Below are 56454 nucleotides of genomic sequence, written 5' to 3' on the forward strand. Positions count from 1 at the left end.
CTTGAAGGTATGTAGAAATACATACAACAAGCGCATGGCTATTCATTCACACGATAAGTGATGGACCGAATAACCGTACGGTAGAATTTGCACAGCAAATTCATGTTTGGTGGCGATAGCGGAGGGGTTCCACACGTACCCATCCCGAACACGACCGTTAAGCCCTCCAGCGCCGATGGTACTTGGACCGCAGGGTCCTGGGAGAGTAGGACGTCGCCAAGCATAAGTAAAAAGGATGATAATCTCACTGAGATTATCATCCTTTTTTTATGTGTTTTTGGATGACCGCCTGTTTCTAAGGTTGACAGAGAGAATGGGGTTTGCCACACTCTAAGTGTGTAATCTTTTTATGGATGTCCAAGTATACAAGCGAGGTGACGAAGTTATGGAGATCAGACAATTACAACGTAAGGAATTTGAAGCGGCTATTGAATTATCTCAATATGCTTTTCAGTTTACAATGTCCCTGGAGGATCTGGAGAAAGCCAGGAAGAAGTTCAAACCAGAACAAACATGGGGAATATTCGACGGACATGACTTGAATGCTAAACTGACTTTGTTACCGCTACAGGTATACATAAACGGTCAGGTTTTTGATATGGGAGGCATTGCTGGTGTGGCAACATGGCCAGAAAAGCGTCGCGGTGGCATGGTATCACGCTTGTTGACGCATGCGCTTGAGGAGATGAAGTCTGCGGGACAAAGCCTTTCTTTTCTGCATCCATTCTCCTTTGCCTTCTATCGTAAATTTGGATGGGAAACGTATATTGAATACAAAAAGTACGTCATTCCCATTGAAAAATTCCCCGCAAAACTTAAAACAGAGGATACAGTCAAACGCGATGTCAAAAATATTTTAGAACTGGACCAAGTGTATCAAGCGTATGCATCTCGTTATAATGGCACGCTGGTACGAGATAAGGAATGGTGGCAAGAGCGGATTTTAAATGAGAACTATCGAACTGTGGTATATTACTCAGAAACAGGAGATCCTCAGGGATATGCACTATACAAAATTGAAGATAAACAGTTGAATTGTGATGAGTTGGTATATGAAAATGAGACGGCTCGTCGGGCTTTATGGACTTATTTTGCAAATCATGACTCAATGATAACCCAAGGCAAATTTATTTACGTTCCAGCAGATGACAATTTACCATTTTTACTCGATGATCCACGAATTCAACAGGAAACTGTGCCTTATTTTATGGGTCGTATTGTGGATGCAGCTGCTTTTATAGAAAGGTACCCTTTTGAACAGATTGGAGAGGAAACAAGTTTAACCTTAAATCTGACTGATCGGTATGCTCCATGGAATGATGGATTATGGAGATTAACGATTACGACGAAAGGGCAAGGGCATCTGGAGAGAGTGAATAAAAGCATTTCATCTGAAAACGCCATAGTAGCTGACTTGAAACTTGGGATTCAGTCACTGACGACTCTGATGCTTGGCTACCAGCAGGCTGATGATCTGTATAAATGGAGGCGTATTGAAGGTAGCAGTGAGTCTGTGTCTGCCCTTAAACGTGTAATACCGGTAAAACAAACGTTCTTATTGGATTTTTTCTGATAAAGGCCCATTTAGTTGTTCTTAGGCTCCATCTTTCAGGGAACATAACCTGTGTGGTTATCATAATTTTCAAAACTCTTTCTGTAATGGGAAGAGTTTTTTTATGGTATTGTATAAAACATAATTAGATTGCGAAAAATGGTATTGACCCCTTGGCAAAAATGAATAATGTGCTATAATATGAATATAGTCAAAGAAAGTCAAAGTCAATCAAAACCGTGTAATGCTGTAGAAGTATTATGCTGATGGATTGGCCGTATAAAGTATTGTGATAGCAAAGAAGTAAATGAGGCTCGAAATGATTTGCGTATAGTTAGGAGCTGACTCTTATGAACATAAGAGAAGTGTATGATTAATCGCAAATAAAGGCCACACTAGAGACAAAACGGTACAGTTCCAATGGATGTAGAACAGGCAATAGCCTATATACAGCTTAGATTCGTGACTTTACCGTTTGGTTAAGTTCAATATACGGCGGACTCTGTGGAGCGTGAAATGTATTTGAATACTTGCGTTTCCGTTAGTGGAGGATGATGAAATGCGCAATGTTTCCGATATTATTGAACAATATTTGAAGAGTATATTGCTGGAAAGTCCCCAAGGTTTAGTGGAGATTCAGCGCAATGATCTGGCTGACCGCTTTTCCTGCGTGCCGTCGCAAATTAATTATGTAATTAGCACCCGGTTTACGCTGGAAAAAGGCTATGTGGTGGAAAGTAAACGCGGTGGCGGTGGCTACATTCGTATTCAGCGAATTCAGCTGCCTGCACAGCATGCCATCCATACACATCTTCATCAGAGCATCGGGGAGGAAATAAGCCAATCGGCAGCAGAAGGACTGATTTATCAGTTAGAGGAAGCCCATTTTTTAAGCAAAAGGGAAGCTAACCTAATGAAGGCTGCTTTATCAAGGGATACATTATTACTGAAGCTTCCCTATCGTGATCAACTGCGAGCAAGATTGCTTAAGGCTATGCTGATTTCGTTGCTGGCGACCAAATAGTGTGTGAATAGAGACTAACGTTTGGATGTAGGGGTTGGTATAAATCCTGACATTGAAGGAGGTGCTTTTATGCTGTGCCAAGAATGTAATATGCGGCCGGCAACTTTGCATTTCACCAAAATTGTGAATGGCGAAAAGACAGAGTTTCATATTTGTGAGACGTGTGCCAAGGAAAAAGGGGAGATGATCCCTGGAACACCTAACGGCTTTTCGATTCATAGCTTGTTGTCGGGGATGCTGGATTTTGACTCCAGCACAAAGAGCCAATCTCCAGGTCACGGTAGTCCGCAGAACCTGCAATGCAAGGACTGTGGTATGACCTATGCACAGTTTAGTAAGCTGGGACGTTTCGGATGCCCGTCGTGCTACCAATATTTTGATAGTCGTTTGGACCCTCTGTTCAAGCGTGTGCATGGCAGTACGAATCATGTTGGTAAAGTTCCGGTTCGCACTGGAGGCCGACTGAAGGTTAAACGGCAAATTGACGATTTGAAAAAAGAGATGCAACAGCATATTGTACAGGAAGAATTCGAATCAGCAGCTGAGCTTAGGGATCAAATCAGAAAGCTTGAAAAAGAAATGACTGAAGAGTAAAGTTTGTGAAGAGTAGGAGGGATGCGTAATGCCCAATATTCGGTTTACGGAGAAGCCGCTAAGTGACTGGATGCGTGGTGATGCTGCGGATTCGGAGATTGTCATTAGCAGCCGGGTGAGAATTGCGCGTAACTTGCAGCATCTGCCTTTTCCCATGCTTGCTACCAATCAGCAGTCGGAAGAAGTACTTCAACGCTTGACGGATATCCTTCAGTATGATGATTTAGGCGGTTTTGGTACTTTTCATACGTTGAAAATATCCGAGTTGGATGAGATCGACAAGCAGGTGCTGGTTGAGAAGCATTTGATTAGTCCTAATTTGGCGAACGAATCTCGTAACGGTGCTGTTTTAATTAGCGATGATGAATCGGTTAGTGTTATGATAAACGAAGAGGATCATCTGCGTATCCAGTGCTTATATCCGGGATGTCAGGTTAGGGAAGCTTGGGAACGCGCTATGATTATTGATGATGCATTTGAAGCGCATGTAGATTATGCATTTGATGATCGGAGAGGTTTTCTGACCAGTTGTCCGACGAATGTCGGCACAGGTATGAGAGCTTCGGTGATGATGCATTTGCCCGCATTAGTCATGACTCATCAAATCAATCGTATATTGTCTGCTGTTTCACAGGTAGGCCTTACAGTTCGCGGCATTTATGGTGAAGGCAGCGAAGCGGTCGGAAATTTGTTTCAGGTATCTAATCAGATTACACTGGGACAAACCGAAGCGGAAATTATTGAGAATCTTCATGGCGTGGTGCTACAAATTATTGAGCACGAGCGTTCTGCCAGAGAACGGCTGATGAATGAATCTATGCTGCGAATTACAGATCGGGTGATGCGTTCATTCGGTATTTTGTCATATGCAGCGGTGTTGGATTCCAAGGAGGCTGCACAGCGTCTGTCGGATGTACGTCTCGGCGTAGATTTAGGAATTTTGGAGCGTCCTTCCACCGCAGCGATGAATGAGCTGAATGTGATGACACAACCCGGATTCCTGCAAAAAAGCTTTGGAGATAAAATGAATACCGGTGAGCGCGATATGTACCGGGCGAAGCTGATCCGGCAAAAATTAGGCACAACCCTTTAATATATAGAATGATCTGAAATACACACTGTGGAGGTGCAGGATATATGATGTTTGGAAGATTTACGGAACGTGCACAGAAAGTGCTTGCTTTGGCTCAGGAAGAAGCTGTTCGATTGGGACACAACAACATTGGCACAGAACACATTTTGCTAGGCCTCATTCGTGAAGGTGAAGGAATAGCAGCAAAAGCCTTAATCGGTTTAGGGCTGGGACTGGAAAAAATCCAGGATGAAGTGGAAACGCTGATTGGACGCGGTCAAGAGCAACCGACGAACATTGCCTATACTCCACGCGCCAAAAAAGTCATTGAACTGTCTATGGATGAAGCCCGCAAACTGGGCCATACCTATGTAGGTACAGAACATATTTTGCTCGGTCTTATTCGTGAAGGCGAAGGCGTAGCAGCACGCGTACTGAACAACCTGGGCATCAGTCTGAACAAAGCGCGTCAGCAAGTGCTTCAATTACTCGGCAGCAGCGAGGCTGTTTCCAGCCATCACGGTGCTCCAGCTAATGTCAGCACGCCAACTCTGGACAGTCTGGCACGCGATCTGACGGCATCTGCGAAGGAAAACAACCTGGACCCTGTTATTGGGCGTAGCAAGGAAATTGAACGCGTAATTCAGGTGCTCAGCCGCCGTACAAAGAACAATCCAGTTCTGATTGGTGAACCTGGGGTAGGTAAAACAGCGATTGCCGAAGGATTGGCCCAAAAAATCATAGCGAATGAGATTCCCGAAACGTTGCGTGACAAGCGCGTAATGACACTGGATATGGGTTCTGTGGTAGCAGGCACCAAGTATCGGGGTGAATTCGAGGATCGTTTGAAAAAAATTATGGACGAGATTCGTCAAGCGGGTAATATCGTGTTGTTCATTGATGAGTTGCATACGCTGATTGGTGCTGGTGGAGCGGAAGGCGCAATTGATGCGTCCAACATCCTGAAACCTGCTCTGGCACGTGGCGAGCTGCAATGCATCGGTGCGACCACGCTGGATGAATACCGCAAATATATTGAGAAAGATGCTGCTTTGGAGCGTCGTTTTCAACCCATTACAGTGGATCAACCTTCTCCAGAAGAGGCGATTCAAATTCTGTATGGTCTGCGTGACCGTTACGAAGCGCATCACCGTGTAAAGATCACAGATGAGGCTATTGAAGCGGCCGTAAAATTGTCAGATCGTTATATCACCGACCGCTTCCTGCCAGATAAGGCTATTGACCTTATTGATGAAGCGGGCTCCAAAGTAAGGCTGAATTCTTACACTGTACCGCCAAACCTGAAACAGCTGGAAAACCGTCTGGAGGATATTCGTAAAGAAAAGGATTCAGCGGTACAAAGTCAGGAGTTTGAAAAAGCGGCAGCGTTGCGTGATACAGAGCAAAAAATCCGTGAAGAGTTAGACGTGACGAAAAACCAATGGAAAGAACAACAGGGTCGTACAGATTCCGAAGTTACCCCAGAGGATATCGCTCAAGTCGTTGCAATCTGGACAGGTGTTCCAGTCAGCAAGCTGAAAGAGGAAGAAACACACCGCTTGTTGAATATGGAAGAGTTACTGCATGAGCGGGTAATTGGACAGGATGAGGCAGTTAAGGCAGTAAGCCGGGCGATTCGCCGGGCACGTGCCGGATTGAAAGATCCGAAACGTCCAATCGGTTCCTTTATTTTCCTCGGCCCAACTGGGGTGGGTAAAACAGAGTTGGCACGCGCCTTGGCTGAATCCATGTTTGGAGATGAAAATGCGGTTATCCGTATTGATATGTCTGAATATATGGAGAAACACTCCACATCCCGTCTGGTAGGAGCGCCTCCAGGGTACGTTGGATATGAAGAAGGCGGTCAACTGACCGAGAAGGTACGTCGTAAGCCTTACTCTGTTGTCTTGCTGGATGAAATTGAAAAAGCACACCCAGAAGTATTCAATATTCTTCTGCAAGTACTGGAAGATGGCCGTCTGACAGATTCCAAAGGTCGTGTCGTTGATTTCCGTAATACACTCATCATCCTAACATCAAATGTTGGTGCACAGGCGATTAAACGTAACTCCACGCTTGGCTTTACAGCTGTAGTGGACGCTGGAGCGGATTACGATAATATGAAGGGCAAAGTGATGGATGAGCTGAAGAAAAGCTTCCGTCCTGAGTTCTTGAACCGGATTGATGAAATTATCGTTTTCCATTCTCTCGAAGAAAAACATATTGCCGAAATTGTATCACTCATGTCTGAGGAGCTGCGTAAGCGCCTGAATGAGTATGAGGTGGACTTCGAGTTGACAGACAACGCTAAAAAATTCCTTGCCAAGGAAGGCTTTGATCCAGCGTATGGTGCGCGTCCATTGCGTCGTGCAATCCAGAAGCATATTGAAGATCGCCTGTCCGAGGAACTGTTGACTGGCAACATCACTAAAGGTGACTCTCTCTTCATTGATGAGGAGAACGGTGCATTGACTGTAACGAAAAAGGATAATGTATCTGCCAAGTCCTAAAGCAGTTTACTAAATAAATAGTAGAAAAGGGTGTCTCGCAGGCTGGAAAGCTATTGCGAAGACACCCTTTTTGTGTATAAAACACGGTGAAATGGTTGGGTAAATGCTTTGGGAAAGTTTGTGATATTGCTTTACGTCCGCCAAGCTTCAATGGTAAACTTTTATTGTTACAGCTCTTTCTGGGCTGTATGAACATAAATTTGACATCATCGTCGTCAATAAGGAGCCAGGGAACAAAGTATGGCTAAAGTGAAAACTAAATTTTCCTGTACGGAATGTGGTTATGAATCGCCCAAATGGTACGGAAAATGTCCTGGATGCCAGGCATGGAATTCCATGGTCGAAGAAACGGAAAGCGTTGTAAAAACTCAAGGAATGGGGTCTTCCCTTCTTACTCATAGCACAAAAGACAAGCCACTGCCTATTATAGAGGTGGAGAGTGGCAAAGAAACACGAATTTTGACGGGAATTGGCGAATTGAATCGAGTACTCGGTGGAGGTGTGGTACCGGGTTCACTCGTTTTGGTGGGCGGTGATCCGGGAATCGGTAAATCTACGCTTATGCTGCAAACATCTAATGAGCTGGCTTTAACTGGTTTAAAGGTGCTGTACGTGTCTGGTGAGGAATCTGTCCGTCAAACGAAACTACGTGCAGATCGGCTCGGTGCCTTGTCCCCCAGCCTATACGTATTATGTGAGACGAATTTGGAGACGATTGAAGAAGCGGTGGACAGCTTGAAGCCGGAGTTTTTGGTCATCGACTCGATACAGACTGTATATTTGCCTGAGGTGACGAGTGCACCAGGTAGTGTGGCTCAAGTGCGGGAGTGTACTTCACGCTTTATGCGAATTGCCAAGGGGCTAGGTATTGCTACGGTATTGGTGGGACATGTGACCAAGGAAGGGGCCATTGCAGGTCCACGTTTGTTGGAACATATGGTCGATTGTGTGCTTTATTTTGAAGGAGAGCGTCATCATACGTATCGGCTTTTGCGTGCAGTTAAAAATCGTTTCGGTTCTACGAATGAAATTGGTATTTTTGAAATGGCTGAAAGCGGTTTGCGTGAGGTGTCGAATCCTTCTGAACTATTCCTGTCTGAACGACCACTGGGGGTGGCGGGTTCTACTGTTGTAGCCAGTATGGAGGGAACCCGACCTGTATTGGTTGAACTGCAAGCATTGATTGCAGCTACGCATTTCCCATCTCCGCGCCGAATGGGCACAGGAGTCGACCATCATCGAATGGGATTAATCATAGCCGTGCTAGAAAAGCGGATGGGCATGTTTTTGCAAAACCAGGACGCTTATCTCAACGTAGCCGGAGGCGTGAAGCTGGATGAACCGGCGGTGGATTTGGCTATAGCTGTGAGCATTGCTTCCAGCTTCAGGGATGCTCCTACAAAGCCGTACGATGTGATTTTTGGCGAGGTGGGACTGACAGGTGAAGTGCGCGCGGTATCCCGAGCAGAACAGCGAGTACGAGAAGCGGAGAAACTAGGTTTCAAACGGGTGATCATGCCGGAGAAAAGCTTGAAGGGCTGGACACATCCGAAAGGGATACAAATTATAGGAGTAGGAACGGTGGCAGATGCACTGGCAGCCGCATTAGATTAGGGGGCATTGAGAATGAAAGAAGCGAGCCAACTGGATAAAATGAACGATTTGCTGCGGCTTGTGGCACCGGGAACTCCCTTTCGCGACGGGTTGGAAAACGTTTTGCGTGCCAAAACGGGTGCTCTTCTGGTCGTTGGCTATAGCCCAGAAGTTATGGAAGTCGTGGATGGCGGTTTCTCCATCAATTGTGATTTTTCGCCGAACTATTTGTATGAGTTGGCTAAAATGGACGGCGCAATCATATTGAGCGAGGATTTAAAAAGAATTTTATATGCCAATACGCAACTGATTCCGGACTCCTCTATTTCTTCAATTGAAACAGGAATTCGGCACCGGACAGCAGAACGAGTTGCAAAGCAGACTGGCAAATTAGTTGTGTCTATTTCCCAGCGGCGTAATATTATTACCTTGTATCAGGGGACATTACGGTATGCGCTCAAGGAAATCGGGGTTATTTTAACGAAAGCCAATCAGGCTATTCAGACGTTAGAAAAATATAGATCCGTGTTGGGGCAAGCCTCTACCAATTTGACAGCATCTGAATTTGAAGAGCTGGTTACCATGCCGGAGGTCGTTAATGTCATCCAGCGGATCGAAATGGTGCTGCGCATCAAAATGGAAATCAAACGATTTATTAACGAGCTCGGAAATGAGGGCCGTCTGATTAGTATGCAGATGGAAGAGCTCGTCAGCAACATTGAGGAAGAAGCTTGGTTGCTGTATAAGGATTATGCCAAAGACGATAGCGACGAGAAGATTCGTGAAATTATATTGGGACTCAAACGTTCTACGGACGACGAATTGTTGGATGTGAATCATATTGTACGTTTACTAGGCTACCCTTCTTCAGCTGCGACATCAGAGGAGTATATTGCTGCACGTGGCTATCGGGTACTGAACAAGATACCGCGTTTGCCGAATGTGATTATTCATAATCTGGTGGAACGGTTTGGACGTTTTCCACATGTCATCACAGCAACGATAGAAGAACTGGATGAAGTGGATGGTATTGGAGAGGTTCGTGCGCGTACGATTAAAGAAGGTCTTAAACGTTTGCAGGAACAAGTTTTCATTGACAGGCAAATGTAAATGTAATACAGTGAAAGGATTATAATGGAACAATTCATACATTGAGGTGAAGAGATGATTACCAAATCAATTCCGAACATGTGTACCTTAGGTAACTTGTTTCTCGGAATGATCGCCATTTTATTGGCTGTAGACGGAAAATACAGTCTTGCCGCTATTATGGTTATTGTCGCCATGTTGTTGGACGGACTGGATGGAAGAATGGCCCGGGTCCTGAATGCCCAAAGCGAATTCGGTAAAGAACTGGACTCCTTATCAGATATGATATCTTTTGGTGTTGCTCCCGCAGTTATTATGTACATGGTTGCTTTTCATGATGCGAATTCGGCTCTCGCTTGGACGGTTACTGCCATTTTCCCGATGTGCGGAGCGTTGCGTTTGGCTCGATTTAACGTACGTCCTGGTGTACCAGGTTATTTTACGGGTTTGCCAATTCCGGCAGCAGGTGGCGTATTAGCCACTTTGTCCTTATTTCATAACGATATTTCATTGTTATACATGTCGATTGCCATGTTGCTGGTTTCTTATTTGATGGTCAGCTCCATGAGATATCCGAATTTTAAAAAGGTCGGCCTCCCGAAAAAAGCGATCTGGGTTGCTCCATGGGTCGTAATTGCAGCGGTGGTGTTGGCTGTTAAATTCCCTGACCAGTTGTCGAAGCTGATTTTTGTACCGCTGGTGCTGTATGCATTGTATGGTATGAAGCTGAACATTCGTAAGCTGTCACGCAGACGTGGACGTGATCGGGAGCGTTCCAGTCAGGAAGAACAGGACGATCAATATCGTCATTCACAGCGCTAGTATCAAGTAAGAACAAGAGTAAGCATTTATTTCCTTGGATCATTTCAGGGAGATAAATGCTTTTTTTATGCATAAAAAGTGAAAACACAGGGTTAGTTATGTGGGAAATGGATCATACTGGTAAGAGAAATGCTATGTATCCAATAAGTAGCAGACTATATGAAAAGAAAATAAAGGAGGTATAGAGACTCAATGTGGAGAAAGGCTATTTTAACTTTTACAGGATTGTGCGGAGCATGGTTTGGCTATACGTTATGCCAGCGGGTAGGAGGTATTGTATCGTGGATGCCACAATGGTTGAGTGATGGGTCTTTACCGGGAATGATTGTTTGGATGATGGCGGGAGCAGTGCTATTTATGGTTGGGTGTTCATTCGCAGGGGCATCCGTGGCAAGTCGATTGCAGCAGGGCATTGAAGGCTTGGTACGAATTCCGATGAACGAGATGATGGCAGGTGTGATTGGTTTAGCGGTGGGATTGACGCTTTCCTTAGCAGTTTATCCGCTTTTTTCATGGTTGGGGGCCCCGGGTCAACTTATCCAGACCGCTGTCACCGTGATATGCGGATATGTAGGATTGATGGTTGGACTAGAAAAGCGGGACGAGCTGTCATCCTTTTGGAGTTCTGGTTTTTTTGGTCGGGGAACGGGTGTAGAAGAACGCAAGCTGGAGGAGCATAAAATATTGGACACCAGCGTCATTATAGATGGACGTATTGCGGATATTTGCAAGACAGGTTTTATTGAAGGAACGATTGTAATTCCTGAGTTTGTGCTGGAGGAGCTTCAGCATATTGCAGATTCATCAGATTTGCTTAAGCGTAATCGTGGACGGCGGGGTTTGGATATTTTGAATAAAATCCAAAAAGAACTGGATGTGAATGTGCTCATTTACGAAGGTGATTTTGAGGAGATTTCAGAGGTCGACAGTAAGCTGGTCAAGCTGGCAAAGGTGTTACAGGGTAAAGTTGTAACTAATGATTTTAACCTGAATAAAGTATGCGAGCTTCAAGGTGTATCAGTGCTGAATATTAACGATTTGGCGAATGCAGTGAAGCCTGTTGTACTGCCCGGTGAGGAAATTATGGTGCAGATTATTAAAGACGGCAAGGAGCATGGGCAGGGTGTAGCCTATCTGGATGATGGCACGATGATTGTTGTAGAAGGCGGACGTGACTATATTGGCTCTCTGATGGAGGTGCTGGTCACGAGTGTACTTCAGACCTCAGCCGGCCGTATGATCTTTGCCAAACCGAAATTATTGGAAAAAGCTCAATAAACGCGGTATGATGAAGTAGATGTGTTATCATACGGATCGTCCAAGTGCGATCAGGGCAGGAGTTATTTGAATGAACAATCGGGTAGGAGTTGTCATTGTGGCAGCAGGGCGCGGCTCCCGTATGGGGACGCAGGAGAGCAAGCAATTTCTGCTTTTGCGGGACAAGCCCATCTTCATACATACACTTGAAATATTCGCAGCTATGCCCGAAGTGGATGAAATGGTGATGGTGACTGGGACAGGAGATGTGGAACGCTGCCGAGATTGGATTCATCAATACAAAATCGGTAAAAATGTACGGGTGGTGGCTGGTGGCAGTGAACGCCAGCATTCGGTTTATCGCGGTCTGCGCCACTTACAAGCGGATTGGGTGATGGTGCATGATGGTGTGCGTCCACTCATTCAGCCTGAGCTTGTACGTTCATGCCTTGAGGCAGCCCAGCGTACTGGTGCTTCTGTAGCGGCAGTACCTGTAAAGGATACAGTCAAGCAAGTGAACGGGGATGGTATCATTACAGCAACGCCGGATCGCCGAAGTCTGTGGAGTATTCAAACGCCACAGACTTTTCGTCTTTCCGATCTGCTGCGAGCCTATGAGGAAGCGGAGCAGTCGGGATTCTTGGGAACAGATGATTCTATGCTGATAGAGCGGCTAGGAATTCCGGTTACTGTCGTTCAAGGCAGCTACAAGAACATCAAAATTACTACGCCTGAGGATTTGGATATGGCGGCGTTATGGGTAAAAACAGAGGGAGAGGATATCAAGTGATCAGAGTGGGACAAGGATTTGACGTCCACCAGCTGGTGGAAGGAAGGCCATGCATCATCGGAGGCGTGAACATTCCGTATGAAAAAGGTTTGTTGGGCCATTCCGATGCAGACGTGCTATTGCATGCCATTAGCGATGCCATCTTGGGCGCGCTTGGCTTGGGAGACATCGGGAAGCATTTTCCGGATAACGACCCAGAATTTAAGGATGCCGACAGTCTTAAGCTACTGGAGCATGTGTGGGGGCTAGCTAAAGAGCGAGGATATCGCTTGGGGAATATTGATTCTACGATTATCGCACAAAAGCCCAAAATGGCATCGTATATTTCGCAGATGAATGAAGTCATCGCTCGGGCGCTGGAAGCAGAGGAGCTATCCCAGGTGAACGTCAAGGCGACCACGACAGAGCAACTCGGGTTTCCCGGACGGGGTGAAGGAATCGCGGCTCAATCGGTTGTCTGTCTTATCAAGTAAATGCTATCATCTTGAGTAATTCAATTTGGAGGAGATTATATGAGCACGGAAGTTCGTGTACGTTATGCACCAAGCCCGACAGGGCATCTGCACATTGGAAATGCCAGAACGGCATTATTTAATTATTTGTTTGCCCGCAATCAAGGTGGGAAATTTATTATTCGTATCGAAGACACAGATGTGAAGCGCAATATTGAGGGCGGAGAAGAAAGCCAACTTAAATATTTGAAATGGTTGGGTATGGACTGGGATGAGAGCGTAGACGTGGGAGGCGAGTTTGGACCTTATCGTCAGACGGAACGCTTGGACATATATAAAACGTACTGGCAGGATTTGCTGGATCGTGGTTTGGCTTACCGTTGTTACTGCACTGAAGAAGAGCTGGAGCGCGAGCGTGAAGAGCAGACGGCACGTGGGGAGACACCACGCTATTCTGGGAAACATCGTGATCTAACAGAAGAACAGTGCCAGGCATTTGAAGCAGAGGGCCGTGTACCAAGTATTCGTTTTCGCGTACCGGAAGATCGTGAATATACGTTTGACGATATCGTAAAAGGTCAAATTACATTCAATTCCAAGGAAAGCGGCGATTTTGTTATCGTCAAAAAGGATGGTATTCCGACATATAACTTCGCTGTAGCGGTTGACGATTATTTGATGAAAATATCGCATGTACTACGGGGCGAAGACCATGTTTCCAATACACCGCGGCAGTTGATGATCTTTGAAGCTCTCGGCTGGGAGCCGCCACGCTTCGGTCATATGACACTGATTGTAGGCGAGGATCACAAAAAGCTCAGTAAGCGTAACGAATCCATTATTCAGTTCATGGAGCAGTATGACAAGTTGGGCTATCTGCCAGAAGCTATATTCAACTTCATTGCACTGCTGGGCTGGTCCCCGGAAGGCGAAGAAGAGATCTATGATCGGGAACAACTGATTTCGATATTCGATCCTAATCGTTTGTCCAAAAGTCCAGCTGTGTTTGATACAAATAAGCTTGCTTACCTGAACAATCACTATATTAAAAAGGCTGATTCTGAGCGAATTGCCAGCATGGCGATTCCACATCTCCAGGCAGCGGGGCTGTTGCCGACTGAACTGTCTGCGGAACAACTGGATTGGGCTAAGGCCCTTGTTCGCTTATACCAGGAACAGATGACTTCTGCATCCGATATTGTAGCGTTGTCTGAGTTGTTTTTCCGTTCACATCTGGAACTGGATGCTGAAGCAGCAGCTGTATTGGCCGAAGACCAGGTTCCTGAGGTACTTAGAGCTTTTGCAGGTAAAGTTGAAACGAGCGAGGAATTTACAGCTCCACAAATGGCTAAGCTGATCAAGGAAGTTCAAAAGGAAACTGGTTTTAAGGGAAAACAACTATTCATGCCGATTCGTGTGGCACTTACAGGCCAAACGCATGGACGGGATTTGAATGAAACCATCTTTTTGCTCGGACGTGACAAGGTACTGGATCGTCTCAAGGCACAAATTAAAGGCTGATATTTCTTGTCAATTTGTTGTCTTTTCGCTATAATGACTCCATTGATACGGATTGATATTTACGTGTAAAGGCTGCGAACAGGAGAAGTACACTGCATATGGGCATCTGCCAGAGAGGACGGTCGAGGGGTAACCCCAGGCTGAGAGCCGTCCAGATGACCTGCGGAGGAAATGCGCCTGGGAGCCGTGCGCCCGAACTCTCATTAGCGTCAAATGCTGATGTGAATAGGGCGTGCCGAGTCGTTCCCGTTACAGGACGCCAAAGACGGACTGTCTGCTTTTTCTGCAGCAGATATGTTCGAAGCAGAGTGGGACCACGTTCATGCGTCTCTGCAGCTTAGGCTGCGGAGGCGCTCTTTCTTTTTTTATCAGACTTAGACTCGTTATAGATTGAAAAATGTCGAAGAGTGCTGGTGGATGCGAAAATTGGCGGAACGTGAAGTGTTGTGATGATGCGGCAAGGATATGAAGGGAATAGGAGGGCGACATGTTCAGACATTTCAAATCCGACATTCAGACTGTTTTGGATAATGATCCGGCCGCCCGGAGTAAGCTGGAGGTCATTTTTACGTATTCCGGCGTTCATGCCCTTTGGGCACACCGAATCGCACATTGGTTTTATTTGCGAAACTGGTGTACTCTAGCCCGTGTTATATCCCAGGTATCAAGGTTTATGACAGGCATTGAAATTCATCCTGGCGCTCGTATCGGAGATCGGCTGTTCATTGACCATGGCATGGGAGTTGTCATCGGGGAAACCTGTGAGATTGGCGACGATGTCGTATTGTACCAGGGGGTCACACTCGGCGGGACTGGGAAAGAGAAAGGGAAGCGCCATCCGACCATTGGGAATAATGTTGTTATCGGCTCCGGTGCAAAGATATTGGGCTCTTTCACGATTGGGGCACAATCCAACATTGGCTCCAACTCGGTTGTGCTCAAAGAAGTTCCACCAAATAGTACGGTGGTGGGCATCCCGGGGCGAGTTGTCAGACAGGATGGTAGGCGTCCAGACCGACTTAGTCACCAATTGCCTGATCCGGTTGTGGATTCTATGCGAGAACTTCAACGGGAAATAGAACGTTTGCGTGCAGAAATGTCTGATTTGAAGGATGGGGCAACCGCGCAGAAACATCAGGTGACCCAAGAGAATAAATTAGAAAAATGATTTTCATGAGGGAGGAACATAACAATGCCGCTTCAAATTTATAATACAATGACGAGGAGTCGGGAGCCTTTTGTGCCACTGGAGCCTGGAAAGGTTAAAATGTATGTATGCGGACCTACCGTGTATGATTACATTCATATTGGCAATGCACGACCTGTAATTGTATTTGACGTGGTGCGCAGCTACCTGGAGTACTTGGGCTATGATGTAAACTATGTGGTGAATTTTACGGATGTCGATGATAAATTAATCCGCAAAGCTCGGGAACTTGATATGGATGTTTCGGCAGTTGCTGAGAAATTTATTGCTGCCTACCATGAGGATCTGGCAGGATTGAATGTTCCTGCTGCCAGTATGAACCCTCGTGTAACAGAGAGCATGGACCTGATTATTGATTTTATTAAGGAATTGGTAGACAAAGGCTATGCCTATGAAAATGATGGCGATGTGTTCTATCGGACCAAAAAGTTCAAAGATTATGGACAACTGTCAGGTCAAAATCTGGAAGAGCTTCAGTTCGGAATTCGCATCAATGTGGATGAACGCAAGGAAAATGCCGAGGACTTTGTACTCTGGAAGGCAGCGAAGCCGGGCGAAATTCATTGGTCGAGCCCTTGGGGAGATGGACGACCAGGCTGGCATATCGAATGCTCTGCTATGGCTCGCCATTATTTGGGGGATACACTGGATATTCATGGGGGTGGACAGGATCTGCAATTTCCGCATCATGAATGTGAATGCGCACAATCCGAAGTGATTACGGGTAAGCCTTTATCTCGCTACTGGATGCATAACGGCTATATTCGCATAGATAATGAAAAAATGTCGAAATCACTCGGTAATGGTATTTTGGTTAAAGATTTGCGCGCTCATCACAAGCCGGAGGCTTTACGTTATTTTATGTTGTCAACACATTACCGGAATCCGTTGAACTATAACCAAGAGACTATGAGTCAGGCGGAGAACAGTGTCGAGCGGATCGCCAATGCAGTTGCCAATGTGAAGCATCGTTTAGCTAAGGCGCTGGAAGGTAATGGGGGACTATCGACGGAACTGCAAACGAAGCTCAACGGAATTTTGCAGCAGTTTGGCGAAAAAATGAATGATGATTTCAATACACCTGATGCGATTACTGCTGTATTTGATTGGGTTAGCGAAGCAAACCATTTGTTGCAGCGTGATGTCGTACATCAGGCGGAACTACAAGCTGTATTGCATACCTTTCATTCGATGAATAGCGTACTTCGTATTTATTCGGAACCGAGTGAAGAGTTGCTGGATGACGAAATTGAGGATTTAATTGCAGAACGTGTCGAAGCTCGTAAGACCAAAAACTGGGGTAGAGCTGACGAAATTCGCGATCTGTTGGCTGCAAAAGGCATTGTGCTTGAAGATACGGCGCAGGGTATGCGGTGGCGGCGAAAATGAGTGATAAGCCACTGAACTCAGGAGCATCGGAAGGTACGGGGAACTGGTTCCCGTACCCTGCATCCAAGCCAGCCCGTTTGATGCCCCCCATTGCACTAGCTTACATTGGTGATGCAGTGTACGAGGTAGCTGTCCGGCAATATTTGTTGGCTCAGCCTAACCTGCGTCCAAATCATCTGCATCGGCGAGCCACAGGGCTAGTCTCCGCCAAGGCGCAGAGTCGTATGTTGGGGCTATTGGAAAAGGTACTGACGGAAGAAGAACGCGATATTGTCCGACAAGGAAGAAATGCTAAATCAGGAAGTTTGCCCAAAAATGCTGATGTGCTTGAGTATCGGCATGCCACTGCACTGGAAGGGTTGATTGGATCTCTTTATTGTGATGGACATTTGGACAGATTAAGAGAGTTGATTACGTTCGGAATTGCACAAATGGAAAATACAGAAAAATCATAAATGGGAACGGACTGGATGGAACAAGCATCGTCCGTTTCCCGGGAGGAAGCTAGAGATGGAAGAAGAATGGATTGCCGGTAAGCATTCGGTAACGGAGGCATTGCGTTCAGGCAGAACGATAAATAAAATATGGATTGCGGATAATGCACAAAAACATTTGACGCTGCCGATTACAGCTGAGGCGAAAAAAGCAGGAATCATTGTCTTGCAGGTGGACAAGCGTAAGCTGGATCAAATGGTTCCGGGCATTCAGCATCAGGGAGTGGTCGCGCAAGCTGCGCCTTTTGCCTATGTTGAAGTGGAAGAATTGCTCGCCACTGCTCGTGATAAGGGAGAAGAGCCGTTTTTAATTTTGCTGGATGAGATTGAAGACCCTCATAATTTGGGCTCCATCCTTCGTACAGCGGACTGTACTGGAGCGCATGGTGTTATTGTGCCGAAAAGGCGTTCTGCAGCTGTAACTGTAACGGTGTCCAAAACATCGGCAGGTGCTGTGGAGTACGTCCCGGTGGCGCGTGTAAACAATTTGGGACAAACCATTGACCGTCTTAAAGAAGAGGGTGTATGGGTAGTTGGTACGGATGTTACAGCGAAAGACCCTGTCTTTGGGAATGGAGTATTCACGGGACCGGTAGCCATTGTCATTGGTAACGAAAATAAAGGGATGGGCCGTTTGATCCGTGAGAAATGCGATGTACTCGTCAAGCTGCCAATGGCGGGGCAAATTAATTCTCTTAATGCTTCTGTAGCTGCAGGTGTTGTCATGTACGAAGTATTGCGCGGACGACAGGCACGGGGCTAACGATATGGCTGACATGCGGGATGTTCTGCTTGTGGACGGTTACAACATGATTGGAGCCTGGCCCGAACTTTCCGCACTGGTACAATCTGGTATGCAGGAAGCGAGGGACAGACTTCTTGAACGGCTGGCGGATCATCAGGCGTATTCCGGCAGAAGAGTCATCGTCGTATTTGATGCTTACAGGGTGCCAGGATTAGGTAAAACTTTTGCCCAGAGCAAAGTCCAGATTTATTTTACCAGAGAAAAAGAAACTGCTGATGAGTGCATCGAGCGATTGGTTCGGGAGCTGAGCAGTAAAAGAAGAAGTATTTACGTAGCCACAAGCGATCAGGTAGAACAACATGTCGCATTTGGACAAGGTGCACTCAGGGTGTCGGCGCGGGAATTACTGATCGAGATTGAGGAATCCGAAAGGGAAGTGCAGAAGCGAATTCAGCAGGATAGTGCCAAATTGTCCCGTAACTCGCTAGATGCCAAACTGAGTCCGGAGCTTCGAAAGTTGTTTGAACGATGGAGAAGAGAATAAACCAATAATTGGACCCTCCTCCATTTTGAAACCATTGACAATTTTGTTAGCGCTCTTCTTTTTTAGGTTGTTGTGGTTGACGGTATCAGGTTACATCGCGTATACTTGTCGTATATTTGAGAGAGTAACGGGTACCTTGCGTTGCAGCCGGAGGGATTGTTAGTGAGTGTGGACCTCAAGGATATCATGTTGTCAAAGTTTGATTACAAAAATGATGAAGACATTGTCGGAGCAGTCCATGAAGGTGATGGGGAAGCGCTGGAGTTTCTGATTAACAAATACCGGAACTTTGTGCGGGCCAAGGCCAGATCCTACTTCCTGATTGGTGCTGATCGCGAGGATATTATTCAGGAGGGCATGATTGGTCTCTACAAATCCATTCGTGATTTTAAGGGAGACAAGCTTGCTTCGTTCAAGGCTTTCGCCGAGTTGTGCATTACACGACAGATTATTACGGCAATTAAGACGGCTACACGACAAAAGCACATTCCTCTGAACTCTTACGTGTCTCTGGACAAGCCCATCTATGATGAAGAGTCAGACCGGACGTTGCTCGATGTGATTTGCGGAACGCAAGTAAGTGACCCTGAAGAGCTGATAATCAATCAGGAAGAGTTTGTGGGCCTTGAGGACAAGATGTCCGAGATTCTGAGCGAGCTGGAACGCAAGGTACTTATGTTGTATCTAGACGGACGTTCGTATCAGGAAATTGCAGAGGATCTTGACCGCCATGTGAAATCCATTGATAACGCGCTGCAACGGGTCAAGCGTAAACTTGAAAAGTATCTGGAAGTAAGAGATAGTTGAAAGTAGAGGCTGACAGGGAAAAGGCTCGAGTCCGAGTCTTTTTTTATTCGTTATAGGTAGGTTATGCAGGTTTATAAGTGTTACAAATGATTTATACTAAAAAAGATGAATAATAGATATCGCCTTGATTTTTGAAGCAGCTTTTCAGAGAACGGTTTTAAAGGATGCACAGATGTTAAAATGCACCACAGCCGGGACTGCGAATTGTATGCAAACATTCGTTGACATGGAAAACCCCGTGTGATAAAGTGTTTTAGGTAGGCCTAAATTCGCGGTTTTTTTTAGGATCAATTATGAGACTTCCGGTGTTGGATGTCTTCGGGAGGTGCACATCATGCGGGTAATTATTACTTTGGCTTGTACAACATGCAAACAAAGAAATTACACAACGACGAAAAACAAGCGTAATCACCCCGACCGCATGGAGATGAAGAAATTCTGTAAGTCCTGTAACGAACAGACTTCTCATCGGGAAACCAGATAGTTTTTGGAGGTGTAGTCGGCGTGAAACGCAGTTTCAAGTCTCTGTTTTCCTTTTTCTCTGAAAGCTGGGCTGAACTCAAGAAAGTTCGCTGGCCCAATCGTAAAGAACTGACCAACTATACGCTGATTGTCATAGGGACAATTGCGTTCGTCACGATTTATTTTTGGGTTCTCGATATCGGCATTTCCGCTGTGATCGAAGCGATTATCTAGGAAGGGTTCCAGGTGGCTTGATATGGAAAAAAGATGGTACGTCGTTCATACCTATTCAGGGTATGAGAACAAAGTCAAAGCCAATTTGGAAAAACGCGTTGAGTCCATGGGCATGGAAGACAAGATATTCCGTGTTCTTGTTCCTATGGAAGAAGAACTGGTAACCAAGGACGGTAAGAAAAAAACCGTTATGCGTAAAGTCTACCCTGGTTATGTCTTAGTCGAAATGGTCCAAACCGACGACTCTTGGTATGTTGTACGCAATACACCAGGTGTTACGGGATTTGTAGGGTCGACAGGCTCGGGTTCCAAACCGACGCCATTGCTTCCAGAAGAAGTTGAACAGATTCTGAAGCATATGGGCATGGTAGAGCCGAAACCGAAGATTGAATTCGATGTTAAGGAATCCGTGCGAATTAAAGTTGGTCCTTTTGCGAATTTTGTGGGCTCCGTGGAAGAAATTTTGGTTGAGAAGAGCAAGCTTAAGGTTCACGTCAACATGTTTGGACGGGAAACCCCGCTTGAGTTGGATTATACTCAAGTGGAGAAAATATAGATTTTTCTTACAGGTTTCTTGTGGGAGGATCGATAGGTCCGTCTACCACTATTGAGTCAAGGAGGTGTCATCCATGGCAAAAAAGGTAATTAAAATGGTAAAACTGCAGATTCCTGCAGGGAAAGCTAATCCAGCGCCTCCAGTAGGTCCAGCTTTGGGTCAAGCAGGTGTCAACATCATGGCATTCTGTAAAGAGTTCAATGCTCGTACTGCTGATCAAGCAGGCCTGATTATTCCGGTTGAAATTTCGGTATTTGAGGATCGTTCTTTTACGTTCATCACCAAAACTCCACCGGCTGCTGTTCTGTTGAAAGTTGCTGCTAAAATCGAAAAAGGTTCCGGTGAACCGAATAAAACGAAAGTTGCAACTGTAAATCGCGATGCTGTTCGTCAAATTGCAGAGCAAAAAATGCCTGACCTTAACGCAGCTTCCGTAGAATCGGCAATGCGTATGGTTGAAGGTACTGCTCGCAGCATGGGTATCACCATCGTAGATTAATTTTATTAATCTACGTGTGCCGGCAGTTTGACTGTCCGGCAAGTGTGGGAGGAATATCCGCTAATACCACATAAGGAGGAAAACATTATGGCTAAACATGGTAAGAAGTACCTGGAAGCTGCTAAGCTGATTGACAGCGAAGCAACTTACGAGCCTTTAGAAGCCGTTGAACTGGTGAAAAAGGCTGCGACTGCTAAATTCGACGAAACCGTTGAAGCAGCAGTTCGTCTGGGCGTAGATTCCCGTAAACAAGACCAGGCTGTTCGTGGTGTTGTTGTCCTGCCGCATGGTACGGGTAAAACACAACGCGTTCTGGTATTTGCAAAAGGTGACAAAGTGAAAGAAGCGGAAGCGGCTGGCGCTGATTTTGTTGGCGATCAAGATATGATCAACAAAATCCAACAAGGCTGGTTCGAATTCGACGTCTGCGTTGCGACACCTGATATGATGAGTGAGGTTGGTAAACTGGGTCGTTTGCTCGGTGGTAAAGGTTTGATGCCTAACCCTAAAGCAGGCACAGTTACTTTCGACGTTGCCAAGGCTGTTCAAGAAATTAAAGCCGGTAAAATCGAATACCGTCTCGACAAAGCCGGTCAAATTCATGCGCCAATCGGCAAAGCTTCCTTCAGTGCTGAACAGCTGAACGAGAACCTTAAAGCCTTGGTTGAAGCCTTGAACCGTGCGAAGCCAGCGGCTGCTAAAGGTGTATACCTGAAAAACATCGCTATTTCTTCGACTATGGGACCAAGTGCACGTGTGAACGCATCTGTTTACAGATAATATTTTGATTGACATGTTCAATTAAATTTGTTATTCTATAAAAGTTGTGAGTCCTTGTGACTGACCATTAAAGTTGAATATGCTTACCGTAGACAGTAGGTGCCTTTGGGCTTAATTTCCTACCGAGGTGTTATGATAGAACGTTTCATGTGACGGGCTTGTCCCGTCCATGTAGATTTATCAAGCCTTCGTACTCTACGGAGGCTTTTTTCATGCTTATGAAAGCAAGCTTTGTAAGATCACCAGATCGGGTGCTTCGAACAAAGCGGATAAATTGATCAGGAGGTGTACAGTTTGGCAAATGCAAAGGTGATTCAAGCAAAACAAGAAGCTGTTGAAGTTGTAGCTGCAAAATTGCGCGAGAGCGTAACGACTGTGGTTGCAGACTATCGCGGTCTGAATGTTGCCCAAGTAACTGAGCTGCGTAAGCAGCTTCGCGAAGCCGGAATCGAATTTCAAGTGCTGAAAAACACACTGCTCCGCCGTGCAACTGCGGCAGCAGAATTGACTGAACTGGACGCAGTATTGACAGGTCCTACTGCAATCGCGTTCGGCAAAGATGATGCAGTGTCTGCAGCTAAAATCTTGAACGATTTCGCTAAGAAGAACAATGCACTGGAACTGAAAGGTGCAGTTGTAGAAGGTCGCGTTATCGGTGTTGAGGAAATCAAAGCACTGGCAGAACTGCCATCCCGCGAAGGTCTCCTTTCCATGCTCCTCAGCGTGCTTCAAGCTCCTGTGCGCAACTTCGCGCTTGCAGTTAAAGCTGTTGCAGAAAAAGAAGAGCAAAGCGCATAAGTTAGGGATTAAACCTGCTGTATAGCAGTTGAGAACAAAAAAATAAGAATTTAAATGGAGGTTCAACCATGAGTAAAGAGCAAATCTTGGAAGCAATTAAAGGTATGTCCGTATTGGAACTGAACGATCTCGTGAAAGCAATCGAAGAAGAATTCGGCGTAACTGCAGCAGCTCCAGTAGCTGTAGCAGGTGGCGCAGCAGGTGGCGCAGCAGAAGCTGAGCAATCCGAGTTCGACGTAATCTTGACAAGCGCTGGCGCTTCCAAAATCAACGTTATCAAAGCAGTTCGCGAAATTACAGGTCTTGGCCTGAAAGAAGCAAAAGAACTGGTTGACAACGCACCAAAACCACTGAAAGAAAAAATCGCTAAAGAAGAAGCTGAATCCATTAAAGCAAAATTGGAAGAAGCAGGCGCTTCTGTAGAAGTAAAATAATTGACTGCTTTCTAGCAGACAATGGACTAAAACAAACCCCTTGAGGTGATCTTCAAGGGGTTTGTTGCTGTAAAACGGTAGTACCAGCATGTCTGAAAGGTTATTGTAAAGGCTATGATGGTAGTACAACCGAAAGAGGTGGGCATGAATGGCTGATCATTATTACTCCAAGCGGCCAGAGACGGCGCATGAACGACGGAGCCTGGAAACAGTGCTGCGGGGGCGGTCATACCGTTTTGCCAGCGATTCAGGCGTTTTTTCGAAGCAGGGAATTGATTACGGGAGTCGTGTGCTGATTGAAGCGATGCAGCTTCCTGCACAAGCCTCGGTATTGGATGTAGGATGCGGTTACGGCCCGATTGGTCTGGCGGCAGCCGCGCTTGTCCCAGAGGGACACGTCACAATGGTTGATATTAATGAGCGAGCCGTTCAACTTGCGATAGAGAATGCGGAACGTAATGGGGTTAAGAATGTCACCATTAAGCAAAGCGATTTGTTTGCGGAAGTGAAGGATGAACGTTTTGACGTGATCTTGACGAATCCTCCTATACGTGCAGGAAAAGAAACAGTGCATACCATTTTTGAGCTTGCTTATGAGCATTTAAACGAAGGTGGAGCTTTGTGGGTAGTCATTCAGAAAAAGCAGGGGGCCCCTTCGGCGAGTGCTAAGATAGAGAGCCTTTTCGGTCATGTAGAGGAAGTTACAAAGGATAAAGGTTATCGAATTTTGAAGGCTGAAAAAAGTTTTTAAGAAAATGCAATAGGACCATTGACTTGAATCCTGGTCTGTGATATTATTATAAAATGTCAGTATTAGGATGCCCTCCATGGCTTTAGTTTGTTGAAATGTCAATAGATTTATGCGTAGTAGGTATAGTATTTCTCTCTATTACGTATAATACAACCATTTTGGGCAAATCTACAAGTGATGAAGATCTTCCGGTAAGAGGATTCTGCAGATACGGTGCTCTTTTTTCGAATGCATTCGAGTAAGGGCTTTTCTGTATTTGTAAGATTGAATCTTCTGTATGTGTCTTATTATAAGGTCACAAACAGAGGTTCGCAATGTATTTTTAAAGTGAGTAGACATGAGGGGTGAGTTTAAGTTGGCAGGACATCTTGTTCAATATGGTCGACGCACTCGGCGCAGTTATGCACGTATTAATGAGGTACTCGAGGTTCCGAACCTGATTGAGATCCAACAAAAATCCTATGATTGGTTTTTGGAGGAAGGATTAAGGGAAATGTTTCGGGATATTTCTCCAATTCAGGATTTCACTGGAAATCTGATTCTGGAGTTTATCGACTATTCTCTCGGAGAACCCAAATATACCGTTGACGACGCAAAGGAACGCGACGTTACGTATGCAGCACCGCTTCGGGTAAAAGTCCGGCTTATTAATAAAGAAACCGGGGAAGTGAAAGAGCAGGAAGTATTCATGGGAGACTTCCCGCTGATGACTGAAACGGGTACGTTTATTATTAACGGTGCGGAACGGGTTATTGTCAGCCAGTTGGTTCGCTCTCCCAGCGTCTATTTCAGCACAAAAGTCGACAAGAATGCGAAAACAACATACACCGCAACGGTAATTCCTAACCGGGGGGCTTGGCTCGAGCTGGAGATGGATGCGAAGGATATTATCTATGTCCGGATTGACCGTACCCGTAAAATTCCGGTTACGGTGTTGCTGCGTGCGCTGGGCTTTGGCACTGATGCTGAGATTCTGGATTTGCTCGGCAATGACGAATATATCCGCAACACACTTGATAAAGACAACACGGATTCCACCGAGAAAGCGCTGATTGAAATTTATGAGCGTCTTCGTCCGGGTGAGCCGCCTACACTGGATAACGCAAAGAGCTTGCTAGTTGCGCGCTTCTTTGATCCTAAACGTTATGATCTGGCCAACGTAGGCCGTTACAAAATCAATAAAAAGCTTCACATCAAAAACCGTTTGTTCAATCAACGACTTGCTGAGACTTTGATTGATACAACAACTGGTGAAATCATCGCTGAAGCCGGACAAATGGTGGATCGCCGCCTGTTGGACGAGATTTTGGCCCAACTGGAGGAATCAGTAGGACATCGTACGTATCATGTTGCGAGTGGTGTGCTAGAAAGCAATGATATTCCACTTCAAACGATCGATGTATTCTCACCAATTGAGGATGGTAAAGTAGTAAAACTGATTGCTAACGGAAATATTGATAAATCGGTTAAGAATATTACGCCTGCCGATATTATTTCCTCCATCAGTTATTTTATTAACTTGCTTCACGGAATCGGAAGTACGGACGATATTGACCATTTGGGTAACCGTCGTTTGCGTTCTGTAGGTGAGTTGCTCCAAAACCAGTTCCGTATCGGTTTGTCCCGTATGGAACGCGTGGTGCGTGAAAGAATGTCGATTCAGGATGCTAATGTAATTACGCCACAAGCGCTGATTAACATACGTCCAGTAATTGCTTCGATTAAAGAGTTCTTTGGTAGCTCGCAGCTGTCTCAGTTTATGGATCAGACGAACCCGCTTGCTGAATTAACGCACAAACGTCGTCTGTCCGCACTCGGACCCGGCGGTTTGACGCGCGAACGCGCGGGCATGGAAGTGCGTGACGTCCATCCGAGTCACTACGGCCGCATGTGTCCTATCGAGACACCAGAGGGACCAAACATTGGTTTGATCAACTCTTTGTCCACTTTTGCACGCATTAACGAGTACGGATTTATCGAAGCTCCTTATCGTTGGGTAGATCCAAAAACCGGAAAAGTTACAGACCAGATTGATTACCTGACTGCTGATGAAGAAGATAACTACATCGTAGCTCAGGCGAATGCGGAATTGACGGAGGAAAACACCTTTAAGGATGAGGTTGTCATTGTCCGTTATAACAAACAGTCTGATAACATTATTCCGATGGCTAGTAGCCGTGTCGATTACATGGACGTATCGCCTAAACAGGTCGTATCAGTTGCGACTGCACTGATTCCGTTTCTGGAGAATGATGACTCTAACCGCGCATTGATGGGTTCCAACATGCAGCGTCAGGCTGTCCCACTTCTGATTCCGAAGTCTCCGTTGGTCGGAACAGGAATGGAGCACAAGTCTGCAAAAGATTCCGGTGTTTGCGTTGTATCCAAATACAACGGAGTTATCGAACGTTCTTCGGCTAACGAAATTTGGTTGCGTCGTATCGAAACTGTAGATGGCGCTGAAGTGAAAGGCGACATTGTTAAGTATAAATTACACAAATTTATGCGATCTAACCAAGGAACTTGCATCAACCAACGTCCGATTGTGAACAGAGGAGATATTGTCAAAGTTGGCGATATTCTTGCGGATGGTCCATCTACAGAGATGGGTGAGTTGGCGTTGGGACGTAACGTTGTCGTTGCCTTCATGACTTGGGAAGGTTACAACTACGAGGATGCGATCCTGCTGAGTGAGAAACTGGTTAAGGAAGATGTATACACCTCGATCCATATTGAGGAATACGAATCCGAGGCTCGTGACACGAAGCTTGGACCTGAAGAAATCACTCGCGACATTCCAAATGTCGGTGAAGAAGCGCTTCGCAACTTGGATGAGCGTGGAATCATTCGTATTGGTGCCGAAATTGGCGCAGGTGACATTCTCGTTGGTAAAGTAACACCTAAAGGTGTGACTGAATTGACAGCTGAAGAACGTCTCTTACACGCAATCTTTGGCGAGAAGGCACGCGAGGTTCGCGATACTTCTTTGAGAGTTCCTCACGGAACAGACGGGATTGTTGTAGATGTAAAGGTATTTACACGTGAAAATGGCGATGAACTGCCACCAGGTGTAAATCAGTTGGTTCGTGTATATATTGCTCAAAAACGTAAAATTTCCGAAGGCGATAAAATGGCTGGACGTCACGGTAACAAGGGTGTCGTTGCTCGTATTTTGCCTGAAGAAGATATGCCGTTCCTGCCGGATGGCACACCAGTACAGGTCGTTCTGAACCCGCTGGGCGTACCTTCACGGATGAACATCGGACAGGTGCTTGAAGTCCATCTGGGTATGGCTGCAATGCGTCTTGGTATTCATGTGGCAACTCCAGTATTCGATGGTGCCAAGGAATATGACGTATTCGATACAATGGAAGAGGCAGGCATGCAGCGTAATGGTAAGACTGTGTTGTATGACGGACGTACGGGTGATCGTTTTGAGCGTGAAGTTACTGTAGGTGTCATGCACATGATCAAACTGGCGCACATGGTCGATGATAAAATCCATGCTCGTTCTACAGGTCCTTACTCTCTCGTTACGCAACAACCATTGGGTGGTAAAGCTCAATTCGGTGGACAGCGCTTCGGGGAGATGGAAGTATGGGCATTGGAAGCCTATGGCGCGGCGTACACGCTTCAGGAAATTTTGACTGTGAAATCCGATGATGTGGTTGGACGTGTTAAAACTTACGAATCCATTGTCAAAGGTGAAAATGTACCTGAACCCGGTGTTCCAGAATCATTTAAGGTCTTGATCAAAGAGCTGCAAAGCTTGGGTATGGACGTGAAGATTCTGTCTGAAGACGAACAAGAGATCGAAATGAGAGAGCTTGATGATGAGGATGATACAACCGGCGATAAGCTGAGTTTGAATCTGGAAGGCTCTGAGGTTGGCGTAGAGTAGTTTGACTGCTGACTGACTCATATCAGCTTTGTTATATACCTTGATCCATTCTAGGATGGATCAGGTTTCTTGATACCGCCCGGTACTGCTGGGCGGTATCAAACCTAAAAACTCAGGATTTGGTTAAGGAGGGTTGCTCCTTGTTGGACGTTAACAATTTCGAATATATGAAAATCGGGCTTGCTTCCCCCGAAAAGATTCGTTCTTGGTCCCGCGGAGAAGTCAAAAAACCGGAGACGATTAACTATCGTACGCTTAAACCGGAAAAAGAAGGACTATTTTGCGAGAAAATTTTCGGACCTACGAAAGACTGGGAATGTCATTGCGGTAAGTACAAACGTGTACGCTATAAAGGTGTTGTCTGTGACCGTTGTGGAGTAGAAGTTACTCGCGCTAAGGTTCGCCGTGAGCGTATGGGCCATATTGAGTTGGCTGCTCCTGTATCGCACATTTGGTACTTTAAAGGCATTCCAAGTCGTATGGGTCTTGCTCTTGATATGTCTCCAAGATCTCTGGAAGAGATCATTTACTTCGCATCTTATGTAGTAACCGATCCAGGAGATACGCCATTGGAGAAAAAGCAACTCCTGTCCGAGAAAGAATACCGTAGCTACCGTGAGAAATACGGCTATGGCTTCCAGGCAGGTATGGGTGCTGAAGCGGTTAAAAAGCTTCTTCAAGATTTGGATATAGACAAAGAGTTGGAATTCTTGAAAGAAGAGCTACGTACAGCTCAAGGACAACGTCGTAACCGTGCAATCAAACGCCTTGAAGTTATTGAGGCATTCCGTAACTCCGGCAACCAACCGGATTGGATGATCATGGACGTACTTCCTGTTATTCCTCCTGAGCTTCGTCCAATGGTACAGTTGGATGGTGGTCGTTTCGCTACCTCTGACCTTAACGACTTGTATCGTCGTGTTATTAACCGTAATAACCGTCTGAAACGTCTGTTAGACCTAGGTGCGCCAGATATTATCGTACAAAATGAAAAACGGATGTTGCAGGAAGCTGTTGACGCCTTGATTGATAATGGTCGTCGTGGTCGTCCTGTTACAGGCCCAGGTAATCGTCCTTTAAAATCCCTCAGCCACATGCTGAAAGGTAAACAAGGACGTTTCCGTCAGAACTTGCTCGGAAAACGTGTTGACTACTCTGGTCGTTCCGTTATCGTTGTAGGTCCGTACTTGAAAATGTATCAATGCGGTTTGCCAAAAGAAATGGCACTGGAACTGTTCAAACCTTTTGTTATGAAAGAACTGGTGAACAAAGGTTTGGCGCACAATATCAAGAGCGCGAAACGTAAAGTAGAGCGTGTAAGTGCAGAAGTATGGGATGTGCTGGAAGAAGTAATCAAGGAGCATCCAGTTCTTCTGAACCGTGCCCCTACGCTGCATAGACTCGGTATCCAGGCGTTTGAACCGATTTTGGTTGAAGGTCGTGCGATTCGTCTGCATCCGCTCGTATGTACTGCATATAATGCCGACTTTGACGGTGACCAAATGGCTGTTCACGTTCCGTTGTCTGCGGAAGCTCAAGCTGAAGCTCGTTTGCTTATGCTAGCATCCGGCAACATTCTGAATCCAAAAGACGGCAAGCCAGTTGTTACACCTTCCCAGGATATGGTTCTTGGTTCTTTCTATCTGACTATGGATAACAAAGAAGAAGAAGGAAGCAATATGATCCTTCGCAACATGAATGAAGCTATATCGGCCTACCAACGCGGTACAGCTGGTCTTCATGCTCGTGTAGCTATTCCGGTTAAAGCTTTAAATAAAACGAGCTTTACGGAAAAACAACAGGAAGCGATGTTGATCACAACGGTTGGTAAAATTATCTTTAATGAAATTTTCCCTGCAAGCTTCCCGTACATCAATGATGCTACCCGTGCGAACCTGCTTTATGGTACTGCGGAGGAGTTCTTTGTTTACGAGAAGGGTGTAAATCTTACAGAAGCTATTCAAAACGCTCCGCAAGCTAACGGGGTAGGCAAGGATTACCTTGGTAATATCATTGCCCGTTGTTTTGAGACTTACCATACAACAGAAACAGCTGTAATTCTGGATAAAATTAAGCAGCTTGGCTTTACGTATTCCACTCGTGCAGGGGTAACTGTTGCTGTATCGGACGTAATCGTGCCAGTGGAAAAACAAGAGATTCTTAAGGGCTCCGAAGATAAAGCGCAAGTTGTGACGAATCAGTACCGTCGTGGTCTGATTACGAACGAAGAACGCTATGACCGGATTATCGACATTTGGTCTAAAGCGAAAGATGATATTACCGAAGTATTGATGAAGTCCATGGATCGCTATAACTCCATCATGATGATGGTGGACTCCAAAGCGCGGGGTAACAAATCACAGATTACTCAGCTCGGCGGTATGCGTGGTCTGATGGCCAATCCATCCGGACGTATTATCGAACTCCCAATCAAATCAAATTTCCGTGAAGGTCTGACAGTACTCGAGTACTTCATCTCCACTCACGGAGCGCGTAAAGGTTTGGCGGATACAGCCCTTCGTACGGCTGACTCCGGTTATCTGACTCGTCGTCTCGTAGATGTGGCACAGGATGTTATCGTGCGTGAAGAAGACTGCGGAACGGATAAAGGCTTCACAGTAAGCCGTATCCAGGACGGTAAAGAAGTAATTGAGGATCTCTATGACCGTCTGGAAGGTCGCTATTGCTTTGAAACGGTACGTCATCCTGAGACTGGTGAGATTTTGGCTAGACGTAACGAACTGATTGACTCCGACAAAGCTGAAGCGATTGTTAAAGCTGGTGTTCACAAAGTTCAAATACGTTCTGTATTAAGTTGCCGTGCTAAACATGGCGTCTGCAAGAAATGTTACGGTCGCAATCTGGCTACTGGTAAACACGTTGAGATTGGTGAAGCAGTTGGTATCATCGCTGCACAATCCATCGGTGAGCCAGGAACACAGCTTACTATGCGTACGTTCCACACAGGCGGCGTAGCGGGCGATGATATTACACAAGGTTTGCCTCGTATCCAGGAGCTTTTTGAAGCACGTAATCCTAAAGGTCAGGCAACTATTAGTGAAATTGACGGTACAGTTAAAGAAGTTCGTGAAGGTAAAGACCGCCGTGAGATCGACATTCAGGGTGAAGCCGAAACGAAAACATACTCAGTAACGTATGGTTCCCGCTTGCGCGTAAGCGAAGGTATGACTGTTGAAGCTGGGGACGAACTGACGGATGGTTCGATTGATCCTAAAGAAATGCTGCGTATTAAAGGTATTCGCGGGGTACAGAACTATATCCTTCAGGAAGTTCAACGCGTATACCGGAACCAGGGCGTAGAAATCAACGACAAGCACGTAGAAGTTATGATTCGTCAAATGTTGCGTAAAATCCGTATCATTGATGCGGGTGACACGATCTTACTTCCAGGCTCCTTTGTTGATGTCCATGAGTATGAAAATGCAAACAAGATAGCGATTCTCAGCGGCCAAGAACCAGCGGTAGCCAAGCCGGTATTGCTCGGTATTACCAAGGCATCTCTGGAAACTGACTCCTTCTTGTCAGCAGCATCCTTCCAGGAAACTACTCGTGTCCTGACTGATGCAGCTATTAAAGGCAAGGTCGATCAGTTGCTTGGACTGAAAGAGAACGTAATTATTGGTAAATTGATTCCTGCGGGAACAGGTATGAACCGTTACCGTAGCGTGAAATTTGCCCAACCGGAAGAGGGCCAGTCTCCATCTGAGGAGCTCGAACCAATTTCGGCCGAGTAATATAAAAATAGTATGATTGCCGGAACACCGTAAGCATAAGCTTTGCATAAAAGCTACAGCAGATGGTGCTCCGGTGCTTTTTTCAAAAATGAATCGTGCTATTCTGTTTAAATGAATTATAGTTTATAATTGTCTTGACATTACTTATAGTCAATGCTAATATAGCAAAGGTGCGTGAGCAGCCTATATGCTATTGGGTCTTTTCGGAGGAATGAGATATGTCTAAAGAACAGGGACTGCAAGATGCTCATGTCAAAATCGGTACCAAACAAACCATTCGTATGGTAGAATTGGGCTTTGCCTCAGAAGTATATGTGGCAGAAGACGCAGATCAGCGTCTCACTTCCAACATCATTGCTTTGTGCAACAAGCAAGGAGTCAAAGTGACTCTCGTAGACACAATGAAAAATCTCGGAGCTGCATGTGGGATTGAAGTGGGAGCCGCAATGGCTGCTATCGTAAAACAATAGGGTAAGGAACGTTTTTGTCTAAGGAATTGTTATTCTTGGCGGCAAAGACTTTTCATTTGTTCTTTTATGAACCGCCTGGGTCTGTGGGCTTAGATAAGGTTTGTAAAGTAACAGCAAAAATTGAGGAAGGGGGTGGCAACCAACATGCCAACTATTAACCAACTGGTTCGTAAAGGACGTCAAGCCAAAATCGAGAAATCGAAATCACCGGCTTTGCAAAAAGGTTTTAATGCCTTGAAACGTGAAGCTACCGACATCAGTGCCCCGCAAAAACGCGGAGTGTGCACTCGTGTAGGTACTATGACTCCGAAAAAACCAAACTCCGCACTTCGTAAATATGCTCGTGTTCGCTTGACGAACCGTGTAGAGGTGACTGCTTACATTCCGGGTATTGGACATAACCTTCAAGAACACAGCGTAGTGCTGATTCGCGGCGGTCGTGTAAAAGACCTTCCGGGTGTGCGTTACCATATCGTTCGCGGTGCTTTGGATACTGCAGGCGTAAACAACCGCATGCAAGCTCGTTCCAAATACGGCGCAAAACGCCCTAAAGCTAAAAAATCCTAATGAATATAAACCGCGTATGTCGGTTTAACATGTAAGAAAGGGGGATATCCATGCCACGCAAAGGTCCAGTTACCAAAAGAGACGTGTTGCCAGATCCGGTATACAACAGCAAGTTGGTTACCCGCTTGATCAACCGCATCATGCTCGACGGAAAACGAGGCGTTGCTCAAAGCATTCTGTACAATGCGTTCAAGCTTATCCAAGAACGTACGGGGAATGACCCGATGGAAGTTTTTGAAGCAGCTATCAAGAATATCATGCCAGTCCTGGAAGTTAAAGCACGCCGTGTCGGCGGTGCTAACTACCAAGTACCAATCGAGGTAAAACCAGAAAGACGTACGTCCCTGGGATTACGTTGGCTCGTAAACTACTCCCGCAACCGCGGTGAGAAAACCATGGAAGAACGTTTGGCGGCTGAAATTATCGATGCTTCCAACAACACAGGCGCTTCCGTGAAAAAACGTGAAGACACGCACAAAATGGCTGAAGCGAACAAAGCGTTTGCTCACTATCGTTGGTAGGATTCAGCTCAAAAAAATAACTTCAATTTTGAAGGGAGACCCATTTCATGGCAAGAGAGTTCTCCTTGAAAAATACACGTAATATCGGGATCATGGCTCATATTGACGCGGGTAAAACCACAACAACAGAGCGGATCTTGTTCTACACAGGCCGTACGCACAAAATCGGTGAAGTTCACGAAGGCGCTGCGACAATGGACTGGATGGAACAAGAACAAGAGCGCGGAATCACGATTACTTCCGCTGCGACGACCGCTGCCTGGAAAGGTCACCGCGTCAATATCATCGACACCCCGGGGCACGTTGACTTCACTGTTGAAGTTGAACGTTCCCTTCGTGTATTGGACGGAGCAGTTGGTGTTTTCAGTGCGAAAGAAGGCGTTGAGCCTCAGTCTGAAACCGTATGGAGACAGGCTGATCGCTACGGCGTTCCACGGATCGCATATGTAAACAAAATGGATATCATTGGTGCCGACTTCCTGAATGTTGTCTCTGACATGCGTGATCGCCTTCAAGCGAACGCAGTTGCGATTCAATTGCCAATCGGCGCAGAAAATGATTTTACTGGTATTATCGATATCGTTGAACAAAAAGCTCATATGTACAAAGATGATCTTGGTCAAGATATCGAAGAAGTAGAAGTTCCTGCGGAATTCAAAGATCAAGTTGAAGAACTTCGTAATGAATTGATCGAGAAGGTTGCTGAACTGGACGAAGAATTGACAATGAAATACCTGGAAGGCGAAGAAATTTCGGTTGCCGAAATTAAAGCCGCTCTCCGTAAAGGTGTTGTAGAAGTTAAAATCTTCCCAGTTATCTGTGGATCTTCTTACCGCAATAAAGGTGTTCAGCTGATGTTGGATGCTGTTCTCGACTATTTGCCGGCTCCTATTGATGTGCCAAGTATTCAAGGGCATTTGGAAGACGGTACGGAAGTTGAACGTCACTCTTCCGATGAAGAGCCATTCTCCGCATTGGCATTCAAAATCATGACGGATCCTTACGTTGGTAAGTTGACATTCTTCCGCGTATACTCCGGTGTTCTTCAATCCGGTTCTTACGTATTGAATGCAACAAAAGGTAAACGCGAACGTATCGGACGTATTCTTCAAATGCATGCGAACAGTCGTCAAGAAATCACTGTAGTTTACTCTGGTGATATTGCGGCTGCCGTAGGTTTGAAAGATACAGGTACAGGTGATACACTGTGTGATGAGAAGAGTCCTGTTATTCTCGAGTCCATGAACTTCCCTGATCCGGTTATCGAAATCGCGGTTGAGCCTAAAACCAAAGCTGACCAAGATAAAATGTCTGTAGCTCTCGGTAAGTTGACTGAAGAGGATCCAACTCTTCGTGCTCATACTAACGAAGAAACAGGTCAAACCATCTTGGCGGGTATGGGTGAGCTTCACTTGGACATCATCATTGACCGTATGCGTCGTGAGTTCAAGGTAGAAACAAACGTGGGTAAACCACAGGTTGCTTACCGTGAAACGTTCCGTGCTCCAGCACGTGTCGAAGGTAAATTCGTTCGTCAGTCCGGTGGTCGTGGTCAATATGGTCACGTATGGGTTGAGTTCGAACCGCTCGAGCCAGGTACTGGTAGTCAATTCGAAAGTAAGGTAGTCGGCGGCTCTGTTCCTAGAGAGTACATCGCTCCTGCTCTTGCTGGTATTGAGGAACAAATGAAAAACGGCGTTATCGCAGGCTTCCCGCTTGTGGACGTTAAAGCTACAATCGTGGACGGATCATACCATGATGTCGATTCCAATGAAATGGCATTTAAAATTGCCGGATCAATGGCGCTGAAAGCAGCGAAAGACAAATGTAAACCAGTATTGCTCGAGCCGATTATGAAAGTTGAAGTAACGGTTCCTGAGGAATATATGGGTGACGTAATGGGTATGTTGAACTCCCGTCGTGGTCGGATTGAAGGTATGGATTCCCGCAGTGGAGCTCAAATCATTCGTGCGAAGGTGCCTTTGTCCGAAATGTTCGGATACTCGACTACACTTCGCTCCGGTACACAAGGACGCGGCGTGTTCTCCATGGAACTCTCTCATTATGAAGAAGTACCGAAGAGCATTGCTGAAGAGATCGTTGCCAAAACCAAAGGCGGCGAGTAATACAATGTATCAGCTGACCGGTATGCTTAAGGTTTTACCAAAAAGGCATCCGGCAGCCTAAAATAAAACAAGTTATTGAGGAGGAATTGTTCAAATGGCAAAGGCTAAGTTTGAACGTAACAAACCGCACGTTAATATCGGTACTATTGGTCACGTCGATCATGGTAAAACTACTTTGACTGCTGCAATCACAACTGTATTGTCCAAAACTTACGGTGGTGCTGCTGTAGCATTCGATCAAATCGATAAAGCTCCAGAAGAGCGCGAACGCGGTATCACAATCTCCACTGCACACGTGGAATATGAAACACCTAACCGTCACTATGCACACGTTGACTGCCCAGGTCACGCCGACTATGTTAAAAACATGATCACTGGCGCTGCACAAATGGACGGAGCGATCCTGGTTGTATCCGCAGCTGACGGCCCAATGCCGCAAACTCGCGAGCACATCCTGTTGTCCCGCCAAGTTGGTGTTCCTTACATCGTTGTATTCCTGAACAAATGCGACATGGTTGAAGACGAAGAGTTGCTGGAATTGGTTGAAATGGAAGTTCGCGACTTGCTGAGCGAGTATGACTTCCCAGGCGACGACACTCCAATCACTCGCGGTTCCGCTCGTGAAGCACTGCAAAACCCAGATGGCGACTGGGCTAAGAAAATCGTTGAAATGTTCGAAACAATCGACACTTACATCCCAACTCCAGAACGCGACACTGACAAGCCTTTCCTTATGCCTGTCGAGGACGTATTCTCCATCACTGGTCGTGGTACAGTTGCTACAGGCCGTGTAGAGCGTGGCACAGTTAAAGTGGGCGACGAAATCGAAATCATCGGTATTCAAGAAGAATCCCGTAAATCCGTAGTAACAGGCGTAGAAATGTTCCGTAAATTGCTTGATTCCGCTCAAGCTGGTGACAACATCGGCGCACTGCTTCGCGGTGTAGATCGTGCACAAATCGAGCGTGGCCAAGTATTGGCTAAACCAGGTTCTGTTAACCCACATACAGAATTTTCTGCTCAAATCTACGTTTTGACTAAAGAAGAAGGCGGACGTCACAAACCTTTCTTCACTGGTTACCGTCCACAGTTCTACTTCCGTACAACTGACGTAACTGGTATCATTACTTTGCCAGAAGGTTCCGAAATGGTAATGCCTGGTGATAACATCACAGTTACTGTTCAACTGATCAACCCGATCGCTATCGAAGAAGGAACTAAGTTCTCTATTCGTGAAGGTGGCCGTACAGTTGGCGCTGGTGCTGTAGCAACAATCTCCAAATAAGAAGGCTTTAGCCTTTAAATAGAGTAACAGTGTACTGGAACGAGTAACGTTGTATTGGAACGAAGCTAAACGAGCCCCTGCCCTGGTGCGGGGGCTTTTCTCTTGGAAAAAATCGCGAGCTGCGAGCACAATTGTATCTTTTGAAAATATGATGCATTGTTTTTTCGTTTTTGCTTGCAATAGGCAGAACTATTCGATATAATAACTAATGTTGTTTGTGACTGTGCGATGATGTGAGAGGTTACTGACACACCCGGCCCCTTTGCCATGGGAGGGCTGTCGGAAAATTTTCACGGAGTATGTCCGATACCAAATTGGGCGATAGAAGGAGGGACTAAAATGGCAAAGCAAAAAATTCGTATTCGTTTGAAAGCTTACGATCATAGAATTCTTGATCAATCCGCTGAGAAAATTGTTGAAACAGCTAAACGTTCGGGCGCAGGTGTATCCGGGCCAATTCCGCTGCCAACTGAAAAACAAATCATTACTATTCTCCGTGCGGTACACAAGTACAAGGATTCCCGGGAGCAGTTCGAAATGCGCACACACAAGCGTTTGATCGACATTGTTAACCCGACTCCACAAACTGTGGATGCCTTGATGCGCTTGGACCTGCCGTCCGGTGTAGATATCGAAATTAAATTGTAATATGTAATTAGGAAAAGAAATGAGGTGTCAACATGAAAGGTATCTTAGGAAAAAAACTCGGAATGACTCAAGTGTTTACCCCTGAAGGTAACGTACTTGCTGTTACGGTTATCGAAGCAGGTCCTTGTGTTGTTCTGCAAAAAAAAGATCTGGAAAACGATGGATACGAAGCTATTCAACTCGGTTTCTCTGATAAGAAAGAAAAAAGATCCAACAAACCTGAAGCAGGACATGCGAAAAAAGCAAATACTGCACCTAAGCGCTACGTTCGTGAACTTCGTGGCATCGACCTTGCTGCGTACGAGGTTGGCCAAGAACTGAAGGCTGATGTCTTCACAGAAGGCGAGTTCGTTGACGTAACAGGTATTTCTAAAGGTAAAGGTTTTGCCGGCGTTATCAAACGTTGGGGACAAAGCCGCGGACCAATGGCACACGGCTCGCGTTACCACAGAGGTCCAGGTTCTATGGGTTCCATTCAAGCTAACCGCGTTCCTAAAGGTAAACATCTTCCAGGACACATGGGGCATGAAACGGTAACGATCCAACGTCTTGAAGTTGTTAAGATCGATACAGAACGTAATGTATTGCTCGTGAAAGGTTCCATTCCAGGGCCTAAAAATAGCTTCGTTAAAGTATTAGAAACGGTGAAAAAATAAACAACTGAAGAAAGGAGGAACACGAAATGCCAAAAGTAGCACTATTTAATATTAGCGGCAGCCAAGTTGGTGAAATTGAATTGAACGACGCAGTGTTCGGTATCGAGCCGAATAAGCACGTTCTTCATGACGCTGTTGTTATGCAATTGGCTTCCCTGCGTCAAGGTACTCACAAAGTAAAAGGACGTTCTGAAGTACGTGGTGGCGGACGTAAACCTTGGAAACAAAAAGGTACTGGCCGCGCTCGTCAAGGTTCGATCCGTGCACCGCAATGGGTTGGTGGCGGTACTGTATTCGGTCCGACTCCACGCAGCTATGCTTACAAATTGCCTAAAAAAGTTCGTCGTCTGGCGATCAAATCGGCGTTGTCATCCAAAGTGATTGAGAATGAAATTATCGTATTGGACGCTCTTACACTGAACGGACCTAAAACGAAAGAATTCGCAGCCATTTTGAATAACCTTAAAGCTGATCGTAAAGCATTGATCGTAGCTCCTAGCTATGATGATAATGTAGCACTGTCCGCTCGTAATATTCCTGGTGTGAAGTTTGTAGCCGCAGACGGCATTAATGTTCTTGATGTGCTCGGACACGACAAACTGATCATTACGAAGGAAGCAGTTCAGAAGGTAGAGGAGGTGCTCGCGTAATGAAGGATCCTCGTGATATTATCAAACGTCCGGTTATCACCGAACGTACGGCTGGTATGATGAATGACTTGAAATACGTTTTCGAGGTTGACATTCGTTCTAACAAAGTCGAAGTTAAAAAAGCAATTGAAGCCATTTTTAACGTGAAAGTAAGTAGCGTAAATACGCTTCGTGTTCCTGCAAAACCAAAACGCTACGGACGTCATTCCGGCTATACGAGCGAGTGGAAGAAAGCGTTCGTAACGCTGAGCAAAGACAGTAAGCCGCTTGAGTTTTTTGAAACGGTATAATTGAAACTGTAAAGTAAGGAGGGAAACTCAGTGCCAATTAAAAAGTATAAACCAACGTCCCCGGCCAGACGTGCTATGTCTGTATCTACTTTCGAGGAGATTACAACTAATCAGCCCGAGAAATCGTTGCTGGCACCTCTGAGCAAGCAAGCTGGGCGCAATAACCAAGGTAAAATTACAGTTCGTCATCAAGGCGGCGGACACAAACGTAAATACCGTATTATTGACTTCAAACGTAACAAAGATGGAATACCGGGCCGCGTTGCTACGATCGAATATGATCCAAACCGTACGTCCAACATCGCACTTATCCACTATGTGGATGGTGAAAAACGTTACATCATCGCTCCTAAAGGTCTGAAAGTAGGAGACGAAGTGGTATCCGGTGCAGGTTCCGATATCAAAATCGGTAACTCCTTGCCATTGGAAAACATTCCAGTAGGTACGGTTATCCACAACATCGAATTGAAACCGGGTAAAGGTGGCCAACTCGTTCGCGCCGCTGGTACGGAAGCCCAACTTCTTGGTAAAGAAGAAAAGTATGTTACAATTCGTTTGACTTCTGGTGAAGTTCGCCGCATTCTGAAAGTTTGCCGCGCTACAATCGGTTCTGTAGGTAACGAAGACCATGAACTGGTGAAAATCGGTAAAGCTGGTCGTAGTCGCTGGTTGGGACAACGTCCTGAAGTTCGCGGTGTTGTAATGAACCCTAACGATCACCCACACGGTGGTGGTGAAGGTCGCGCTCCAATCGGACGTAAATCTCCAATGTCTCCATGGGGTAAACCAACCCTTGGTTACAAGACACGTAAAAAAGGTAAAGCATCTGATAAGTACATCGTTCGTCGTCGTACTAAGTAATAAAACGTGCGCTTAAGTCGCACGTTAACATATTAAGGAACGACTACGTTTTAACGAAGGGAGGATTCATAAATGGGTCGCAGTCTCAAAAAAGGACCATTCATTGATGGTTACCTGTTGAAAAAAGTAGAGGTTTTGAACGAGTCGGACAAAAAAGTAGTAATCAAAACTTGGTCCCGTCGCTCTACGATTTTCCCACAATTTATCGGACATACGTTTGGTGTATACGATGGTCGTAAACACGTGCCAGTATACGTAACGGAAGATATGGTCGGACACAAATTGGGCGAATTTGCTCCAACACGTACGTACAAAGGCCATACGGATGACGATAAGAAAACAAGAAGATAATCAACACAGCGTAGTGTTTGAGAGGAGGTAAACTCAATGGAAGCAAAAGCACATGCTAAGTCCGTACGGATTTCTGCTCGCAAAGTGAAACTTGTTATCGATTTGATTCGCGGTAAGCAGGTTGGTGAGGCGATCGCAATTCTTCGTCACACTCCAAAGTCCGCTTCTCCAGTCGTTGAGAAATTGTTGAATTCTGCGATTGCAAATGCAGATCACAACTACTCATTGGACGTAAATAAATTGGTAGTATCTCAGGTTTTTGTAAACCAAGGTCCTACAATGAAACGATTCCGCCCGCGTGCAATGGGTCGTGCAAGTCGCATCAACAAACGCACCAGTCATATTACTCTGGTGGTATCTGAAAAATAAGGAGGGAAAACGTGTGGGCCAAAAGGTAAATCCCGTCGGACTCCGAATCGGTATTATCCGTGATTGGGAATCCAAATGGTATGCAGGCAAAGATTTCGGTGATCTTTTGCTGGAAGACGTTAGAATTCGTGAACATCTGAAAAAAAGATTGAAAGACTCCGCTGTATCCCGTGTTGAAATCGAGAGAGCAGCTAACCGTGTCAACGTAACGATTCACACTGCGAAACCAGGTATGGTTATCGGTAAGGGTGGTTCCGAAGTTGAAAATCTGCGTAATGAAATTACTAAAATCGCAGGCGGTAAAAAGGTACACATTAATATTTCTGAAATTAAAAATCCTGAACTGGACGCAATTCTGGTTGCTGAAAGCATTGCACAACAATTGGAACGTCGTGTTTCTTTCCGTCGTGCTTTGAAACAAGCAATTCAAAGAACTATGCGTTCCGGAGCAAAAGGAATTAAAACTCAAGTAGGCGGACGTCTTGGCGGTGCCGAAATCGCTCGTTCCGAAGGGTACAGCGAAGGAACTGTTCCACTGCATACGCTTCGTGCCGACATTGACTATGGTACAGCGGAAGCTCATACTACTTACGGTCGTCTTGGCGTAAAAGTATGGATCTATCGTGGAGAGGTTCTTCCTCCAGCTAAGAAACAAGCTCCTCAGGAAGGAGGCAACTAATCATGTTGGTACCAAAACGCGTAAAACATCGTAAACAACAACGTGGTCATATGAAGGGTCGTGCAAAAGGCGGTACTACACTGAACTTTGGTGAGTACGGTTTGCAAGCTACTGAACCTGCATGGATTACTAACCGTCAAATCGAAGCTGCTCGTATTGCGATGACTCGTTACATCAAACGTGGTGGTAAGGTTTGGATTAAAATTTTCCCTGACAAACCAATTACTCAGAAGCCTCTTGAGGTTCGTATGGGTAGTGGTAAAGGTAACGTAGAAAAATGGGTTGCAGTAGTGAAACCAGGCAAGATTATGTTCGAACTTGCTGGTGTTCCGGAAGAGATTGCTCGTGAAGCAATGCGTCTTGCCGCTCACAAACTGCCAATCAAAACTAAGTTTGTGAAACGTGAAGAATTGGGTGGTGAAGCAAATGAAGGCTAGTGAATTCCGCAACCTAACCACTGCTGAAATCGAACAAAAGATCTCCGGTTTTAAAGAAGAACTTTTCAACCTTCGTTTTCAACTCGCTACCGGTCAGCTTGATAACCCGACTCGGATCGGCGCTGTGCGTAAGGAAATTGCTCGTGCTAAAACTGTGATCCGTGAAAGAGAACTTGGGATTAGCTAAGATATCAGACCGGGTGGAAAATCCGCCTGTAATTAGGAAGGAGGCCAACAATGAGCGAACGTAATGCCCGTAAAGTATTAGTCGGTAAAGTAGTCAGCGACAAAATGGATAAAACGATTGTGATTGCTGTAGAAACTTACAAAAAACATGATCTCTACCATAAACGCATTAAAGTAACTAAGAAATTCAAAGCTCATGATGAAAACAACACTGCACAAATTGGTGATACTGTTAAAATCATGGAAACTCGCCCTTTGTCCAAAGACAAAAACTGGAGACTGGTCGAAATCGTTGAAAAAGCTGTTATAATCTAATGTAGTGTAGTTTTTCCGAAAGGAGGATAAATAAATGATTCAACCATTTACACGTTTGACTGTAGCTGACAATTCCGGCGCGAAGGAACTGATGTGTATCCGTGTGCTCGGTGGTACGGGACGTCGTACAGCTCAAATTGGTGACCTGATCGTTTGTTCCGTAAAACAAGCAACACCAGGCGGCGTTGTCAAAAAGGGTGATGTAGTAAGAGCGGTTGTTGTTCGTACTAAACGTTCTATCCGCCGTAAAGACGGTTCCTACATCGGATTTGACGAAAACGCAGCAGTGGTCGTTAAAGAAGACAAGAGCCCACGTGGTACTCGTATTTTCGGACCAGTTGCTCGCGAACTTCGTGACAAGGACTTCATGAAAATCGTTTCCTTGGCTCCGGAAGTGATCTAAACTCACCTTAAAATGTGCCCGTAGGAGGTGTACGAAATGCCAAAAGTGAAAAAAGTTCTGGAATCCCATAACAACAAGCTGCACGTCAAAAAAGACGACACTGTTCTGGTGATTACAGGTAAAGATAAAGGTAAAAAAGGTCGCGTTATCGCTGCTTACCCTCGTCAAAACCGTGTGCTTGTGGAAGGTGTTAACATGATTAAAAAACACCAAAAGCCTAATCAGCTAAATCCACAAGGCGGCATCATCGAGAAAGAAGCTCCGATTCACGTTTCCAACGTTATGCACATTGATCCGAAGAGCGGAAAAGTAACCCGTGTTGGTTACAAAGTTTTGGACAACGGGAAAAAAGTGCGCATTGCAAAACGTTCTGGCGAAGTGATCGACTAATTATTTTTTGAAGAAAGGAGGTATATGATTCATGGCTACAACAAGAATGAAAGAACGTTTCTTGAAAGAAATCACTCCTGCTTTGATGCAGAAGTTCAACTATACAACAGTGATGCAAGTGCCTAAAATCGAGAAAGTTGTAATCAACATGGGTGTTGGCGACGCAGTCCAAAACTCCAAAGTACTTGATTCAGCTCTCAACGACATGCAGCTGATCGCTGGTCAAAAACCAGTAATCACTCGCGCAAAAAAATCTATTGCAGGTTTTAAATTGCGTGAAAACATGCCGATCGGTGTAAAGGTAACACTTCGTGGCGAGCGTATGTATTATTTCTTGGACAAATTGTTCAACATTACTCTTCCTCGCGTACGTGACTTCCATGGTGTATCGACAAAAGCTTTTGACGGACGTGGTAACTACACGCTTGGTCTGAAAGAACAGTTGATCTTCCCGGAAATCGAGTACGATCAAATTGATAAAGTTCGTGGTATGGACATCGTTATCGTAACGACTGCCAAAACTGACGAAGAGTCCCGTGAGCTTCTGACTCAGCTGGGCATGCCTTTCGCAAAATAATGTTGGCATAACGTTTCGGGCGTCTGATTTTAAAGACACCCTGTTCTCCGAAACTATTTAGGAGGTGTCAGGCTAAGTGGCAAAAACTTCAATGAAAGTCAAACAACAACGCGCACCAAAGTTTAAAGTTCGTGCTTACACTCGTTGCGAGCGTTGTGGTCGTCCACATTCGGTACTGCAAAAGTTTAAGATCTGCAGAATTTGCTTCCGTGAATTAGCTTATAAAGGCCAGATTCCTGGCGTGAAAAAAGCAAGCTGGTAAAAAGTCCTGTTTGGGAAGGAGGTTTATACACAATGACTATGTCTGATCCAATTGCAGATATGCTTACTCGTATTCGTAACGCGAACACAGTTCGTCACGAAACAGTAGAAATGCCTGCATCTACAATGAAAAAACAAATCGCCGACATCCTGAAACGTGAAGGATTCATTCGTGATGCGGAATTTGTTGAAGATAGCAAACAAGGGATCATCCGTATTTTCTTGAAATACGGTGCGAACAACGAGCGTGTTATTACAGGTTTGAAAAGAATCAGTAAACCAGGTCTTCGCGTTTACACGAAGAGCAATGAGATTCCACGCGTACTGGGTGGACTCGGGATTGCAATTATTTCAACATCCAAAGGTATCATGACTGACAAAGAAGCGCGTCAGTCCAAAGCCGGCGGAGAAGTTGTTTGCTACGTTTGGTAAGATAACGTTTAAAAGATAGGAGGTGCAACAGATATGTCCCGTATTGGTCGTAAACCAATCACAGTACCAAGTGGTGTTGACGTGACTTTGAACAACACAGCAATCACAGTTAAAGGTCCTAAAGGAACATTGACTCGTGAGCTTCATAAAGACATGTCCGTTACTGTGGAAAACAATGAAATTAATGTAGTTCGTCCTTCGGACAACAAACTTCACCGCTCTTTGCATGGAACAACCCGCAGCGTTGTCAACAACATGGTAAGTGGTGTAACTGAAGGGTTTTCAAAATCTCTGGAGCTGGTTGGGGTCGGATATCGTGCAAGCAAATCCGGAGATAAAATCGTTCTGAACGTTGGGTACTCTCACCCGGTTGAAATCACACCGGAAGCGGGCATCGAATTCGAAGTTCCTTCGAACACTAAAATCATCGTTCGCGGAATTGATAAAGAGCGTGTAGGTGCCTACGCTGCTAAAATTCGTTCCGTTCGTGAACCTGAACCGTACAAAGGTAAAGGGATTAAATACGAAGGCGAGCGCATCATTCGTAAAGAAGGTAAAGCCGGTAAGAAGAAATAAGTTTCTTACCGACTTTGTGCGGTCTTTCTGCTGGAAAGACTTCGTACTTCTTTTTTACCCAGTGCGTCTTAGTATAAAGTTTTAAAAGGCAAACTGAAGGGAGTGAAAACTTGAGATGATTACAAAACAAGATAAAAATAAAGCACGTGTCAGAAGACATCTGCGTGTACGTAAGAAAATCGAAGGTACGGCTGTACGTCCTCGTTTGAACGTATTCCGCTCTTCCAAGCATATCTACGCACAACTGATTGATGATGTAGCTGGTGTAACATTGGTATCTGCATCCACTATGGATAAAGAACTGAGCAGCGAAATCAAAAACGGCGGTAGTGTAGAAGCAGCTCGTAAAGTTGGCGAACTCGTTGCTAAACGTGCGAAAGAAAAAGGTCATGCTAACATCGTATTTGACCGTGGTGGATACTTGTATCATGGACGGATTCAAGCTTTGGCTGATGCAGCTCGCGAAGCAGGCCTTGAATTCTAAGACATTTCTCAAAAGGAGGTTAACGACTTGCGTGTAGATCCGAATACTTTGGAACTGACTGAAAGAGTAGTAAATATTAATCGTGTAGCTAAAGTTGTCAAAGGCGGACGCCGTTTCAGCTTCAGTGCTCTGGTAGTAGTGGGCGACGGCAACGGCTGGGTAGGCGCTGGAATCGGTAAAGCTGGCGAAGTACCTGATGCAATTCGCAAAGGTATTGAAGATGCTAAGAAAAACCTGGTTCACGTTCCACTCGTAGGAACAACAATTCCTCACCTTGTTACAGGTAAGTTCGGTGCTGGCCGGGTTCTGTTGAAACCGGCATCGGAAGGTACTGGAGTTATCGCTGGTGGTCCGGTTCGTGCAGTACTGGAACTTGCTGGTGTAGGTGATATCTTGACAAAATCTTTGGGTTCTTCGAATTCCATGAATATGGTCAATGCGACTTTGGAAGGTTTGTCCCGCTTGAAACGCGCTGAAGAAGTTGCAAAATTGCGCGGCAAATCCATCGAAGAGCTGCTGGGCTAAGGAGGGAATATCATGGCGAAATTAGAAATTACCCTCGTTCGTTCGTTGATCGGCCGTCCTGGTAATCAGAGAACGACTGTTAAAACGCTCGGCTTGCGTAAGATCAATCATAAAGTAGTTCAACCCGACAATGCAGCTATTCGCGGGATGATTAATCAAGTTAGCCATTTGGTTTCTGTTAAAGAAATTGAGGCTTAAGAAATAAAGTATTTTAACAATAATCAAGGAGGTGCAACGAACGATGAAGTTACATGAGCTTTCCCCAGCTCCAGGCTCCCGCAAAGAACGTAAACGTTTGGGTCGTGGTCCTAGTAGCGGTACGGGTAAAACTTCTGGTCGTGGTCATAAAGGTCAAAACGCTCGTTCCGGCGGTGGTGTACGTCCGGGCTTCGAGGGTGGTCAAAACCCACTGTATCGTCGCTTGCCTAAACGCGGTTTCGTAAATCCTACTCGTAAAGAGTATGCGGTTTTGAATATCGAAGATTTGAACAGTTTTGCAGCGGGTACAGAAGTAAGCCCTGAGTTTTTGCTGAACAATGGCATTGTGAAAAACGCCAAATCCGGAATTAAAATTCTGGGTAACGGTGAAATCACTGTGAAATTGACAGTTAAAGCGAACAAGTTCTCTCAATCTGCGGTAGAGAAAATTGAAGCTGCCGGCGGTAAAACCGAGGTGATCTAATGTTCAAGACCCTGAAAAATATATGGCGGGTTGAGGATCTTAGAACCCGAATCCTGTTTACCCTGTTTATACTCTTTGTATATCGTATTGGCTCCTTCGTGCCGGTTCCCGGCGTGAACAAGCAAGTCTTTACTTCTCAGGATCAGGCAGGAAGCGAGTTGTTTGGACTCCTTAACACCTTCTCAGGGGGCGCATTGTATCAGTTTTCGATCTTCGCCCTCGGGATTATGCCATATATTACAGCGTCCATCATTGTACAGTTGCTGTCAATGGACGTGATTCCGAAACTTGCGGAATGGGCTAAACAAGGAGAGCATGGTAAAAAGAAGTTGGCTCAAATTACGCGTTATGGTACGGTAATACTTGGCCTGATTCAAGCATTCGGAACGTCGATTGGCTTTAATCGACTGTACGGTGCAGCGATGATTCCAGGAGCCACTTTTGCAGATTATCTGGTTATTGCCATTGTGCTTACAGCAGGAACTACGTTCCTTATGTGGCTCGGTGAGCAAATTACTGAAAAGGGAATCGGCAACGGTATCTCTATTGTTATCTTCGCAGGGATTGCGGCGGGTATTCCAAGACATATTCGTACGGTTGTAGAATCTCAGTTTATTCAGGCAGATCAGCTGTTTATGAATATTCTGAAGGCAATTATAATTGCCCTGGTGATTGTTCTGATTATTGTTGGTGTTATCTACATCCAGCAAGGTATTCGGAAAATCCCGGTACAATACGCGAAACGTGTAGTTGGCAACAAAATGTACGGTGGCCAGAATACGCATATTCCGATGAAAATTAATGCGGCAGGCGTTATTCCGGTAATCTTTGCGGTATCATTGCTGCAATTCCCGACAATTATTGCGAGTTTCTGGGCAGATCATGCTTGGGCTAAGTGGATTACCACTTACTTGTACTATGACAAGCCGCTGGGCATGGTTTTGTATGTCGTAATGATTATCGGTTTCACATTCTTCTATACCTTTGTACAGATGAATCCGCAGCAAATGGCCGACAATATGAAGAAAAACGGCGGTTATATTCCGGGAATTCGCCCGGGTAAGGCCACGGAGAAATACTTGACACGAGTAATGTCACGTTTGACAATGACAGGAGCTTTGTTTCTGGCAGTCATATCCGTTTTGCCGGTATTCTTCGGTTCGCTTTCGGGCTTGCCTCGTTCCGTGCAAATTGGCGGTACTTCATTGCTCATCATCATTGGTGTAGCATTGGATACAATGAAGCAAATCGAAAGCCAACTGATCAAACGCCATTACAAAGGCTTCATCAACAAATAGGCAATAGGTACCGGCTTAGGATGTTCGCATGCTTACCGGCACCTTTTGTGCTGTTTCTTGTGTAGGGGTCGTCTTGAGGAGTGACAGATTGTGAATATTTTGATCATGGGCCCTCCGGGGGCTGGTAAAGGTACACAAGCAGATGTCATTGTGAAGGAATTCGGCATTCCTCATATCTCGACAGGTGATGCTTTTCGCCTAGCGATGAAACAGGGAACACCTATTGGCATTAAAGCTAAAGAATATATCGACAAGGGTGAACTTGTTCCGGATGACGTAACAATCGGTATCGTTGAAGAACGGCTACAACAGCCAGATTGCAAGAAAGGGTTCTTGCTGGACGGTTTTCCAAGAACTTTGGCTCAAGCTGAAGCCTTGGATCAAATTTTGGGTCGTTTGAATACGAAGCTAGATGACGTCATCAACTTGAAAGTGGATAGTGACAACTTGTTGGCACGAATCACAGGACGGCGGGTTTGTAAAAGCTGCGGAACTAGCTATCATATTGTCTTTAATCCTCCTAAGGTTGAAGGCATTTGCGATAAAGACGGTGGGGAACTCTATCAGCGTCCTGACGATAATGAAGATAGCGTAAGAACACGACTTGAAGAATATAGTAATAAAACAGCACCACTCCTCACGTTTTATGAGAACCAGAATCTTCTGCGTCATATTGACGGAGAACAGGATATTGATGTGGTTTCCCAAAATATCGTGTCCTTGTTGCGGGGTTAGCTGTAATGATCATTTGCAAGTCGGGGACGGAATCAAGCTTAATGAGGAAAGCTAAGAGAATAGATACGGAGACGGATCATCTCTTGGCAGGACACATCGAGCCCGGTATTACGACCGGTGAACTTGATCATTTAGCTGATCGGTATATTCGCAGTCAGGGAGCTGTGCCGTCTTTTAAAGGTTATAACGGTTTTCCTGCTAGCATTTGCGCTTCAGTCAACGAACAACTGGTGCACGGATTTCCCGGCAAACGCAAGTTAAACAAAGGCGATATCATCGCGAAAACTCGCCAGTTTACAATGTCGCATGCCATTCGGCAATATATTGAGAATCCAAACCGTGGTATTCCTGAGCAGGGGCCGAGGCTGAAAACCGGCATTGGGCTGGCTATTGAATCTATGATTCAGATAGGTTCTCACCATGTAGGGACGCTGGAAGACAACTGGACGGTCGTTACGATGAACGTAACCTCATGTGCTCATAACGAGCAAGCGGTGACGTGCGAAACGGGCGGCATGGACATTTTCACGAAACTGAGTGCGTAGGTGATTGGAATGATTCAGCAAGGAAACCTGCAAATCGGTCAGCTGGTGAAGATTCTGAAGGGCAGAGGTGCCGGACAGATTGCGGTTGTCGTTTCAGTAGCAGATAGCAGGTTTGTATATATTGCGGATGGGGATAAACGAAAGTTTGATCAAGCGAAGAAGAAAAATGTTCTTCATTTGGTGCCTCAGCCAAAGATTAGTAGCGAGATTGTAAACAGTTTAAACGAAAGCGGTCGGGTGACGAACGGAAAGCTGCGCCATGCAGTGAAAACTTTCCTGGACTCGTCCGAATACCAAGCTGAAGAGAAAGGAGACTGACTTTGGCCAAAGAAGATGTCATTGAGGTTGAAGGTACGGTAATCGAGCCACTACCGAACGCTACGTTCAAGGTAGAGCTGGAGAACGGTCATCAAATTCTTGCTCATGTTTCCGGAAAGCTGCGGATGCACTTTATCCGTATTTTGACAGGCGACAAGGTGGTTGTACAGTTATCGCCTTACGATTTAACCAAAGGCCGTATAACGTACCGCAAGTAATTCATGCAGGTTTTTATTAAACGTATGTCATTTAAAAAAACTTGTTTTGCTCTGCAAAACGATGTGAATGTTCACGAAGCGAGTTTTACCAGGGTAAAGCTTGGAGGAGGTAATCAACATGAAGGTAAGACCTTCTGTAAAACCTATTTGCGAAAAATGCAAAGTCATTCGCCGCAAAGGGAATGTAATGGTTATTTGCGAAAATCCGAAACACAAACAAAAACAAGGTTAATAGAAGGGGGTGTAGCGTAAAATGGCTCGTATAGCTGGTGTGGATTTGCCACGTGACAAACGCGTTGAGATCGCCTTGACTTACATTTTCGGAATCGGTAAAACGACTTCTCAGAAAATCTTGAAGGAAACAGGCATCAGTGCAAACACGCGTGTTCGTGATTTGACTGAAGATGAAGTGAGCAAATTACGTGAAACGATCGACAAAGAAGTTAAAGTAGAAGGCGATCTGCGTCGTGAAATTTCCTTGAATATTAAACGTCTGACTGAGATTGGCTGCTACCGTGGTGTTCGTCACCGTCGTGGATTGCCTGTTCGCGGACAACGTACTAAAACTAATGCTCGTACCCGTAAAGGTCCTCGTCGGACTGTAGCGAACAAAAAGAAATAAGAAGGGAGGATAACATTCAATGGCTAAACCGAAAAAAGTTGTACGTACAAAACGCCGTGACCGTAAAAATATCGAGACTGGCGTGGCACACATCCGTTCCACGTTCAACAACACGATCGTTACGATCACAGATCCACACGGTAACGCAATCTCTTGGGCCAGCTCAGGCGGCATGGGATTCCGTGGTTCCCGTAAATCTACTCCATTCGCAGCGCAAATGGCCGCAGAAACTGCTGCTAAAGCTGCTATGGAACACGGCATGAAAACTGTCGAAGTCATGGTTAAAGGACCTGGTGCAGGTCGCGAAGCAGCAATTCGCTCTTTGCAAGCTGCTGGTTTGGAAGTTAACCTGATTAAAGACGTAACTCCGGTACCTCATAACGGATGCCGTCCTCCAAAACGTCGTCGCGTCTAATGAGATTTCTCCTCTGCGTGTAGTATAGATCCGGCACAAACTGCCAAGAATGGATGTTTAGGTATACTGCATGATAGACTATGGATAAGGTGAATGTTTCATATAGGAGCGACGTTTTGAAGGAGGGATATTGCAGTGATAGAAATCGAAAAGCCGAAAATTGAGACGGTTGACGTCAATGATGATGGCACCTATGGAAAATTCGTAGTAGAACCGCTGGAACGCGGATACGGTACGACGCTGGGTAACTCGCTTCGCCGTATTCTGTTATCCTCGCTACCGGGGGCAGCAGTCACATCGGTTCAGATCGATGGGGTTCTGCACGAGTTTGCAACGGTTCCCGGTGTGAAGGAAGACGTAACGGAGATCATTCTGAACTTGAAAGCTTTATCGCTTAAAATCCACTCGGATGAAGAGAAAGTACTCGAAATCGATGCGGAAGGCGAAGGAGTTGTAACGGCAGGAGATATCCGTGCGGATAGTGATGTGGAAATTCTTAATCCGGATCTTCACATTGCTACGCTCGGACCGGGTTCGAGACTTCACATGCGTATTTTTGCCAATCGCGGTCGCGGTTACGTTAAGCAGGATCGGAACAAACGTGATGACCAGCCGATCGGCGTCATTCCCGTCGACTCCATCTACACTCCGATTGCACGCGTGAACTACGGCGTAGAAAATACGCGTGTCGGCCAAGTTACGAATTACGACAAGCTGACACTTGAGGTTTGGACTGACGGAAGTATTCGTCCCGAGGAAGCAGTGAGCCTTGGAGCCAAAATTTTGACCGAGCATGTGATGTTGTTCGTGGGTCTCACGGACGAGGCAAAAGATGCTGAAATTATGGTTGAAAAAGAAGAAGACAAGAAAGAAAAAGTTCTTGAAATGACGATCGAAGAGCTGGATCTCTCCGTCCGTTCCTATAACTGCCTTAAGCGCGCTGGTATCAATACGGTACAAGAACTCACGACTAAATCTGAAGAAGATATGATGAAGGTCCGTAACTTGGGTCGCAAATCTTTGGAAGAAGTACAAGAGAAGCTTGAGGAACTTGGTTTAGGACTTCGTACGGAAGAATAGTACAGCAACGTTTTTGTGAAGGAGGGGAAATTACATGGCATACCAAAAATTGGGCCGTAACTCCAGTGCCCGTAAAGCTTTGTTTCGTGATTTGGTAACCGATCTGTTCTTGTATGAGCGTATCCAAACTACTGAGGCTAAAGCGAAAGAAGTTCGTTCTATTGCTGAAAAACTGATCACCAAAGCGAAAAAAGGAGATCTGCACGCACGTCGTCAAGTGGCTGCGTTCGTTCGCCGTGAAACTTTGGATGGTGAGCAGGATGCAATCCAAAAGCTGTTTAGCGAATTGGCTACACGTTACACTGAGCGTCCAGGTGGATACACTCGTATCTTGAAATTGGGACCTCGTCGTGGCGACGCCGCTCCAATGGTATATCTGGAATTGGTTGACCGCGCGTAGACAGGCGAAGATGAGGGAAGGGTGGACAGAATCGTCTTGATTCTGAACAACCCTTTTTTTCTCTTGGAGGAGTCCTTGAGGGGCTTCTCCTTTGTTATGTTCGGTTATTCCTTGTAAGGCCAGAGACTACCCCTATAAAGGTGTGAGAAACATGCGGAACTTGTGCATGAAGGTGAACTATGACGGAACCCACTATGATGGCTTTCAGACGCAGCCTGACGGTAACACCATTCAGGACTGCCTTGAACATGCTATTTACTCATTGACGGGCGAGCGTCTTAAAATTACAGGCTCAGGCCGTACAGATGCAGGTGTACATGCATACGGGCAGGTATTCAATTTTCACACTGAATCGCCGATTCCGTTACAGCGCTGGTGTCTGGCACTTAATGCCTGGTTGCCTCGTGATATCATCGTTACGGATGCGAGAGAGGTGCCACTGTCCTTTCATGCACGCCGCATGGCGAAGCGGAAGACATATCGGTACAGTATTAATGCGAACCGGTTTCCGGACATCTTTCACCGTCGTACACAGACCCATCATCCAACGAGACTGGATGTAAGAGCGATGGAGGAAGGGTTGGCTCATTTAGTGGGCACCTTTGACTATACTTCGTTCGCATCTCGACGTTCCCAAAAGACGAATCATGTTCGCACTATTTACGAAGCCTATATGACAGTAGACCATTCCTTTTCACGTCCGGGCTCGGATGATCAGGGAATTATCCATACTTATATTACAGGTAGCGGATTTTTACAGCACATGGTTCGGATTATTATGGGTACTTTGCTGGAAGTGGGAGAAGGCAAAAAATCGTCGGATGATATTCCTTCCATTTTGGAGGCGAAAAATCGTTCAAAGGCTGGACCTACGGCCGTTGGACACGCTTTAACGCTCTGGAATGTAGAGTACGACGAAAACATCAAAAAACATTGATTTTACCCTTGCGGAATTGATGGTTATCCTGTAATATAAAAGTTGTGTTTTCTTAATGGCTTTCCCACAGCCCCAATTAAGATAATCACTTTAAATTAACATCTAATCCATCAATAATGCAGCAACTTAACGAACGAAGATAAATGATGATTTCTGTTAACGAACTTAAGGAGGATACTTTTCATGCGTACTACGTATATGGCGAAGCCAAATGAAGTTGAGCGCAACTGGCACATCATTGATGCCGAAGGCAAAACGCTCGGCCGTCTGGCAAGCGAAGCGGCTGCGTTGATTCGCGGCAAACACAAGCCACAATTTACACCACATGTGGACACAGGTGATTTTGTTGTTGTAATCAATGCGGAAAAAATCGTATTGACCGGTAAAAAAATGGAGAACAAGAAATACTACCGTCACTCCCTGCATCCGGGTGGTCTGAAAGTAACGGTTGCACAAGAAATGGTTAAGAACAAGCCTGAGCGTATGTTGGAATTGGCTGTTCACGGTATGCTTCCTAAAACTCGTCAAGGCGAGAAAATGAAGCTGAGACTTAAAGCTTACAGAGGCACTGAGCATCCACATGCAGCACAAAAACCTGAAGTTTACGAACTTCGTGGATAATTAAAAGGGAGGACAGTTTCATGGCACAAGTACAATACTATGGGACAGGTCGTCGTAAACATTCGGTAGCTCGTGTTCGTCTCGTACCGGGTGAAGGACGCATTGTCATCAATAAGCGTGATATTAATGAATATTTCGGTTTGGAAACACTCAAACTGATCGTTAAACAACCACTGAACCTGACAGAAACAGTTGGCAGCTATGACGTACTCGTTATCGCTCATGGTGGTGGTATCTCTGGTCAAGCCGGCGCAATTCGCCACGGTATTTCCCGTGCTCTGTTGAAAGCAGATCCGGAATTCCGTCCAGCTTTGAAAAAAGCAGGCTTCTTGACTCGTGACCCACGTATGAAAGAACGTAAAAAATACGGCCTCAAAGCCGCTCGTCGTGCACCACAGTTCTCGAAACGTTAATATTTCGAATACAGAAGAACCTTTTCCTTATGGAAAGGGTTCTTTTTTATTTAGTCATTTCCTGATCAATATCCACATGTGGATAAGTAGACCTACTCTAAAAGCTACGAGCTTCAGCATGTTTCTGCGAATACATAAATAACCGCATGCAAATGCACGGAGCACGAAAAGTTATCCACCATGGAATTGAAGATGATATTGTTATACACAAATACAGTTTGCTATTTCAACGCAGTTTATTCTGTAATGTTTATAACCTGTGACTAAAAATATAATGTTCGGCTATTCAATATAGCCTCATCTTAATATTCTTTGCTAAGTGCTGTTTCACGAGGATACTTTGCTTTCGCTTGTTTATGTAAAGTCCTCCTTGATATGTTCTGGCTGGCACTGTCTATGCCTCTTGTACTGCTGTTTTGGGCGTAGCTAGGGATACGGCAAGAAATACCTCTTTTTATTTGTATGCCGGAGCAGAAGGACGGTCCTTGGCCTAGCGTTGCCCGCTTCCTAGACTACTGCTATTGCAACGGCGATGTACATGTTACTGGTAATAGAAATAGTCTACACAGCAATCGCTCCAAACTATAACCGGGAGCCCGTGTATTGTCCGACTGTCTACCCTCATAAAATCGCCCTTCATTGATGACAGGCTTTAAATAGGCTTCCAGTAGCGATAAGAGTCTTGCTTGTGTCCAGTGATCAATTCCTCGGGAATTGCCGCTACGAGCGCTTTGGGATTGAATAGAGGTATAATAAGAGTTCAGCGCGCAGTCATTCCTTTTTTAATTTTCAGAATGAAGGCATCGCTGTCGCCAGAGCTCCAGAATAGTAGAGTGAAACCTAAAGTCATTTTCAATTCCCTCGGTTAGCATCCTTCGATAATCTTAGATTCAGAAACGATGCTTGCTTTCTTCTATAGATGGTTCTTGCTTGATCAAAGCAACCCAAAGCTGTTCAGCATTACCGATGGCTGCCGCGCACTGGGCCTATGGGCCATTTTCAAATGTTTGGTATAAGAATATTTTATATAAGTCAATGAACTTGATTAGATACGCAAGAAAGCATTAAAGAATGCTGACAGAGCAACATTCCTGCAAATTTAGGTGGATAAATGCTTGCATCAGGACATTTTGCCGTGGATTGACAATGATTGTGAAAGTTTTATACTGTATTTAATCTTATTAGTTTAGTCGGTATTGGAGTGACACTATTTATGAATCTTCATATGGAGGCGCATTGATAATGAATTTATTGGAGAAAGAAGCGTTGATTAGAGTCAAGGCAATTGAATTGGAAGAGGCTACGCCAGAGGAAATTATCCAGTATGCTGTTCTTACATTTCCCAATCTTACCTTTGCCTGTAGCTTCGGAGCAGAAGATGTAGTACTAGTAGATATGCTTCAAAAAATTAGCCCTTCCACCGACATTTTTTACTTGGATACCGATTTTCATTTTCAAGAAACTTACGATACGCGTGATCAGATGAAAGCCAGATATAACTTGGATTTTGTTAGGGTCTCTCCATTAATTACTCCTGAAGAGCAAGCGGCTGAGCATGGAGAGGAACTGTGGAAAACAGATCCTAACACATGTTGTGGTATACGCAAAGTTGAGCCGCTGACACGCATTTTGTCGCAATACGATGCATGGATTACCGGTATTCGCCGCGATCAGGCCCCTACCCGTGCGAATTCAAAAAAGATAGAGTATGATGAAAAGTTTGGACTCGTTAAATTTAACCCCTTGGCAAGCTGGACATCCGAGGATGTATGGAACTATATCCGCACTCATGAAGTGCTGTATAATCCATTGCATGACCGCAATTATCCCAGTATCGGTTGTGAGCAATGTACCCGTGAGGTCCTACCAGGTGAAGATCCTCGTGCAGGTCGCTGGTCTGGCAATGAGAAAACGGAGTGCGGGCTCCATCAATAAAATGATATTCAGGTAGCTATGAGTCATATTTATGAAGAAGAAGGGAAGTGCATTATGACTGCAATTCTTCCGCATGGCGGAACACTTGTTGATAAAATCATTACAGGACCGAAGCAAAAAGCACTTTTGCAGGCCGCAGAGGAATTGTTTCCTATCCGTGTAAACTCATGGACCATTTCTGATCTAGTTTTGATTGGAGTGGGGGCTTTCTCTCCTTTGACGGGGTTTATGAATGAATCTGACTATCGGTCAGTGGTAACAGATATGCGTCTTGCCGATGGTACAGTCTGGAGTATTCCCATTACTCTTGCAGTTGCAGAAAGTATAGCCAGTGAATTGAAATTAGGTCAGCAGGTGGCTTTGGTGGGGGAAACAGACGGTACCATTTATGCTGTACTTGATATTGAAAGTATTTATCAGGTAGATCAGGCTGAGGAAGCCAGAAGAGTATTCAAGACGAATGACCCGGCTCATCCTGGCGTAAACAAACTGTTAGATCGACCTGCTACGTATGTTGGTGGATCTGTGCAAGTGCTGAATCGGC

General features: G+C 45.4%; 69 protein-coding genes, 1 rRNA gene and 1 other annotated feature (1 of these 71 only partly in view). All 70 genes read left to right on the forward strand.

The features are described from left to right. The first annotated feature begins 105 nt into the window (after positions 1 to 105). Positions 106 to 222 (forward strand): 5S ribosomal RNA (gene rrf, locus C1T21_RS25645). Positions 223 to 385: 163 nt separating this feature from the next. Continuing rightward, entirely contained in the window at positions 386 to 1573 is a 1188-nt protein-coding gene (locus tag C1T21_RS25650) for a GNAT family N-acetyltransferase (RefSeq protein ID WP_103050265.1), read from the forward strand. 538 nt (positions 1574 to 2111) lie between these two features. Then, complete coding sequence (locus C1T21_RS25655) at positions 2112 to 2576, forward strand: CtsR family transcriptional regulator (protein WP_013312188.1); 465 nt, start codon at positions 2112 to 2114, stop codon at positions 2574 to 2576. Positions 2577 to 2645: 69 nt separating this feature from the next. Further along, positions 2646 to 3170, forward strand: a complete 525-nt coding sequence (gene mcsA / locus C1T21_RS25660) for a protein-arginine kinase activator protein McsA (protein ID WP_103050266.1) — start codon at positions 2646 to 2648, stop codon at positions 3168 to 3170. Positions 3171 to 3198: 28 nt separating this feature from the next. Next, complete coding sequence (gene mcsB / locus C1T21_RS25665) at positions 3199 to 4263, forward strand: protein-arginine kinase McsB (RefSeq protein ID WP_103050267.1); 1065 nt, start codon at positions 3199 to 3201, stop codon at positions 4261 to 4263. 44 nt (positions 4264 to 4307) lie between these two features. Further along, positions 4308 to 6752 (forward strand): ATP-dependent protease ATP-binding subunit ClpC, encoded by a 2445-nt coding sequence (clpC, locus tag C1T21_RS25670; protein ID WP_023990572.1) that lies wholly within the window; start codon positions 4308 to 4310, stop codon positions 6750 to 6752. A gap of 240 nt (positions 6753 to 6992) precedes the next feature. Continuing rightward, positions 6993 to 8366, forward strand: coding sequence for a DNA repair protein RadA (radA, locus tag C1T21_RS25675; RefSeq protein ID WP_013312184.1), 1374 nt, complete (start codon positions 6993 to 6995; stop codon positions 8364 to 8366). A gap of 12 nt (positions 8367 to 8378) precedes the next feature. Beyond that, positions 8379 to 9455: a DNA integrity scanning diadenylate cyclase DisA gene (disA, locus tag C1T21_RS25680; protein ID WP_013312183.1), complete on the forward strand. Its 1077-nt coding sequence runs from the start codon at positions 8379 to 8381 to the stop codon at positions 9453 to 9455. 54 nt (positions 9456 to 9509) lie between these two features. Next, positions 9510 to 10256 (forward strand): CDP-diacylglycerol--serine O-phosphatidyltransferase, encoded by a 747-nt coding sequence (pssA, locus tag C1T21_RS25685; RefSeq protein WP_025723803.1) that lies wholly within the window; start codon positions 9510 to 9512, stop codon positions 10254 to 10256. A gap of 192 nt (positions 10257 to 10448) precedes the next feature. Continuing rightward, entirely contained in the window at positions 10449 to 11534 is a 1086-nt protein-coding gene (locus C1T21_RS25690) for a PIN/TRAM domain-containing protein (protein WP_103050268.1), read from the forward strand. A 70-nt stretch (positions 11535 to 11604) separates the two neighbouring features. Then, the gene (ispD, locus tag C1T21_RS25695) at positions 11605 to 12303 is read left to right on the forward strand and encodes a 2-C-methyl-D-erythritol 4-phosphate cytidylyltransferase (RefSeq protein ID WP_053326187.1); all 699 of its coding nucleotides are present in this window, start codon (positions 11605 to 11607) and stop codon (positions 12301 to 12303) included. Further along, a complete protein-coding gene (gene ispF / locus C1T21_RS25700; protein ID WP_103050269.1) occupies positions 12300 to 12776 on the forward strand; it encodes a 2-C-methyl-D-erythritol 2,4-cyclodiphosphate synthase in 477 nt (158 codons plus the stop codon). The genes ispD and ispF overlap by 4 nt, the downstream gene beginning before the upstream one ends. Before the next feature lie 39 nt (positions 12777 to 12815). Next, positions 12816 to 14276, forward strand: a complete 1461-nt coding sequence (gene gltX / locus C1T21_RS25705) for a glutamate--tRNA ligase (RefSeq protein WP_103050270.1) — start codon at positions 12816 to 12818, stop codon at positions 14274 to 14276. A gap of 487 nt (positions 14277 to 14763) precedes the next feature. Then, positions 14764 to 15444 (forward strand): serine O-acetyltransferase, encoded by a 681-nt coding sequence (cysE, locus tag C1T21_RS25710; RefSeq protein ID WP_103050271.1) that lies wholly within the window; start codon positions 14764 to 14766, stop codon positions 15442 to 15444. A gap of 24 nt (positions 15445 to 15468) precedes the next feature. After that, positions 15469 to 16872 carry a cysteine--tRNA ligase gene (cysS, locus tag C1T21_RS25715; protein ID WP_103050272.1) on the forward strand — a complete coding sequence of 468 codons (1404 nt, stop codon included), beginning with the start codon at positions 15469 to 15471 and terminating at the stop codon, positions 16870 to 16872. Further along, entirely contained in the window at positions 16869 to 17327 is a 459-nt protein-coding gene (locus tag C1T21_RS25720; protein WP_071643182.1) for a Mini-ribonuclease 3, read from the forward strand. The genes cysS and C1T21_RS25720 overlap by 4 nt, the downstream gene beginning before the upstream one ends. A 55-nt stretch (positions 17328 to 17382) precedes the next feature. Continuing rightward, positions 17383 to 18129 (forward strand): 23S rRNA (guanosine(2251)-2'-O)-methyltransferase RlmB, encoded by a 747-nt coding sequence (rlmB, locus tag C1T21_RS25725; RefSeq protein ID WP_023990564.1) that lies wholly within the window; start codon positions 17383 to 17385, stop codon positions 18127 to 18129. A 4-nt stretch (positions 18130 to 18133) separates the two neighbouring features. Beyond that, positions 18134 to 18655: an NYN domain-containing protein gene (locus C1T21_RS25730; RefSeq protein ID WP_023990563.1), complete on the forward strand. Its 522-nt coding sequence runs from the start codon at positions 18134 to 18136 to the stop codon at positions 18653 to 18655. A 162-nt stretch (positions 18656 to 18817) separates the two neighbouring features. Beyond that, complete coding sequence (gene sigH / locus C1T21_RS25735) at positions 18818 to 19462, forward strand: RNA polymerase sporulation sigma factor SigH (protein WP_016324748.1); 645 nt, start codon at positions 18818 to 18820, stop codon at positions 19460 to 19462. A gap of 334 nt (positions 19463 to 19796) precedes the next feature. After that, entirely contained in the window at positions 19797 to 19946 is a 150-nt protein-coding gene (gene rpmG / locus C1T21_RS25740; RefSeq protein ID WP_023990562.1) for a 50S ribosomal protein L33, read from the forward strand. A 20-nt stretch (positions 19947 to 19966) separates the two neighbouring features. Beyond that, positions 19967 to 20158 carry a preprotein translocase subunit SecE gene (secE, locus tag C1T21_RS25745; RefSeq protein WP_013312170.1) on the forward strand — a complete coding sequence of 64 codons (192 nt, stop codon included), beginning with the start codon at positions 19967 to 19969 and terminating at the stop codon, positions 20156 to 20158. Between the two features lie 22 nt (positions 20159 to 20180). Then, the gene (gene nusG / locus C1T21_RS25750) at positions 20181 to 20714 is read left to right on the forward strand and encodes a transcription termination/antitermination protein NusG (RefSeq protein ID WP_007432596.1); all 534 of its coding nucleotides are present in this window, start codon (positions 20181 to 20183) and stop codon (positions 20712 to 20714) included. Between the two features lie 73 nt (positions 20715 to 20787). Next, positions 20788 to 21213, forward strand: a complete 426-nt coding sequence (rplK, locus tag C1T21_RS25755) for a 50S ribosomal protein L11 (RefSeq protein ID WP_103050273.1) — start codon at positions 20788 to 20790, stop codon at positions 21211 to 21213. A gap of 87 nt (positions 21214 to 21300) precedes the next feature. Continuing rightward, complete coding sequence (gene rplA, locus C1T21_RS25760; protein WP_013312169.1) at positions 21301 to 21993, forward strand: 50S ribosomal protein L1; 693 nt, start codon at positions 21301 to 21303, stop codon at positions 21991 to 21993. A 68-nt stretch (positions 21994 to 22061) separates the two neighbouring features. After that, positions 22062 to 22213 (forward strand) — a sequence feature (ribosomal protein L10 leader region). A gap of 74 nt (positions 22214 to 22287) precedes the next feature. Next, positions 22288 to 22791 carry a 50S ribosomal protein L10 gene (gene rplJ / locus C1T21_RS25765; protein ID WP_013312168.1) on the forward strand — a complete coding sequence of 168 codons (504 nt, stop codon included), beginning with the start codon at positions 22288 to 22290 and terminating at the stop codon, positions 22789 to 22791. Between the two features lie 68 nt (positions 22792 to 22859). Beyond that, positions 22860 to 23225 carry a 50S ribosomal protein L7/L12 gene (gene rplL / locus C1T21_RS25770; protein ID WP_010348819.1) on the forward strand — a complete coding sequence of 122 codons (366 nt, stop codon included), beginning with the start codon at positions 22860 to 22862 and terminating at the stop codon, positions 23223 to 23225. A gap of 148 nt (positions 23226 to 23373) precedes the next feature. Beyond that, positions 23374 to 23976, forward strand: coding sequence for a class I SAM-dependent methyltransferase (locus tag C1T21_RS25775; RefSeq protein ID WP_061831395.1), 603 nt, complete (start codon positions 23374 to 23376; stop codon positions 23974 to 23976). A 355-nt stretch (positions 23977 to 24331) separates the two neighbouring features. After that, on the forward strand, positions 24332 to 27877 hold the full coding sequence (gene rpoB / locus C1T21_RS25780; RefSeq protein ID WP_061831396.1) for a DNA-directed RNA polymerase subunit beta: 3546 nt from the start codon (positions 24332 to 24334) through the stop codon (positions 27875 to 27877). Positions 27878 to 28017: 140 nt separating this feature from the next. Beyond that, positions 28018 to 31632, forward strand: coding sequence for a DNA-directed RNA polymerase subunit beta' (rpoC, locus tag C1T21_RS25785; RefSeq protein WP_013312165.1), 3615 nt, complete (start codon positions 28018 to 28020; stop codon positions 31630 to 31632). Between the two features lie 218 nt (positions 31633 to 31850). Continuing rightward, positions 31851 to 32102 carry a ribosomal L7Ae/L30e/S12e/Gadd45 family protein gene (locus C1T21_RS25790; RefSeq protein ID WP_007432588.1) on the forward strand — a complete coding sequence of 84 codons (252 nt, stop codon included), beginning with the start codon at positions 31851 to 31853 and terminating at the stop codon, positions 32100 to 32102. 144 nt (positions 32103 to 32246) lie between these two features. Further along, entirely contained in the window at positions 32247 to 32669 is a 423-nt protein-coding gene (gene rpsL / locus C1T21_RS25795; RefSeq protein WP_007432587.1) for a 30S ribosomal protein S12, read from the forward strand. A 50-nt stretch (positions 32670 to 32719) separates the two neighbouring features. Further along, positions 32720 to 33190 carry a 30S ribosomal protein S7 gene (gene rpsG / locus C1T21_RS25800; protein ID WP_007432586.1) on the forward strand — a complete coding sequence of 157 codons (471 nt, stop codon included), beginning with the start codon at positions 32720 to 32722 and terminating at the stop codon, positions 33188 to 33190. Between the two features lie 47 nt (positions 33191 to 33237). After that, positions 33238 to 35316, forward strand: a complete 2079-nt coding sequence (gene fusA / locus C1T21_RS25805) for an elongation factor G (RefSeq protein WP_029514491.1) — start codon at positions 33238 to 33240, stop codon at positions 35314 to 35316. Positions 35317 to 35410: 94 nt separating this feature from the next. Next, positions 35411 to 36601 carry an elongation factor Tu gene (gene tuf, locus C1T21_RS25810; protein ID WP_023990558.1) on the forward strand — a complete coding sequence of 397 codons (1191 nt, stop codon included), beginning with the start codon at positions 35411 to 35413 and terminating at the stop codon, positions 36599 to 36601. 339 nt (positions 36602 to 36940) lie between these two features. Then, positions 36941 to 37249, forward strand: a complete 309-nt coding sequence (rpsJ, locus tag C1T21_RS25815) for a 30S ribosomal protein S10 (protein WP_005544556.1) — start codon at positions 36941 to 36943, stop codon at positions 37247 to 37249. A gap of 32 nt (positions 37250 to 37281) precedes the next feature. Continuing rightward, complete coding sequence (gene rplC / locus C1T21_RS25820; protein ID WP_013312161.1) at positions 37282 to 37905, forward strand: 50S ribosomal protein L3; 624 nt, start codon at positions 37282 to 37284, stop codon at positions 37903 to 37905. Positions 37906 to 37931: 26 nt separating this feature from the next. Then, positions 37932 to 38555, forward strand: a complete 624-nt coding sequence (gene rplD / locus C1T21_RS25825; protein WP_013312160.1) for a 50S ribosomal protein L4 — start codon at positions 37932 to 37934, stop codon at positions 38553 to 38555. Next, on the forward strand, positions 38555 to 38845 hold the full coding sequence (gene rplW / locus C1T21_RS25830) for a 50S ribosomal protein L23 (RefSeq protein ID WP_014278314.1): 291 nt from the start codon (positions 38555 to 38557) through the stop codon (positions 38843 to 38845). The genes rplD and rplW overlap by 1 nt, the downstream gene beginning before the upstream one ends. Positions 38846 to 38875: 30 nt before the next feature. Further along, a complete protein-coding gene (gene rplB / locus C1T21_RS25835) occupies positions 38876 to 39706 on the forward strand; it encodes a 50S ribosomal protein L2 (RefSeq protein WP_013312158.1) in 831 nt (276 codons plus the stop codon). A gap of 72 nt (positions 39707 to 39778) precedes the next feature. After that, positions 39779 to 40057 carry a 30S ribosomal protein S19 gene (gene rpsS / locus C1T21_RS25840; protein WP_007432579.1) on the forward strand — a complete coding sequence of 93 codons (279 nt, stop codon included), beginning with the start codon at positions 39779 to 39781 and terminating at the stop codon, positions 40055 to 40057. 36 nt (positions 40058 to 40093) lie between these two features. After that, a complete protein-coding gene (gene rplV / locus C1T21_RS25845) occupies positions 40094 to 40426 on the forward strand; it encodes a 50S ribosomal protein L22 (RefSeq protein ID WP_013312157.1) in 333 nt (110 codons plus the stop codon). A gap of 13 nt (positions 40427 to 40439) precedes the next feature. Next, entirely contained in the window at positions 40440 to 41105 is a 666-nt protein-coding gene (rpsC, locus tag C1T21_RS25850) for a 30S ribosomal protein S3 (RefSeq protein ID WP_013312156.1), read from the forward strand. A 2-nt stretch (positions 41106 to 41107) separates the two neighbouring features. Then, entirely contained in the window at positions 41108 to 41542 is a 435-nt protein-coding gene (gene rplP, locus C1T21_RS25855; RefSeq protein ID WP_007432576.1) for a 50S ribosomal protein L16, read from the forward strand. Beyond that, positions 41532 to 41729 carry a 50S ribosomal protein L29 gene (gene rpmC, locus C1T21_RS25860; RefSeq protein ID WP_007432575.1) on the forward strand — a complete coding sequence of 66 codons (198 nt, stop codon included), beginning with the start codon at positions 41532 to 41534 and terminating at the stop codon, positions 41727 to 41729. Before rplP ends, rpmC begins: the two co-directional genes overlap by 11 nt. A 50-nt stretch (positions 41730 to 41779) precedes the next feature. Then, positions 41780 to 42043 carry a 30S ribosomal protein S17 gene (gene rpsQ, locus C1T21_RS25865; protein WP_007432574.1) on the forward strand — a complete coding sequence of 88 codons (264 nt, stop codon included), beginning with the start codon at positions 41780 to 41782 and terminating at the stop codon, positions 42041 to 42043. A 34-nt stretch (positions 42044 to 42077) separates the two neighbouring features. Further along, positions 42078 to 42446: a 50S ribosomal protein L14 gene (rplN, locus tag C1T21_RS25870; protein WP_007432573.1), complete on the forward strand. Its 369-nt coding sequence runs from the start codon at positions 42078 to 42080 to the stop codon at positions 42444 to 42446. A gap of 36 nt (positions 42447 to 42482) precedes the next feature. Continuing rightward, positions 42483 to 42836, forward strand: coding sequence for a 50S ribosomal protein L24 (gene rplX, locus C1T21_RS25875; RefSeq protein WP_013312155.1), 354 nt, complete (start codon positions 42483 to 42485; stop codon positions 42834 to 42836). Positions 42837 to 42867: 31 nt separating this feature from the next. Next, positions 42868 to 43413 carry a 50S ribosomal protein L5 gene (gene rplE, locus C1T21_RS25880; protein ID WP_103050274.1) on the forward strand — a complete coding sequence of 182 codons (546 nt, stop codon included), beginning with the start codon at positions 42868 to 42870 and terminating at the stop codon, positions 43411 to 43413. 76 nt (positions 43414 to 43489) lie between these two features. Then, positions 43490 to 43675 (forward strand): type Z 30S ribosomal protein S14, encoded by a 186-nt coding sequence (locus tag C1T21_RS25885; RefSeq protein ID WP_010348808.1) that lies wholly within the window; start codon positions 43490 to 43492, stop codon positions 43673 to 43675. Positions 43676 to 43707: 32 nt separating this feature from the next. After that, on the forward strand, positions 43708 to 44106 hold the full coding sequence (gene rpsH / locus C1T21_RS25890) for a 30S ribosomal protein S8 (RefSeq protein WP_007432570.1): 399 nt from the start codon (positions 43708 to 43710) through the stop codon (positions 44104 to 44106). Positions 44107 to 44139: 33 nt separating this feature from the next. Further along, the gene (gene rplF / locus C1T21_RS25895; protein WP_013312152.1) at positions 44140 to 44682 is read left to right on the forward strand and encodes a 50S ribosomal protein L6; all 543 of its coding nucleotides are present in this window, start codon (positions 44140 to 44142) and stop codon (positions 44680 to 44682) included. Positions 44683 to 44797: 115 nt separating this feature from the next. After that, entirely contained in the window at positions 44798 to 45166 is a 369-nt protein-coding gene (rplR, locus tag C1T21_RS25900; protein WP_007432568.1) for a 50S ribosomal protein L18, read from the forward strand. Positions 45167 to 45193: 27 nt separating this feature from the next. Further along, on the forward strand, positions 45194 to 45691 hold the full coding sequence (gene rpsE / locus C1T21_RS25905) for a 30S ribosomal protein S5 (protein WP_013312151.1): 498 nt from the start codon (positions 45194 to 45196) through the stop codon (positions 45689 to 45691). Positions 45692 to 45703: 12 nt separating this feature from the next. After that, on the forward strand, positions 45704 to 45889 hold the full coding sequence (rpmD, locus tag C1T21_RS25910) for a 50S ribosomal protein L30 (RefSeq protein ID WP_013312150.1): 186 nt from the start codon (positions 45704 to 45706) through the stop codon (positions 45887 to 45889). 43 nt (positions 45890 to 45932) lie between these two features. Continuing rightward, the gene (gene rplO / locus C1T21_RS25915) at positions 45933 to 46373 is read left to right on the forward strand and encodes a 50S ribosomal protein L15 (RefSeq protein ID WP_013312149.1); all 441 of its coding nucleotides are present in this window, start codon (positions 45933 to 45935) and stop codon (positions 46371 to 46373) included. Continuing rightward, positions 46373 to 47671: a preprotein translocase subunit SecY gene (gene secY, locus C1T21_RS25920; protein WP_061831397.1), complete on the forward strand. Its 1299-nt coding sequence runs from the start codon at positions 46373 to 46375 to the stop codon at positions 47669 to 47671. The genes rplO and secY overlap by 1 nt, the downstream gene beginning before the upstream one ends. A gap of 90 nt (positions 47672 to 47761) precedes the next feature. Continuing rightward, positions 47762 to 48406: an adenylate kinase gene (locus C1T21_RS25925; protein ID WP_061831398.1), complete on the forward strand. Its 645-nt coding sequence runs from the start codon at positions 47762 to 47764 to the stop codon at positions 48404 to 48406. Between the two features lie 5 nt (positions 48407 to 48411). Further along, positions 48412 to 48951, forward strand: coding sequence for a M24 family metallopeptidase (locus C1T21_RS25930; RefSeq protein ID WP_061831399.1), 540 nt, complete (start codon positions 48412 to 48414; stop codon positions 48949 to 48951). Positions 48952 to 48960: 9 nt separating this feature from the next. After that, positions 48961 to 49269 carry a KOW domain-containing RNA-binding protein gene (locus C1T21_RS25935; protein ID WP_013312145.1) on the forward strand — a complete coding sequence of 103 codons (309 nt, stop codon included), beginning with the start codon at positions 48961 to 48963 and terminating at the stop codon, positions 49267 to 49269. 2 nt (positions 49270 to 49271) lie between these two features. Further along, complete coding sequence (gene infA / locus C1T21_RS25940; RefSeq protein ID WP_006212898.1) at positions 49272 to 49487, forward strand: translation initiation factor IF-1; 216 nt, start codon at positions 49272 to 49274, stop codon at positions 49485 to 49487. Positions 49488 to 49605: 118 nt separating this feature from the next. Next, positions 49606 to 49719: a 50S ribosomal protein L36 gene (gene rpmJ / locus C1T21_RS25945; protein WP_003333770.1), complete on the forward strand. Its 114-nt coding sequence runs from the start codon at positions 49606 to 49608 to the stop codon at positions 49717 to 49719. 21 nt (positions 49720 to 49740) lie between these two features. Then, positions 49741 to 50109 (forward strand): 30S ribosomal protein S13, encoded by a 369-nt coding sequence (gene rpsM / locus C1T21_RS25950; RefSeq protein ID WP_007432560.1) that lies wholly within the window; start codon positions 49741 to 49743, stop codon positions 50107 to 50109. Between the two features lie 19 nt (positions 50110 to 50128). After that, positions 50129 to 50524, forward strand: a complete 396-nt coding sequence (rpsK, locus tag C1T21_RS25955) for a 30S ribosomal protein S11 (protein ID WP_013312144.1) — start codon at positions 50129 to 50131, stop codon at positions 50522 to 50524. Between the two features lie 135 nt (positions 50525 to 50659). After that, positions 50660 to 51604 carry a DNA-directed RNA polymerase subunit alpha gene (locus C1T21_RS25960; RefSeq protein WP_007432558.1) on the forward strand — a complete coding sequence of 315 codons (945 nt, stop codon included), beginning with the start codon at positions 50660 to 50662 and terminating at the stop codon, positions 51602 to 51604. Between the two features lie 34 nt (positions 51605 to 51638). Further along, positions 51639 to 52004: a 50S ribosomal protein L17 gene (gene rplQ, locus C1T21_RS25965; RefSeq protein WP_013312143.1), complete on the forward strand. Its 366-nt coding sequence runs from the start codon at positions 51639 to 51641 to the stop codon at positions 52002 to 52004. Between the two features lie 151 nt (positions 52005 to 52155). Then, a complete protein-coding gene (gene truA, locus C1T21_RS25970) occupies positions 52156 to 52941 on the forward strand; it encodes a tRNA pseudouridine(38-40) synthase TruA (protein WP_103050275.1) in 786 nt (261 codons plus the stop codon). A gap of 183 nt (positions 52942 to 53124) precedes the next feature. Next, entirely contained in the window at positions 53125 to 53562 is a 438-nt protein-coding gene (rplM, locus tag C1T21_RS25975) for a 50S ribosomal protein L13 (RefSeq protein WP_013312141.1), read from the forward strand. 20 nt (positions 53563 to 53582) lie between these two features. Continuing rightward, the gene (rpsI, locus tag C1T21_RS25980) at positions 53583 to 53975 is read left to right on the forward strand and encodes a 30S ribosomal protein S9 (protein ID WP_013312140.1); all 393 of its coding nucleotides are present in this window, start codon (positions 53583 to 53585) and stop codon (positions 53973 to 53975) included. A 1242-nt stretch (positions 53976 to 55217) separates the two neighbouring features. Beyond that, positions 55218 to 55910, forward strand: coding sequence for a phosphoadenylyl-sulfate reductase (locus C1T21_RS25985; RefSeq protein ID WP_103050276.1), 693 nt, complete (start codon positions 55218 to 55220; stop codon positions 55908 to 55910). A 54-nt stretch (positions 55911 to 55964) separates the two neighbouring features. Continuing rightward, positions 55965 to 56454 carry the 5' portion of a sulfate adenylyltransferase gene (gene sat, locus C1T21_RS25990; protein ID WP_103050277.1) on the forward strand. It continues 680 nt past the right edge of the window, so only the first 490 of its 1170 coding nucleotides appear in the window; its start codon is at positions 55965 to 55967; the stop codon falls past the right edge of the window.

The organism is Paenibacillus sp. F4, assembly GCF_002894905.1.
Taxonomy (GTDB): domain Bacteria; phylum Bacillota; class Bacilli; order Paenibacillales; family Paenibacillaceae; genus Paenibacillus; species Paenibacillus polymyxa_B.

What these genes read in the sequence shown, in the direction of transcription:
- C1T21_RS25650 (WP_103050265.1), top strand. Translation starts at nt 386, where the DNA reads ATGGAGATCAGACAATTACAACGTAAGGAATTTGAAGCGGCTATTGAA.
- C1T21_RS25655 (WP_013312188.1), top strand. Translation starts at nt 2,112, where the DNA reads ATGCGCAATGTTTCCGATATTATTGAACAATATTTGAAGAGTATATTG.
- mcsA (WP_103050266.1), top strand. Translation starts at nt 2,646, where the DNA reads ATGCTGTGCCAAGAATGTAATATGCGGCCGGCAACTTTGCATTTCACC.
- mcsB (WP_103050267.1), top strand. Translation starts at nt 3,199, where the DNA reads ATGCCCAATATTCGGTTTACGGAGAAGCCGCTAAGTGACTGGATGCGT.
- clpC (WP_023990572.1), top strand. Translation starts at nt 4,308, where the DNA reads ATGATGTTTGGAAGATTTACGGAACGTGCACAGAAAGTGCTTGCTTTG.
- radA (WP_013312184.1), top strand. Translation starts at nt 6,993, where the DNA reads ATGGCTAAAGTGAAAACTAAATTTTCCTGTACGGAATGTGGTTATGAA.
- disA (WP_013312183.1), top strand. Translation starts at nt 8,379, where the DNA reads ATGAAAGAAGCGAGCCAACTGGATAAAATGAACGATTTGCTGCGGCTT.
- pssA (WP_025723803.1), top strand. Translation starts at nt 9,510, where the DNA reads ATGATTACCAAATCAATTCCGAACATGTGTACCTTAGGTAACTTGTTT.
- C1T21_RS25690 (WP_103050268.1), top strand. Translation starts at nt 10,449, where the DNA reads ATGTGGAGAAAGGCTATTTTAACTTTTACAGGATTGTGCGGAGCATGG.
- ispD (WP_053326187.1), top strand. Translation starts at nt 11,605, where the DNA reads ATGAACAATCGGGTAGGAGTTGTCATTGTGGCAGCAGGGCGCGGCTCC.
- gltX (WP_103050270.1), top strand. Translation starts at nt 12,816, where the DNA reads ATGAGCACGGAAGTTCGTGTACGTTATGCACCAAGCCCGACAGGGCAT.
- cysE (WP_103050271.1), top strand. Translation starts at nt 14,764, where the DNA reads ATGTTCAGACATTTCAAATCCGACATTCAGACTGTTTTGGATAATGAT.
- cysS (WP_103050272.1), top strand. Translation starts at nt 15,469, where the DNA reads ATGCCGCTTCAAATTTATAATACAATGACGAGGAGTCGGGAGCCTTTT.
- C1T21_RS25720 (WP_071643182.1), top strand. Translation starts at nt 16,869, where the DNA reads ATGAGTGATAAGCCACTGAACTCAGGAGCATCGGAAGGTACGGGGAAC.
- rlmB (WP_023990564.1), top strand. Translation starts at nt 17,383, where the DNA reads ATGGAAGAAGAATGGATTGCCGGTAAGCATTCGGTAACGGAGGCATTG.
- C1T21_RS25730 (WP_023990563.1), top strand. Translation starts at nt 18,134, where the DNA reads ATGGCTGACATGCGGGATGTTCTGCTTGTGGACGGTTACAACATGATT.
- rpmG (WP_023990562.1), top strand. Translation starts at nt 19,797, where the DNA reads ATGCGGGTAATTATTACTTTGGCTTGTACAACATGCAAACAAAGAAAT.
- nusG (WP_007432596.1), top strand. Translation starts at nt 20,181, where the DNA reads ATGGAAAAAAGATGGTACGTCGTTCATACCTATTCAGGGTATGAGAAC.
- rplK (WP_103050273.1), top strand. Translation starts at nt 20,788, where the DNA reads ATGGCAAAAAAGGTAATTAAAATGGTAAAACTGCAGATTCCTGCAGGG.
- rplA (WP_013312169.1), top strand. Translation starts at nt 21,301, where the DNA reads ATGGCTAAACATGGTAAGAAGTACCTGGAAGCTGCTAAGCTGATTGAC.
- rplL (WP_010348819.1), top strand. Translation starts at nt 22,860, where the DNA reads ATGAGTAAAGAGCAAATCTTGGAAGCAATTAAAGGTATGTCCGTATTG.
- C1T21_RS25775 (WP_061831395.1), top strand. Translation starts at nt 23,374, where the DNA reads ATGGCTGATCATTATTACTCCAAGCGGCCAGAGACGGCGCATGAACGA.
- C1T21_RS25790 (WP_007432588.1), top strand. Translation starts at nt 31,851, where the DNA reads ATGTCTAAAGAACAGGGACTGCAAGATGCTCATGTCAAAATCGGTACC.
- rpsL (WP_007432587.1), top strand. Translation starts at nt 32,247, where the DNA reads ATGCCAACTATTAACCAACTGGTTCGTAAAGGACGTCAAGCCAAAATC.
- rpsG (WP_007432586.1), top strand. Translation starts at nt 32,720, where the DNA reads ATGCCACGCAAAGGTCCAGTTACCAAAAGAGACGTGTTGCCAGATCCG.
- fusA (WP_029514491.1), top strand. Translation starts at nt 33,238, where the DNA reads ATGGCAAGAGAGTTCTCCTTGAAAAATACACGTAATATCGGGATCATG.
- tuf (WP_023990558.1), top strand. Translation starts at nt 35,411, where the DNA reads ATGGCAAAGGCTAAGTTTGAACGTAACAAACCGCACGTTAATATCGGT.
- rpsJ (WP_005544556.1), top strand. Translation starts at nt 36,941, where the DNA reads ATGGCAAAGCAAAAAATTCGTATTCGTTTGAAAGCTTACGATCATAGA.
- rplC (WP_013312161.1), top strand. Translation starts at nt 37,282, where the DNA reads ATGAAAGGTATCTTAGGAAAAAAACTCGGAATGACTCAAGTGTTTACC.
- rplD (WP_013312160.1), top strand. Translation starts at nt 37,932, where the DNA reads ATGCCAAAAGTAGCACTATTTAATATTAGCGGCAGCCAAGTTGGTGAA.
- rplW (WP_014278314.1), top strand. Translation starts at nt 38,555, where the DNA reads ATGAAGGATCCTCGTGATATTATCAAACGTCCGGTTATCACCGAACGT.
- rpsS (WP_007432579.1), top strand. Translation starts at nt 39,779, where the DNA reads ATGGGTCGCAGTCTCAAAAAAGGACCATTCATTGATGGTTACCTGTTG.
- rplV (WP_013312157.1), top strand. Translation starts at nt 40,094, where the DNA reads ATGGAAGCAAAAGCACATGCTAAGTCCGTACGGATTTCTGCTCGCAAA.
- rplP (WP_007432576.1), top strand. Translation starts at nt 41,108, where the DNA reads ATGTTGGTACCAAAACGCGTAAAACATCGTAAACAACAACGTGGTCAT.
- rpmC (WP_007432575.1), top strand. Translation starts at nt 41,532, where the DNA reads ATGAAGGCTAGTGAATTCCGCAACCTAACCACTGCTGAAATCGAACAA.
- rpsQ (WP_007432574.1), top strand. Translation starts at nt 41,780, where the DNA reads ATGAGCGAACGTAATGCCCGTAAAGTATTAGTCGGTAAAGTAGTCAGC.
- rplN (WP_007432573.1), top strand. Translation starts at nt 42,078, where the DNA reads ATGATTCAACCATTTACACGTTTGACTGTAGCTGACAATTCCGGCGCG.
- rplX (WP_013312155.1), top strand. Translation starts at nt 42,483, where the DNA reads ATGCCAAAAGTGAAAAAAGTTCTGGAATCCCATAACAACAAGCTGCAC.
- rplE (WP_103050274.1), top strand. Translation starts at nt 42,868, where the DNA reads ATGGCTACAACAAGAATGAAAGAACGTTTCTTGAAAGAAATCACTCCT.
- rpsH (WP_007432570.1), top strand. Translation starts at nt 43,708, where the DNA reads ATGACTATGTCTGATCCAATTGCAGATATGCTTACTCGTATTCGTAAC.
- rplF (WP_013312152.1), top strand. Translation starts at nt 44,140, where the DNA reads ATGTCCCGTATTGGTCGTAAACCAATCACAGTACCAAGTGGTGTTGAC.
- rplR (WP_007432568.1), top strand. Translation starts at nt 44,798, where the DNA reads ATGATTACAAAACAAGATAAAAATAAAGCACGTGTCAGAAGACATCTG.
- rpmD (WP_013312150.1), top strand. Translation starts at nt 45,704, where the DNA reads ATGGCGAAATTAGAAATTACCCTCGTTCGTTCGTTGATCGGCCGTCCT.
- rplO (WP_013312149.1), top strand. Translation starts at nt 45,933, where the DNA reads ATGAAGTTACATGAGCTTTCCCCAGCTCCAGGCTCCCGCAAAGAACGT.
- secY (WP_061831397.1), top strand. Translation starts at nt 46,373, where the DNA reads ATGTTCAAGACCCTGAAAAATATATGGCGGGTTGAGGATCTTAGAACC.
- C1T21_RS25930 (WP_061831399.1), top strand. Translation starts at nt 48,412, where the DNA reads ATGATCATTTGCAAGTCGGGGACGGAATCAAGCTTAATGAGGAAAGCT.
- C1T21_RS25935 (WP_013312145.1), top strand. Translation starts at nt 48,961, where the DNA reads ATGATTCAGCAAGGAAACCTGCAAATCGGTCAGCTGGTGAAGATTCTG.
- rpmJ (WP_003333770.1), top strand. Translation starts at nt 49,606, where the DNA reads ATGAAGGTAAGACCTTCTGTAAAACCTATTTGCGAAAAATGCAAAGTC.
- rpsM (WP_007432560.1), top strand. Translation starts at nt 49,741, where the DNA reads ATGGCTCGTATAGCTGGTGTGGATTTGCCACGTGACAAACGCGTTGAG.
- rpsK (WP_013312144.1), top strand. Translation starts at nt 50,129, where the DNA reads ATGGCTAAACCGAAAAAAGTTGTACGTACAAAACGCCGTGACCGTAAA.
- rplQ (WP_013312143.1), top strand. Translation starts at nt 51,639, where the DNA reads ATGGCATACCAAAAATTGGGCCGTAACTCCAGTGCCCGTAAAGCTTTG.
- truA (WP_103050275.1), top strand. Translation starts at nt 52,156, where the DNA reads ATGCGGAACTTGTGCATGAAGGTGAACTATGACGGAACCCACTATGAT.
- rplM (WP_013312141.1), top strand. Translation starts at nt 53,125, where the DNA reads ATGCGTACTACGTATATGGCGAAGCCAAATGAAGTTGAGCGCAACTGG.
- rpsI (WP_013312140.1), top strand. Translation starts at nt 53,583, where the DNA reads ATGGCACAAGTACAATACTATGGGACAGGTCGTCGTAAACATTCGGTA.
- C1T21_RS25985 (WP_103050276.1), top strand. Translation starts at nt 55,218, where the DNA reads ATGAATTTATTGGAGAAAGAAGCGTTGATTAGAGTCAAGGCAATTGAA.